This is a genomic window from Campylobacter bilis (genome assembly GCF_016806695.1).
Classification (GTDB): domain Bacteria; phylum Campylobacterota; class Campylobacteria; order Campylobacterales; family Campylobacteraceae; genus Campylobacter_D; species Campylobacter_D bilis.
This window is the reverse complement of sequence record NZ_WUED01000007.1, coordinates 1-57,671: the sequence shown is the minus strand read 5'-3', so window position 1 is coordinate 57,671 and position 57,671 is coordinate 1. Positions and strand designations below refer to the sequence as shown.

The 57,671-nt window shown below is 31.7% G+C and carries 53 protein-coding genes, 9 tRNA genes and 2 pseudogenes (1 of these 64 running past the window's edge); 36 read left to right on the top strand and 28 right to left on the bottom strand.

The features are described 5' to 3' along the window. From GRQ01_RS04580 to prfA, 5 genes are all read left to right on the top strand, one after another. Window positions 1-83, top strand: partial view of a DNA-binding transcriptional response regulator gene (locus GRQ01_RS04580; RefSeq protein ID WP_158334643.1) — the 3' end only. The gene continues 805 nt to the left of window position 1, outside the view; the window shows 83 of its 888 coding nt (coding positions 806-888); its start codon lies off the left edge, out of view; its stop codon occupies window positions 81-83. After that, window positions 61-1,221, top strand: a complete 1,161-nt coding sequence (locus tag GRQ01_RS04575; RefSeq protein ID WP_158334642.1) for a sulfate adenylyltransferase — start codon at window positions 61-63, stop codon at window positions 1,219-1,221. Before GRQ01_RS04580 ends, GRQ01_RS04575 begins: the two co-directional genes overlap by 23 nt. A gap of 5 nt (window positions 1,222-1,226) precedes the next feature. After that, complete coding sequence (locus GRQ01_RS04570; protein ID WP_158334685.1) at window positions 1,227-1,727, top strand: phosphatidylglycerophosphatase A family protein; 501 nt, start codon at window positions 1,227-1,229, stop codon at window positions 1,725-1,727. Between the two features lie 78 nt (window positions 1,728-1,805). Further along, window positions 1,806-2,069, top strand: a complete 264-nt coding sequence (gene rpsT, locus GRQ01_RS04565) for a 30S ribosomal protein S20 (protein WP_158334641.1) — start codon at window positions 1,806-1,808, stop codon at window positions 2,067-2,069. A gap of 15 nt (window positions 2,070-2,084) precedes the next feature. Then, window positions 2,085-3,152, top strand: coding sequence for a peptide chain release factor 1 (gene prfA, locus GRQ01_RS04560; protein ID WP_158334640.1), 1,068 nt, complete (start codon window positions 2,085-2,087; stop codon window positions 3,150-3,152). 25 nt (window positions 3,153-3,177) lie between these two features. Here the strand turns inward: prfA and GRQ01_RS04555 are convergent, their stop codons facing one another. Beyond that, window positions 3,178-3,933 carry a HugZ family heme oxygenase gene (locus GRQ01_RS04555; RefSeq protein ID WP_158334639.1) on the bottom strand — a complete coding sequence of 252 codons (756 nt, stop codon included), beginning with the start codon at window positions 3,931-3,933 and terminating at the stop codon, window positions 3,178-3,180. A 196-nt stretch (window positions 3,934-4,129) separates the two neighbouring features. Between GRQ01_RS04555 and GRQ01_RS04550 the strand changes: the two genes are divergently transcribed. The 4 genes from GRQ01_RS04550 to GRQ01_RS04535 are packed head-to-tail and all read left to right on the top strand — an operon-like array spanning window position 4,130 to window position 8,790. Beyond that, complete coding sequence (locus GRQ01_RS04550) at window positions 4,130-6,250, top strand: TonB-dependent receptor (RefSeq protein WP_158334638.1); 2,121 nt, start codon at window positions 4,130-4,132, stop codon at window positions 6,248-6,250. After that, a complete protein-coding gene (locus tag GRQ01_RS04545; protein WP_158334684.1) occupies window positions 6,225-7,211 on the top strand; it encodes a FecCD family ABC transporter permease in 987 nt (328 codons plus the stop codon). The genes GRQ01_RS04550 and GRQ01_RS04545 overlap by 26 nt, the downstream gene beginning before the upstream one ends. After that, on the top strand, window positions 7,211-7,981 hold the full coding sequence (locus GRQ01_RS04540) for an ABC transporter ATP-binding protein (protein ID WP_158334637.1): 771 nt from the start codon (window positions 7,211-7,213) through the stop codon (window positions 7,979-7,981). The genes GRQ01_RS04545 and GRQ01_RS04540 overlap by 1 nt, the downstream gene beginning before the upstream one ends. A 2-nt stretch (window positions 7,982-7,983) precedes the next feature. After that, window positions 7,984-8,790 (top strand): helical backbone metal receptor, encoded by an 807-nt coding sequence (locus GRQ01_RS04535; protein WP_158334636.1) that lies wholly within the window; start codon window positions 7,984-7,986, stop codon window positions 8,788-8,790. Window positions 8,791-8,792: 2 nt separating this feature from the next. On the opposite strand, the gene GRQ01_RS04530 is transcribed toward GRQ01_RS04535, so the two are convergent. Together GRQ01_RS04530 and mutY are read right to left on the bottom strand one after the other, a co-directional pair. Continuing rightward, the gene (locus tag GRQ01_RS04530; protein WP_158334635.1) at window positions 8,793-9,644 is read right to left on the bottom strand and encodes a radical SAM/SPASM domain-containing protein; all 852 of its coding nucleotides are present in this window, start codon (window positions 9,642-9,644) and stop codon (window positions 8,793-8,795) included. 96 nt (window positions 9,645-9,740) lie between these two features. After that, entirely contained in the window at window positions 9,741-10,760 is a 1,020-nt protein-coding gene (gene mutY / locus GRQ01_RS04525) for an A/G-specific adenine glycosylase (protein WP_158334634.1), read from the bottom strand. Window positions 10,761-10,958: 198 nt separating this feature from the next. On the opposite strand from mutY, the gene GRQ01_RS04520 reads away from it, so the two are divergent. The 6 genes from GRQ01_RS04520 to GRQ01_RS04495 all read left to right on the top strand — a co-directional run bounded on the left by GRQ01_RS04520 (window position 10,959) and on the right by GRQ01_RS04495 (window position 12,919). Next, window positions 10,959-11,033 (top strand) — tRNA-Gly (locus GRQ01_RS04520). Between the two features lie 9 nt (window positions 11,034-11,042). Beyond that, window positions 11,043-11,131 (top strand) — tRNA-Leu (locus GRQ01_RS04515). Between the two features lie 19 nt (window positions 11,132-11,150). After that, window positions 11,151-11,224, top strand: a tRNA-Cys gene (locus GRQ01_RS04510). A gap of 20 nt (window positions 11,225-11,244) precedes the next feature. Further along, window positions 11,245-11,332 (top strand) — tRNA-Ser (locus tag GRQ01_RS04505). 122 nt (window positions 11,333-11,454) lie between these two features. Further along, window positions 11,455-12,435: a bifunctional diaminohydroxyphosphoribosylaminopyrimidine deaminase/5-amino-6-(5-phosphoribosylamino)uracil reductase RibD gene (gene ribD, locus GRQ01_RS04500; RefSeq protein WP_158334633.1), complete on the top strand. Its 981-nt coding sequence runs from the start codon at window positions 11,455-11,457 to the stop codon at window positions 12,433-12,435. Further along, window positions 12,416-12,919: a hypothetical protein gene (locus tag GRQ01_RS04495; protein WP_158334632.1), complete on the top strand. Its 504-nt coding sequence runs from the start codon at window positions 12,416-12,418 to the stop codon at window positions 12,917-12,919. Before ribD ends, GRQ01_RS04495 begins: the two co-directional genes overlap by 20 nt. Before the next feature lie 5 nt (window positions 12,920-12,924). Here the strand turns inward: GRQ01_RS04495 and GRQ01_RS04490 are convergent, their stop codons facing one another. The 4 genes from GRQ01_RS04490 to GRQ01_RS04475 all read right to left on the bottom strand — a co-directional run bounded on the left by GRQ01_RS04490 (window position 12,925) and on the right by GRQ01_RS04475 (window position 17,163). Next, window positions 12,925-14,292 carry an L-serine ammonia-lyase gene (locus tag GRQ01_RS04490; RefSeq protein ID WP_158334631.1) on the bottom strand — a complete coding sequence of 456 codons (1,368 nt, stop codon included), beginning with the start codon at window positions 14,290-14,292 and terminating at the stop codon, window positions 12,925-12,927. Between the two features lie 12 nt (window positions 14,293-14,304). After that, complete coding sequence (locus tag GRQ01_RS04485) at window positions 14,305-15,627, bottom strand: aromatic amino acid transport family protein (RefSeq protein ID WP_158334630.1); 1,323 nt, start codon at window positions 15,625-15,627, stop codon at window positions 14,305-14,307. 310 nt (window positions 15,628-15,937) lie between these two features. Beyond that, window positions 15,938-16,354: a PepSY-like domain-containing protein gene (locus GRQ01_RS04480; RefSeq protein ID WP_158334629.1), complete on the bottom strand. Its 417-nt coding sequence runs from the start codon at window positions 16,352-16,354 to the stop codon at window positions 15,938-15,940. A 65-nt stretch (window positions 16,355-16,419) separates the two neighbouring features. After that, window positions 16,420-17,163 (bottom strand): DUF4261 domain-containing protein, encoded by a 744-nt coding sequence (locus GRQ01_RS04475; protein ID WP_158334628.1) that lies wholly within the window; start codon window positions 17,161-17,163, stop codon window positions 16,420-16,422. Between the two features lie 153 nt (window positions 17,164-17,316). Between GRQ01_RS04475 and exbB the strand changes: the two genes are divergently transcribed. The 4 genes from exbB to GRQ01_RS04455 all read left to right on the top strand — a co-directional run bounded on the left by exbB (window position 17,317) and on the right by GRQ01_RS04455 (window position 20,012). Further along, a complete protein-coding gene (gene exbB, locus GRQ01_RS04470; RefSeq protein ID WP_158334627.1) occupies window positions 17,317-17,742 on the top strand; it encodes a TonB-system energizer ExbB in 426 nt (141 codons plus the stop codon). Next, on the top strand, window positions 17,735-18,121 hold the full coding sequence (exbD, locus tag GRQ01_RS04465) for a TonB system transport protein ExbD (protein ID WP_158334626.1): 387 nt from the start codon (window positions 17,735-17,737) through the stop codon (window positions 18,119-18,121). The genes exbB and exbD overlap by 8 nt, the downstream gene beginning before the upstream one ends. Beyond that, a complete protein-coding gene (locus GRQ01_RS04460) occupies window positions 18,122-18,757 on the top strand; it encodes an energy transducer TonB (RefSeq protein ID WP_158334625.1) in 636 nt (211 codons plus the stop codon). It begins immediately after the preceding gene. Between the two features lie 271 nt (window positions 18,758-19,028). Further along, window positions 19,029-20,012 carry an MnmA/TRMU family protein gene (locus tag GRQ01_RS04455; RefSeq protein WP_158334624.1) on the top strand — a complete coding sequence of 328 codons (984 nt, stop codon included), beginning with the start codon at window positions 19,029-19,031 and terminating at the stop codon, window positions 20,010-20,012. 1 nt (window position 20,013) lies between these two features. On the opposite strand, the gene GRQ01_RS04450 is transcribed toward GRQ01_RS04455, so the two are convergent. From GRQ01_RS04450 to GRQ01_RS04425, 6 genes are all read right to left on the bottom strand, one after another. Beyond that, window positions 20,014-21,633: a ShlB/FhaC/HecB family hemolysin secretion/activation protein gene (locus GRQ01_RS04450; RefSeq protein ID WP_158334683.1), complete on the bottom strand. Its 1,620-nt coding sequence runs from the start codon at window positions 21,631-21,633 to the stop codon at window positions 20,014-20,016. Between the two features lie 26 nt (window positions 21,634-21,659). Then, window positions 21,660-27,371 carry a hemagglutinin repeat-containing protein gene (locus GRQ01_RS07810; protein WP_158334623.1) on the bottom strand — a complete coding sequence of 1,904 codons (5,712 nt, stop codon included), beginning with the start codon at window positions 27,369-27,371 and terminating at the stop codon, window positions 21,660-21,662. Between the two features lie 260 nt (window positions 27,372-27,631). Further along, window positions 27,632-28,720 (bottom strand): chorismate synthase, encoded by a 1,089-nt coding sequence (gene aroC, locus GRQ01_RS04440; RefSeq protein WP_158334622.1) that lies wholly within the window; start codon window positions 28,718-28,720, stop codon window positions 27,632-27,634. Further along, window positions 28,720-29,394, bottom strand: coding sequence for a ribonuclease III (rnc, locus tag GRQ01_RS04435; protein ID WP_158334621.1), 675 nt, complete (start codon window positions 29,392-29,394; stop codon window positions 28,720-28,722). Before rnc ends, aroC begins: the two co-directional genes overlap by 1 nt. Beyond that, on the bottom strand, window positions 29,381-29,821 hold the full coding sequence (gene rnhA, locus GRQ01_RS04430; RefSeq protein ID WP_203121209.1) for a ribonuclease HI: 441 nt from the start codon (window positions 29,819-29,821) through the stop codon (window positions 29,381-29,383). The genes rnc and rnhA overlap by 14 nt, the downstream gene beginning before the upstream one ends. After that, complete coding sequence (locus tag GRQ01_RS04425) at window positions 29,808-30,794, bottom strand: hypothetical protein (protein ID WP_203121207.1); 987 nt, start codon at window positions 30,792-30,794, stop codon at window positions 29,808-29,810. The genes rnhA and GRQ01_RS04425 overlap by 14 nt, the downstream gene beginning before the upstream one ends. 68 nt (window positions 30,795-30,862) lie before the next feature. On the opposite strand from GRQ01_RS04425, the gene dnaG reads away from it, so the two are divergent. The 13 genes from dnaG to GRQ01_RS04360 all read left to right on the top strand — a co-directional run bounded on the left by dnaG (window position 30,863) and on the right by GRQ01_RS04360 (window position 42,860). Further along, a complete protein-coding gene (gene dnaG / locus GRQ01_RS04420) occupies window positions 30,863-32,680 on the top strand; it encodes a DNA primase (protein ID WP_158334620.1) in 1,818 nt (605 codons plus the stop codon). Window positions 32,681-32,761: 81 nt separating this feature from the next. After that, window positions 32,762-33,034, top strand: coding sequence for a NifU family protein (locus GRQ01_RS04415; protein WP_158334619.1), 273 nt, complete (start codon window positions 32,762-32,764; stop codon window positions 33,032-33,034). Continuing rightward, the gene (locus tag GRQ01_RS04410) at window positions 33,021-33,572 is read left to right on the top strand and encodes a histidine kinase (protein WP_158334618.1); all 552 of its coding nucleotides are present in this window, start codon (window positions 33,021-33,023) and stop codon (window positions 33,570-33,572) included. Before GRQ01_RS04415 ends, GRQ01_RS04410 begins: the two co-directional genes overlap by 14 nt. After that, window positions 33,556-34,839 (top strand): UDP-N-acetylmuramoyl-L-alanyl-D-glutamate--2,6-diaminopimelate ligase, encoded by a 1,284-nt coding sequence (locus GRQ01_RS04405; RefSeq protein WP_203121205.1) that lies wholly within the window; start codon window positions 33,556-33,558, stop codon window positions 34,837-34,839. The genes GRQ01_RS04410 and GRQ01_RS04405 overlap by 17 nt, the downstream gene beginning before the upstream one ends. Before the next feature lie 3 nt (window positions 34,840-34,842). Further along, the gene (locus tag GRQ01_RS04400) at window positions 34,843-35,151 is read left to right on the top strand and encodes a YbaB/EbfC family nucleoid-associated protein (RefSeq protein ID WP_158334617.1); all 309 of its coding nucleotides are present in this window, start codon (window positions 34,843-34,845) and stop codon (window positions 35,149-35,151) included. Continuing rightward, on the top strand, window positions 35,148-36,239 hold the full coding sequence (locus tag GRQ01_RS04395) for a PDZ domain-containing protein (RefSeq protein WP_373447853.1): 1,092 nt from the start codon (window positions 35,148-35,150) through the stop codon (window positions 36,237-36,239). The genes GRQ01_RS04400 and GRQ01_RS04395 overlap by 4 nt, the downstream gene beginning before the upstream one ends. Further along, window positions 36,236-37,081: a polyprenyl synthetase family protein gene (locus GRQ01_RS04390; RefSeq protein ID WP_203121203.1), complete on the top strand. Its 846-nt coding sequence runs from the start codon at window positions 36,236-36,238 to the stop codon at window positions 37,079-37,081. Before GRQ01_RS04395 ends, GRQ01_RS04390 begins: the two co-directional genes overlap by 4 nt. A gap of 9 nt (window positions 37,082-37,090) precedes the next feature. Then, window positions 37,091-38,995, top strand: coding sequence for a transketolase (tkt, locus tag GRQ01_RS04385; protein ID WP_158334616.1), 1,905 nt, complete (start codon window positions 37,091-37,093; stop codon window positions 38,993-38,995). Then, on the top strand, window positions 38,992-40,101 hold the full coding sequence (locus GRQ01_RS04380) for an ABC transporter permease (protein ID WP_158334615.1): 1,110 nt from the start codon (window positions 38,992-38,994) through the stop codon (window positions 40,099-40,101). The genes tkt and GRQ01_RS04380 overlap by 4 nt, the downstream gene beginning before the upstream one ends. Beyond that, a complete protein-coding gene (locus tag GRQ01_RS04375; protein ID WP_158334614.1) occupies window positions 40,102-40,824 on the top strand; it encodes an ABC transporter ATP-binding protein in 723 nt (240 codons plus the stop codon). Window positions 40,825-40,826: 2 nt separating this feature from the next. After that, window positions 40,827-41,717: an MlaD family protein gene (locus GRQ01_RS04370; protein WP_203121201.1), complete on the top strand. Its 891-nt coding sequence runs from the start codon at window positions 40,827-40,829 to the stop codon at window positions 41,715-41,717. Further along, a complete protein-coding gene (locus tag GRQ01_RS04365) occupies window positions 41,717-42,310 on the top strand; it encodes an ABC-type transport auxiliary lipoprotein family protein (protein ID WP_158334613.1) in 594 nt (197 codons plus the stop codon). The genes GRQ01_RS04370 and GRQ01_RS04365 overlap by 1 nt, the downstream gene beginning before the upstream one ends. 49 nt (window positions 42,311-42,359) lie before the next feature. Beyond that, window positions 42,360-42,860 carry a flagellar FLiS export co-chaperone gene (locus GRQ01_RS04360; protein WP_158334612.1) on the top strand — a complete coding sequence of 167 codons (501 nt, stop codon included), beginning with the start codon at window positions 42,360-42,362 and terminating at the stop codon, window positions 42,858-42,860. Window positions 42,861-43,172: 312 nt separating this feature from the next. Here the strand turns inward: GRQ01_RS04360 and map are convergent, their stop codons facing one another. From map to recA, 15 genes and pseudogenes are all read right to left on the bottom strand, one after another. Further along, complete coding sequence (map, locus tag GRQ01_RS04355; protein ID WP_158334611.1) at window positions 43,173-43,931, bottom strand: type I methionyl aminopeptidase; 759 nt, start codon at window positions 43,929-43,931, stop codon at window positions 43,173-43,175. Window positions 43,932-43,940: 9 nt separating this feature from the next. After that, window positions 43,941-44,684: a glutamate racemase gene (gene murI, locus GRQ01_RS04350; protein ID WP_158334610.1), complete on the bottom strand. Its 744-nt coding sequence runs from the start codon at window positions 44,682-44,684 to the stop codon at window positions 43,941-43,943. Window position 44,685: 1 nt separating this feature from the next. Further along, window positions 44,686-45,133: pseudogene (locus GRQ01_RS04345) on the bottom strand (C40 family peptidase). Between the two features lie 8 nt (window positions 45,134-45,141). Continuing rightward, window positions 45,142-46,299: a Na+/H+ antiporter NhaA gene (gene nhaA, locus GRQ01_RS04340; RefSeq protein ID WP_373447852.1), complete on the bottom strand. Its 1,158-nt coding sequence runs from the start codon at window positions 46,297-46,299 to the stop codon at window positions 45,142-45,144. Window positions 46,300-46,301: 2 nt separating this feature from the next. Then, a complete protein-coding gene (gene nhaA, locus GRQ01_RS04335) occupies window positions 46,302-47,450 on the bottom strand; it encodes a Na+/H+ antiporter NhaA (protein ID WP_158334608.1) in 1,149 nt (382 codons plus the stop codon). 122 nt (window positions 47,451-47,572) lie between these two features. After that, the gene (locus GRQ01_RS04330) at window positions 47,573-48,016 is read right to left on the bottom strand and encodes a DUF411 domain-containing protein (protein ID WP_158334607.1); all 444 of its coding nucleotides are present in this window, start codon (window positions 48,014-48,016) and stop codon (window positions 47,573-47,575) included. An 860-nt stretch (window positions 48,017-48,876) separates the two neighbouring features. Then, window positions 48,877-48,961, bottom strand: a tRNA-Leu gene (locus GRQ01_RS04325). A 4-nt stretch (window positions 48,962-48,965) separates the two neighbouring features. Further along, window positions 48,966-49,042: transfer RNA gene (locus GRQ01_RS04320), tRNA-Arg, on the bottom strand. Between the two features lie 17 nt (window positions 49,043-49,059). After that, a tRNA-Arg gene (locus GRQ01_RS04315) sits at window positions 49,060-49,136 on the bottom strand. Between the two features lie 3 nt (window positions 49,137-49,139). Beyond that, a tRNA-His gene (locus GRQ01_RS04310) sits at window positions 49,140-49,216 on the bottom strand. 22 nt (window positions 49,217-49,238) lie between these two features. Continuing rightward, window positions 49,239-49,316: transfer RNA gene (locus GRQ01_RS04305), tRNA-Pro, on the bottom strand. Window positions 49,317-49,445: 129 nt separating this feature from the next. After that, window positions 49,446-50,108: an AMIN domain-containing protein gene (locus tag GRQ01_RS04300; protein ID WP_158334606.1), complete on the bottom strand. Its 663-nt coding sequence runs from the start codon at window positions 50,106-50,108 to the stop codon at window positions 49,446-49,448. Continuing rightward, on the bottom strand, window positions 50,098-50,301 hold the full coding sequence (locus tag GRQ01_RS04295) for a hypothetical protein (RefSeq protein ID WP_158334605.1): 204 nt from the start codon (window positions 50,299-50,301) through the stop codon (window positions 50,098-50,100). Before GRQ01_RS04295 ends, GRQ01_RS04300 begins: the two co-directional genes overlap by 11 nt. A 65-nt stretch (window positions 50,302-50,366) precedes the next feature. After that, window positions 50,367-51,611 carry a phosphopyruvate hydratase gene (gene eno / locus GRQ01_RS04290; RefSeq protein ID WP_158334604.1) on the bottom strand — a complete coding sequence of 415 codons (1,245 nt, stop codon included), beginning with the start codon at window positions 51,609-51,611 and terminating at the stop codon, window positions 50,367-50,369. Continuing rightward, window positions 51,611-52,645 (bottom strand): recombinase RecA, encoded by a 1,035-nt coding sequence (gene recA, locus GRQ01_RS04285; RefSeq protein WP_158334603.1) that lies wholly within the window; start codon window positions 52,643-52,645, stop codon window positions 51,611-51,613. Before recA ends, eno begins: the two co-directional genes overlap by 1 nt. Window positions 52,646-52,754: 109 nt before the next feature. Here recA and GRQ01_RS04280 point away from each other — a divergent pair, with 109 nt between their 5' ends. The 4 genes and pseudogenes from GRQ01_RS04280 to GRQ01_RS07805 form a co-directional block, all read left to right on the top strand. Next, window positions 52,755-53,615: a menaquinone biosynthesis family protein gene (locus GRQ01_RS04280; RefSeq protein ID WP_158334602.1), complete on the top strand. Its 861-nt coding sequence runs from the start codon at window positions 52,755-52,757 to the stop codon at window positions 53,613-53,615. 11 nt (window positions 53,616-53,626) lie between these two features. Further along, window positions 53,627-53,896 (top strand): flagellar biosynthesis protein FliQ, encoded by a 270-nt coding sequence (gene fliQ / locus GRQ01_RS04275; protein ID WP_158334601.1) that lies wholly within the window; start codon window positions 53,627-53,629, stop codon window positions 53,894-53,896. Further along, window positions 53,893-54,669 (top strand): UDP-N-acetylmuramate dehydrogenase, encoded by a 777-nt coding sequence (locus GRQ01_RS04270; RefSeq protein ID WP_158334600.1) that lies wholly within the window; start codon window positions 53,893-53,895, stop codon window positions 54,667-54,669. Before fliQ ends, GRQ01_RS04270 begins: the two co-directional genes overlap by 4 nt. 1,738 nt (window positions 54,670-56,407) lie before the next feature. Then, window positions 56,408-57,671, top strand: a pseudogene (locus tag GRQ01_RS07805) (autotransporter outer membrane beta-barrel domain-containing protein); the annotation flags it as partial.

The window sequence follows — 57,671 nt, the reverse complement described above, 5'->3', positions numbered from 1 at the left end:
CTGATCTTTCCAAAAAATTAGGCATTTCACGCAAGTCTTTATGGGAAAAAAGGAAAAAGTATGAAATCAGCAAGAAAAAATAAAACCATCTTTATAGATCAAAATGAATTAAGCATTTTATCCCTTATCAAAGAAGGCTTATTGGGCGATTGTACCCACTTAATGACAGAAAAAGAAGTCAATGAAATCGTCAAAACAGGGAAATTTAAAGGCGAAAGCTTTCCTTACCCTTTAAGTTTTGCACCAAAAAATGCTCAAGATATACTAAATGGTATTAAAACTGGAAATCAAATCGATCTTGTACTCAAAGAAAAAACAATAGGCCATATAAACTTCAAAGGCAAATTCAAAAACAATAAAAACTTTTCTGATATTTTCAGCCCTCATACTTGTTCTTTAGAAGATATAAGCACAACTTATATAAGCGGAGAAATAGAAATTTATGATTCTCAAATTAAAAAAATAAAAGAAAATTTTCAACAAGTAAAAAACAATCTAAACGCCCAAAAAATCACCGCTATAGTTTCAAGTTTTGATCCCTTGCATAGAGCCCATGAAAGAATGTTTCGTTGGACTATAGATAAGGCGGATTTAGTGGTTATTTTTTTAATAGAATCTTATGAAAATAATGGTTTAGATTTCATACTTAAAGAAAAATATTTAAAACAATTTATAAAAAATTATTTACCACCAGATAGGATTTTTATTTTTCCTTTAAAAGACATACATATTTTTCATGCGCATTTAAATCCGGGCTTAGAAAGCATTATTGCAAAAAGCTTAGGCTGCACTAAACTTGTCGTGACACAAAATCACGCAGGCCTTGGGATGTTTTATGATGCAAATCAGCCCAAAACCATACTTGATGATTTTTCTAAAGATTATGGTATAGAAGTGATTGTTTTACCTGAATTTGTATTTTGCGATCAATGCCGCATGATTGTAAGTACAAGATCTTGTCCTCATGGCTGCCATCATCATTTACATTATAATTCCCAATCTTTAAAAGACTTATTAAGAGCAGGCATCATCCCTCCAGCAATTTTTATGCGCAAAGAAGTATCTAGTATAATCTTAAGCTCTCTTTTTCCTCATAGATTAAAAAATATGCAAAAAATGTACAATGATCTTTTCCCAACAGATGGGATTTTAGAATACAAAAATGATGAAGAATTCTATCAAAAACTTCTAGAAATTCATCAAATGTCTTATATGGTGTAAATATGATGCAAAAATTATTTTTAACCTTTTTTTATTCAGGCTGTGCCAAAAAAGCAAGCGGCACTTGTGGAACTATCGCGGCTTTACTTCCTGCTTTTTTTATACTCAAATACTTAGGAAGCTCTACTTTATTCTTACTAAGCATTTTGATTTTTCTTTTAAGCATACGCATTATAGATGATTATGAAAACAAAACAGGCACTCATGATGATAAACACATAGTTATTGACGAAGTTGCTGGAGTTTTTCTTGCTTGTGCTATAGCATCAAGTAGTGAAAATTCCATAATCAATTTTATCATAGCCTTTATTTTATTTAGATTTTTTGATATTACTAAACCTTCTATCATCGGTAAAGTAGATAAAAAAATCAAAGGCGGCTTAGGCGTGATGCTTGATGATATGCTAGCAGGATTATTTGCTGGTTTGTTAACTGCGGTGATTTATGGATTTTTAACACGCTTTAATCTTTTAATCTGGGATATGAATTTAAAAGATTTATTTTGAAATTTTGCTTAAATTAATTAAATTTTAAATTTTATTCTTATATAATTTAGTCTTTAATTTCAAAAAAGGAAAATATCAATGGCAAACCATAAATCTGCTCAAAAAAGAGCAAGACAAACTATTAAAAAAACAGAAAGAAATAGATTTTATAGAACAAGACTTAAAAATATCACTAAAGCTGTAAGAGAAGCTGTTGCAAAAGGAGATAAAAATATTGCAAATGAAGCTTTAAAAATAGCAAATAAAAGCATTCATGCCATGGTGAGTCGTGGTTTTCTTAAAAAACAAACAGCATCTCGCCGCGTAAGTCGTTTAGCCCTTTTGGTAAATAAAATTGCATAATTTCTTATAATTTTAATGTTAACTAGCAAACTAGATCCTTTTTTAAAACGCTTTGAAGAATTAGAACTTCTTCTTAGTAACCCCGATATCATTAATGATATCAGCAAAATGACTGTACTTTCTAAAGAACAAAAAAATTTACAACCCATTGTTTTAAAAGCTAAAGAATATCTCAAAACCTTACAAAACATAGAAGAAAACAAAATTTTAATCAATGATTGTGATCTTGGAGAACTTGCAAAAGAAGAATTAAAAACGCTAGAAGAATTAAAACCTAAGCTTGAAGAAGAGCTTAAAATTTTATTAATCCCTAAAGATCCTAATGATGAAAGAAATATTTTTCTTGAAATTCGTGCAGGTACAGGCGGAGATGAGGCTTCTTTATTTGTAGGAGATCTTGTAAAAGCCTATGCAAGATACGCTGAAAATCGCGGCTATAAACTTGAAATCGTAAGTTCTAGTGAAGGCAGTGCAGGAGGATTTAAAGAAATCATTATGCTTGTTAAAGGTATAGGCGCTTATTCAAGATTAAAATACGAAGGTGGAACACACCGGGTCCAACGCATTCCACAAACAGAATCTCAAGGTCGCGTCCACACTTCTGCTATCACTGTAGCAGTTATGCCAGAAGTTGATGACATAGAAATCCAAATCAATCCCAATGAACTTAAAATCGATGTTATGCGTTCTTCAGGGCATGGAGGACAAAGTGTAAATACCACCGATTCAGCAGTGCGCATCACCCACATCCCTACAGGCATAGTAGTAGTCAATCAAGATGGAAAAAGCCAGCACAAAAATAAAGAAAGTGCTATGAAAGTCTTAAAAGCAAGGCTTTATGAAAGACAAGAAAGCCAAAGATTAGCCCTAGAAAGCCAAGCAAGAAAATCCCAAGTAGGAAGCGGCGATAGAAGCGAACGCATACGCACTTATAATTTCCCACAAAACCGCATCAGCGATCATCGCATCAATCTTACCTTATATCGCTTAGATGCCATTATGCAAGATGGGCTTTTTGATGAGATTATAGAACCTTTAATCACTCATTATCAAGCCCAATCTTTACAAAAAGAAAATTTATAATTTTACTTTTAAAAACTACATCAAATCAATGTTTATGTGGAAATTTATGCGGATTTGCACTAGCACCTACATGGATTATTTTTTCATTTTCTATATCATAGGCTTGACCAAAGCCTTTTACAAAACGGCCTTTTGCAAATTCAAGCTTTACAAGGTGAAAATCAAGCATTTTTCGTATGGTTTTAATACCCCCTTCACCCCCGGTTTGTCTTTCAAATTCATCATAAATTTCATCAAATGTTTCACCACGATTCACAAAACTCGCACGAACTTTATAACGTAATCTCTTGCGAAGTATTACAGAAGCGGCTTTGCTTTCATCTTCTAAAAACATTATTTCTATATTATTTGAATTTGCTTTAATATTATTAAAATGTTCACTCACTTCACTTATATAAATATAATTTCCAAGCGGTGTACTTACAAAAGGCGCATACGAACAAACTACTTCACCTTGCGCACTTAAAGTAGCTAAGCACACAGAATTAAAACTTAGCATAAAGTCTCTAACTTCTTTTGCTATAGCACTTAAATCAGATGAAGTCTTTGCACCCATGCAAAGCGATATTATAGTGTCTTTTATAGTGCTTTCATCAGCTTTTTTAGGGAATTCTACACGCAAATTTTCATTGTTATTATAAACAATATCTAAACCATCAAAATCAACACTTTTTAAAAAAACATTTTGCACTTCATCTATGCCACCAAATTTTTTACAAAGATCTATTAAATTAGCTTTATGATGATCATTCATATGAGAAATAATATTTTCAAAATTCATTATTTGTCCTTTCTTGAGTGGAGAATAAAATATTAGTAAAAATGGTATCAATTATCAAATTAAAAAGGACTTAAAAACACATAAATTATTATTTCAACAAAAATTTATACTAAATTAAGTGAATAAAGGATAAATTTCATTTCAAAATATAATGATATAAATTATCATTATTTATTTTATTTTATAAGGAGTAATTTTGCATCAAAATAAAAAAATTTTTCCCTTATCTTTACTTACTTTGCTAGTGATTTTTAATGCAAATGCACAAGAATTAAATGAAACTATTAATTTAGAAAAAATCATTGTAAGTGCAACAGGTTTTGAACAAGATGCAAATAGCAATTTACGCAATACCATCATTATCGATGGGAAAGATTTACAAAAAAGAGGATTTAATACCTTAGATCAAGCTTTAGAAAGAATTTCAAGCATTAGTTTTGTGAATTTTGGACTAGGACGCAATATCGATATAAGAGGACAAGGAAACAAAGCAAATATAGCTGTAAAAGTTATGATTGATGGACGCAGTATTAATATGCTTGATAATTCTCATGGCACTACTGCTTTACAAAATGTCAATTTAGATAATATAGAGCGTATAGAAATCATACCAGGGGGTGGATCTGTGCTTTATGGTAATGGTACTAGAGGAGGCGTGATAAATATCATTACAAAAAAACAAAGTTCAGATTTTTTTGCCTTAAATCTTAAAAACACTCGTTATGATCATACTAAACTTAGCGGAGATTTAGGCATCAGCGGAAGTAAAAATATCAATGAAAATTTAGCATTAAATTTCAATATACAAGGCTTTAATCGTGACGGATTTCAAGAAGGCTACAATGAAAAAGGTTATTTTATCAATACCAAAACAAATATAAATATTAATGATAATAGCGATCTAAGCCTAAGTTATAATTATTTTCAAAGCAAAAATACAAGCACTGGATATTTAAGCAAAGCACAAATACAAAGCAATCCTAGACAAAAAGGCAATAATGACACCATCACCCAAACCCATCAACCTGAAATTTCTTTAGATTATCATTATTATTTTGATCAAATATGGGAATTCCATCTTCAAAGCTTTTGGCAAAACCAAAAAATCAAATATTTAAAAGACCTTTCTAAAATAAATTATCAAAAATTAACTTTTCCTATATATCAAGATGGAAGCGGTTTTAAAGATAGCCTCACAGGTATAAATTTAAAAAACAAATTTAATTATACAAACAATTCTTATCTTATTTTTGGCTACGAATTTACAAACCATCATGCAAAAAGAACAAGCATTATCCACTACGATATAAATAATTTAAACTTCCAAATGGATCATATTATGACAACGCTTATGGATATGAACAAACAAAGCCATTCTGTTTTTATTCTTGATTCTCAAGAATTAAATGATAGCTTTAATATCTTAAGTGGTATAAGATATGAATACAGCCTTTATAATACTGATAAAAATTACACCAGCAAAATGAAAATCATGCAACAAGAAAAAAATACTACTGACTTATTTAACACAAAAGATACAAGCGATAATTTTGCCTTTGAACTCACCCCTAGTTTTCAATATTCTAATACAGGTAAACTCTACATCAAATACGAAAGAGGCTTTATTTCACCAAGTCCTGCACAATTTATAAACAAAGATCAAAAAACTCAAAAATACTATCCTTCTGATTTAAATCCTGAAATTTTTGATACCTTTGAACTAGGCATTGATGATTTTTGGTGGGATTTTTACGGTTTTAATATGACTTTATTTTATACCCTAAGCAAGGATGAAATTTCTTATCTTGGAAACCCCCATGCGATAAATGGCGCGTTTTGGCGATATTATAATATAGATCAAACACGCCGTTTAGGAATGGAATTAAACCTAAATCAAAATTTTTTAGATGATATTTTAATGCTTAAACAAAGCTTAACTTATCTTGATGCTAAAATTTCTAAAGGCATCAATAAAGGACTTCAAATCCCTTATGTATCTAAAATAAAAGCCACAGCAGGAGTAGAATACGCTTGGAGTAAAAAACTCTCAAGCTTCATAGATTTAACATATTTTTCTAGGGCTAAAGATGGAGGGATAATCAATGAAAAAACAGGAAAAATGTCTAGAAATTCTTGGATAAAAGACTATTTATTAACAGATATAGGTATGAGTTATAATCACCACAATTTAGAAGTTTTAGCAGGGATTCGCAATCTTTTTGATAAAAGATATTACACCTATGAAGATAGCATTAATGATCAATATTTAATAGGAAATGGTAGAAATTATTATGTCGAATTTAAATACATATTCTAAAAACTTACTCATTATAGGGCTTTTCTTAGCTTATTGTATCGCTTCTTTAACAGCCCTTTGCTTAGGAGATGAGAATTTAAATCCCATTAAACTTCTCTCTTATATTTTTAGTGAGGATGAAATCTCACGTCAAATCATCCTAGAAGGACGCTTACCGCGTGTTATAATGGCTATTTTAATTGGAATGCTTTTATCCAGTAGTGGGGCTATTACCCAAAATGTCTTTGCAAACCCCATAGCTGATCCTTATATTATAGGCATAGCATCTGCAGCAACCTTTGGAGCAGTATTGGCGTATTTATTTCAATTGCCTGATTATTATTATGGAATTATAGCTTTTATTTCTTCAAGCTGTTTTGCATTAGTAGTTTTTAAAATCTCTTCTAAAGCTTCTATAGCCACTTTACTTATCATAGGTATAGCTACTTCATCTTTTTTGGGCGCTTTTACTTCTTTTTTCACCTATCTTATAGGAGAGGATTCTTTTAAAATCGTAGCTTGGCTTATGGGAAATATAGATTTAGCCTCTTGGTTTCGTGTCAAAATACTCATTTTACCTTTGATCTTTTGTTTACTTTATTTTTATGCTTATAAAAACGAATTAAACATACTTTTAAGCGGGGATGATGAGGCTAGGAATTTAGGGGTTAATGCACAAAAATTAAAGATAAATCTACTCATTGTTTCATCTTTAGCTGTATCTTTTGGGCTTGCTTTTACAGGGCTTATTGCCTTTGTAGGACTTATCATTCCTCATATAGTCAGGCTTTTACTTAAAAATTATGATAATGCCTTAGTCATTCCTCTTTGCACAGCCTTTGGAGGGCTTTTTTTGTTAGTTTGCGACACCCTAGCAAGAACTCTCATAGCTCCTGTACAAATCCCTTTAGGCGTTTTAACAGCATTTTTTGGATCGCCTATATTTTTATACCTTGCTTTAAATGCTAGAAGGTTTTTATAATGCTAAAAATAAAAAATTTAAGTTTTTCTTACCACAAAGAAGCTTTACTTAAAAATATTAATCTAGAACTCGAAAATCAAGCTTTTATAGGCATTTTAGGCCCTAATGGTTCAGGCAAAAGCACCCTTTTAAAACTCATACTTAAAAATTTAAACGCAAGCAAAGGAGAAATAAGCCTTTTTAATACTAATATCAAAAAATTTTCTCTTAAAGAATTTGCTAAAATTTGCGGCTTTGTTCCTCAAAAATCAGAATTAAACGCACCTTTAAAAGTCATGGATGTACTCTTAATGAGTAAATATGCTAATTTAAAGCACACCTTTAGTTCATACACCCAAAAAGACATTATAGAAGTTAAACAATTAGCCAAAGAATTAAACCTTCAAGATTTTTTACAAAGAAACATCCTTTCTTTAAGCGGGGGAGAATTTCAAAGGGTGCTTTTAGCAAGGGCCTTATTAAAAAATCCTAAAATTCTTTTTTTAGATGAACCTACTTCAGCATTAGATTTAAACTATGCTGTGGAACTTTTAAGTCTTTGTGAAAAACTCATTAAAGAAAAAAACATAGCAGTCCTTGCTATTTTACATGATTTAAATTTAGCTTCTATGTTTTGTGATAAGATAGTTTTTTTAAAAGAAGGGGAAATAAAATATTTTGGAACAAGCAAAGAACTTTTTACCGAAAAAATTTTAAAAGAAATTTATAATTTAAATTGTGAAATTATTTATAAAAAATCTAAACCTTATATTTTAATCTCAAAGGAATAAAAATGAAAAAAATTTTAATGATTATAAGTTTATTATTAAGCATATCAAATGCTAAAGAACGCCTAGTAGTTCTTGATCCTGCAAGTGTAGAAACGCTTTTTATGTTGCAAGCTAATGATCAAATTGTTGGCATTGCGAATTTGCAACATTTTAATATCTATCCTCAAGATCAAAGCTTAAAACTCACAAGTGTGGGGACTTTTTCAAATCCTTCTCTTGAAAAAATCGTCTCTTTAAAACCCACTTTAGTAATCCTTAGCTCTTATTCTTTAAATCTAGAAGAAGGGCTTAAAAACTTTGGTATCAAAAGCATAAACTTAAAAGCCCAAAGTCTTAATCAAATCAAAAGCAATATAAAAATCCTTGCAAAAATTACTGGCAAAGAAAAACAAAGTAAAAAGCTCTTAAAAGACTTTGAAAAAGGATTAGAAGAATTAAAACAAAATCCTCTAAATAAAAGCGCAATTTATCTTTACTCAAGCAATCCTCTTATGGCTTTTAATGATAATTCTTTAATAGCAGATATCTTAAGATTAATAGGAATAAAAAATTTAAGCCCCAAAAGCGACATAGTCCGCCCTATAATATCAGCAGAATATATACTCAAACAAAATCCTGATTTGCTAATCCTTGGAATCAATGCAGATGATAAACTTTTAAATACCAATGCCTTATTAGCAAATACCAAAGCAGCTAAAACAGGACAAATTTATACCAATAAAAACACTCATATACTTTTACGCTTAAGTCCAAAAATAATAGAAAGGATTAAAGAATTTAAAACAAGATTAGAAAACAAAGATTTTTAAGTTTACAATCTTGTTTTAAAAAATTCGCAAGTTTGACAAAGCTTTTCTATACGCTGTTCTCTTTCAAAAGCCTTTTTAATGGCTTTTAAACGTGGAGATTTAAGAAGCTTGTTAAAATCTTCTTCAAAAACATTGCCTAAATTAATATCACCTTTAGTATCTAAACAACAAGGCACTAAGGTTCCATTGCTTAAAATTCCTATTTGTTCTTTTAAAGCATAGCATTTACCCTTTTGATAAAGGGCTTTATTTTCTAGATTAGGCCATTTAAAAAGTTTGTTTTGATGCAAGATAATATGTCTTTGAAGACGATTTTTACTAGCATTTACATCGATTGTAACCCTAAATTCCTTAGTTAAAAGCTCATAAATTTCTAAATTTGTTTTAAGAAACTTAAAATCAGCATCCTTATTCCAAAGTCTAAGATTGATAAAAGAAAGACTTTTTTGATCAAAATGTTCTTTACAAAATTCCAAAATAGGTTTAAAATATTCTTTTAAAGAAAGTTTATTTTGGGTAAAAAAAGCCATTAAAGAAATATTGATTTGATGGATATTATTGTATTTTAGGAGTAAAAAACGGTTTTTAGCATTGAAATAAAAACCACTCGTAGTGATTTCAAGTCTCATGTTTTGTTTTTTTGCAATTTGCAAATAATTTTCCAAATCCTTTAAAAGCAAAGGATCACCTAGAATATGGAAGGTAAAAAGCTCCGCCTTTTTTGCAATTTCAAAGGCTAAATTTTCAAACCTTTCTAAGCCCATCACACCCCGCACACCTTTTTTTGAAGGGCAAAAATCACATTTTAAACCACAAATATCACTTAATTCTATATATATTTTTTTAAATTTCATCTTATATCTTAAAATGATAGGCTTTTAATCTTTACTCTATCAAAACTTCAAATCAAACCCACATTATACTCAAAAACACAAACAAAGTTCTCAAAATCAAAACTTCATCAAATCCAAAGCCTTTAAAGAAAGCACCGAAAGTGCCGTATTTTGGAGTTGTTTTAAACTTTTAAATTCATAATTTTCATTTTTTTCTTTTAAAATTTGATGATAGACCTTGATTTTGAGTTTGTATTTGGTATAAGCGTGCTTAAACTCACCTAAAAAATGCATATTTTGAGATAATTTACACTCATCTTCTTTAAAATAAGGGAAATTATACATGCCTTTATAAAGTTTATCATAGCTTTTTTGTATAGCAAATTGTTTTTCAAATTCAAATAAAAAAAGATTGAAATTCATATTTTGATAAAGTATTTTTTTAGCCCTAGGATAAAGCTCTGGATTGAATTTACCCTGACAAAAATCATATAAAGGACAAATGCCACATTTTGGATTTTTACTCACACACACCAAAGCTCCCATATCTAGCAAAGCTTGATTATGATCAAAGGCATAATTTAAATTTAAAAGCTCTTTTGCATTATGTTCAAGTTCTTGCATACTTGGATTTTCCAAAGCAAAAAGTCTTGAAAGCACACGACGGATATTAGCATCTACAAAAGAGACTTTTTCATCATAACCAAAACAAGCAATAGCTCCTGCTGTATAAGCACCTATGCCACTTAATTTTCTTAAACTCTTAAGATCTTTAGGCAATTTCCCTTCAAATTGCTCTATGCATTCTAAAGCTGCTTTTTTTAAATTTCTAGCACGCGTATAATATCCTAAACCTTGCCATGCTTTTAAAAGCTCCTCTTCATTTGCATAAGCTAAAGCTTTTAAATTAGGAAATTTTTCTAAAAAAGGAAAATAAAACCTTTCTAAAACTGACTTTACCTGAGTTTGCTGAAGCATAATTTCACTAATATAAACCCCATAAGGCCTGCTAATATGTTTTAATCTCTCATCACAATTTTCACCTTGCAAATTCCTCCAGGGTAAATCTTTACGCCCTTTTTCTTCATACCAAAGAAGCAAGTTTTTTTGCAATTTTTCAATACTTTGTTTTTGCATGGCTTAAAGTATAACAAAAATTTAAAAATTTATGCTAAAATTATTTAAAAATATAAAGCTTTTTAAGGTTTAAGCACACGCAATAAAAACATATCAAAATCAAACCTTAAAACGCACAAACATCTGCAAATAAGATAAAATAAACTCCTTTTAAGTTTATTTTGCTACAATTTTACCTTAATTCTTTCATAAAATTCTGCGGGAATAGCTCAGGGGTAGAGCACAACCTTGCCAAGGTTGGGGTCGCGAGTTCGAATCTCGTTTCCCGCTCCATAATCACTCGCCCGGGTGGTGGAATTGGTAGACACAAGGGACTTAAAATCCCTCGGAATTTTTCTTCCGTGCCGGTTCAAGTCCGGCCTCGGGCACCACATTTTCAAATATTATCAGGGCGACATAGCCAAGCGGTAAGGCATGGGCCTGCAAAGCCTTGATCTCCGGTTCAAATCCGGATGTCGCCTCCAAAAGGCAAAATCAACTTTATCGGGAGATGGCTGAGTGGTCGAAAGCGGCGGTCTTGAAAACCGTTGAGGGTCACACCTCCAGGGGTTCGAATCCCTTTCTCCCGGCCACCGCGAAATCTCAAACATTCTATCTTGTATATTCTTAAATAAGTAAAACTATAAAAAGAGAGGATTTAGATTTTTCAAGCTATAATCTTAAATCCATTCTAATTAAAAACATAAGGAAATTAATGAAAGAGTTTTATATGAATCTAGCCTTCAATGAGGCTTGGAAATATCAGTTTTTAACCTATCCTAATCCGGCTGTGGGTTGCACTATCTTAGATCAAAATGGGAAAATTTTAGCCATCAAAGCCCATGAAAAAGCCGGCTTTGCTCATGCAGAATTAAATGCCATAGCACATGCTTTTAAAAGTCTAAAACCTGAGTGCTCTTTACCCCAAGAAAGCAATGCCTTGCATGAGTTTATTTGCAAAAACCATCAAGGAATGTTTAAAAACAATGTAGCCTTTCTCACTCTTGAACCTTGCTCTCATCAGGGTAAAACCCCACCTTGTGCAAAACTCTTTAGCGAACTAGGTTTTAAAAAGGTTTTTATAAGCATTAAAGATGAAAATAAAATTGCTGCAGGGGGATTGGATTTTTTAAAAAAACAAGGCGTAGAAGTTGAACTAGGAATACTCCAAGAAGAAGGAAAAAAACTTATAAAACCCTTTTTAAAATGGCAAAAAGGACAATTTAAACTCTTTAAACTCGCTCTTTTTATGAATGGTTCACCCTTTGGTAAAATTGTAAGCAATGAATTAAGTCGCACCTATGCACATAAAATCAGATCAGTGATTGATTTGCTTGTAGTGGGCGGATCAACTATAAGAAAAGATCATCCCATTCTAGATTCTAGGCTTGCTCAGGCAAAAGCACCCGATCTTTGTATTTTAAGCCGCGAAAAACTAGAAAATTTTGATAAAAATATCCCTTTGTTTAAAGTGCCCAAACGTCGCATTTATACTCAAATTCCTAATGAAGCTAAATTTTTAATGTATGAAGGAGGGGAAAAATTTCTTAAAATTGTCAAAGACGAAATAGACATGTTTTTAATTTTTCAAAATTCTAATTTTAATACTGAAAAAAATGTTACAATACCTTTGAACTTTAAACCCCTTTATAGGAATTTTTTAGGGAGTGATACTTATGGGATTTATGAACTTTAATGGATTTTTTTATGCAAGAAATGATTTAAGATTTTTCAAAATAGCAAAACAAAACAAATCAAAATCCTTTTTTTACAAAAATTACACCTTAAGCAATTTAAAAGATGATTTAAATCCAAACAATGAAAACTTTTTTTATCAAAGCATGAAAGAAAAGCTATTTAAAGAAAATGATGAAATTTTAATTTCAAATTTAAATAAAAATATCATACTTTTTAGAAATTTCACTCAAAATACAAATAATTTTAACGAAGCAAAACTCAAGCAAATATCGCTTTTAGTTTTTTTATTTTTAGCTACTATCTTTTTTGCAAGCTTGGGTGTAAATAATGATTTTAACACCCTAGATCTTCTTTTTCTCATGCTTTGTTTATTGCTTTTGACTATGGGTTTTATTAATCTTGCTTTGCTTTTTAAACAAATTCGCATCTTAAAAAATTCTTCTAAAGAAGAAATAAAAAAATTCCTAAAACAAAGAAATTAAAATCTCTAGCACACTGTTTTTAAATTAATAGCAAGACCACCTAAAGAAGTTTCTTTATATTTATAATTCATATCCTTGCCTGTTTCATACATGGTTTCTATAACCTCATCAAGGGTGACCATAGGGGTAGATTTACGCGTCATTGCCATCCTAGCAGCACTAATAGCTTTAATAGCTCCAAAAGCATTTCTTTCTATACAAGGAATTTGCACAAGCCCTCCAACAGGATCACAGGTTAAACCCAAATGATGTTCCATAGCCATTTCAGCAGCATTACAAGCCTTAAAAGCATTAGCACCCAAAACAGTTGCCATAGCCGCAGCTGCCATAGAACTAGCACTACCAATTTCTGCTTGACAACCTGCCTCCGCTCCGCTAATGCTTGCATTCTTCTTATAAAAAGATCCTATAAGCATAGCTGTGAGTAAAAACTCAATAACCTTTTCATCATTAAAACCTATAGTGTGATTTTTAAGATAAAGCATCACTGCAGGAATCACAGCACAAGCACCATTTGTGGGTGCTGTGACTACCTTTGCACCGCTAGCATTTTCTTCAGCAATAGCAATGGCATATAAAGAAATAAAATCAATAATCCCCATAGGATCAGTTGTAGTAGCCACTCTTTCTTTAAGCCCCTTAGCCCTACGCTTTAAATGAAGTTTTCCAGGCAAATAATCTTGCTTTGGATGCGTACCATTATAATACACTTCTTGCATCACTTCCCAAATCTCAAGACAATATGCATAAATTTCTTCTCTAGTGTGAAATTGTAACTCATACTCATAAGAAAGCTTTGCTAAATCCCAGCCTTTTTTATCACAAATTTCTAAAGCCTCTTTAGCATTATTTAATTCTATATTTAATTTTTTCTTTTGATTTTGCTTAGAATTTTTATTTTTCTCCTCCAATTGCGAAGCTGTGAGAACAAAACCCCCTCCTACAGAATAGTAAGTTTGTTCTTTTATTAAAACACCCTTATCATTATAAGCTTTAATTTGCATTCCATTTTCATGTAAAGGTAAAAAATCCTTAGAAAATATCAAATCTTTATTATAATTAAAATCAAGCTCTTTTACACCGCAAAAATTGATTTTGCCTTTTTCTATAGCATTTTTATTAACTTCATCTTGTATAGCTGTACTTAAATTTTTAGCTTCTAAAGCATTTAATCCCCAAATGACAGCTTTATCGCTTAAATGTCCCTTGCCTGTTAAAGACAAAGAACCATAAAGAATGACTTCAATCCTGCTGATTTCATTGAGATTTTCAGCCACTTCTTTACAAAACAAATTCCCTGCAAGCATAGGTCCTAAAGTATGCGAAGATGAAGGCCCTACGCCGATTTTGAAAATATTTAAATTACTACCCATTTGCTTAAACCTTTAAAAAGTATAAATTACTGTAATGATTGTCAAAACACCTGTGATGAATACAAAAGCATCTAAGGCTTTATTTTGAAATTTTTTCATCTTAGAAACCGTATAAATTGCAATCATTGGCATCAAAAACAAAATCGCAGCAATAATAGGCCCTCCTAAACTTTCAATAAAACCTAAAATACTTGGGTTAATATAAGCTGTAATTAGCATAATAACATACATCACCAAAGTTGAATAAATAGCAATAGTTTTTAAATTAGGGTTTTGATTGCCCGCTAATTTACAGCATTTTCTTACTATACCATAAGCCCCTTCTCTAGCACCAAAATAATGCCCAAAAAAAGAACTAGAAATAGCTAAAAATGCAATCAAAGGTCCTCCATAAGAAATGAAAGGATTGTCTAATTTATTAGCAAAATAAGAAAGCACAGGTATATTTTGTGCTCTTGCTTGGGCTAGTTCATTAGGGGTTAAAGAAAGCACACAAGATATCACAAAAAACATGACAAAAAACAGTAGCATTATAGAGGTTCTAAATAAAATCTGATTGGCTTTTTCTACAGAATTTTCATTATATTTTCTCTTTACACTTAAAGAAAAAGTAGAAATAGCTGGAGAATGATTAAATGAAAATACTAAAACCGGTAAAGTCAACCATACTATAGTGATAAATTCTTTCACATTAGGCACAACACTTAAACTTTCTAAAGACCATTGTGGAATAAGGTATAAAGAAAAAATAAACAAAATAGCACACAAAGGATACACAAGCCATTCACATACTTTAGTAATCAATTCTTCACTAAAAAGCATAATAAGCATAAAAATACTTACTAAAACAAAAGCAAAAACAGCACGATAAAAAGGGAGTAAATTAGCTATAGTTTCTCCTTGATCATTAACGCTTGTTTCATATATGGTATGAATCAGCTTTGCAAGCATGCCGTTTTGATCAACAAGGGGTAAAAATTGATTATAAATAAAAGTTTCAAAAGTATTAGTTATACCCACACAATAAGCTAAACAAATGGGGAAAATCGCAAAAAAATAAAGCACAGAAATAAAAATGCTTATCTTTCTGCCAAAATACTCTTCTGCTGCATGTGTGATGTCTTTATCATGGCCGCTTGCTTGACATATAAAACGGCTTAAAGCCCTATGACTTAAATATACCATTGGAAAAATAATCAAAGCCATTACAATAACTGGCCAAAAACCACCCACACCTGCCTTAATAGGTAAAAACAAAATCCCCGCACCCACTGCGGTTCCAAAAAGAGATAAAACCCATGTTGTATCATATCTTGTCCATTTAGGAGTATTCATATATTTTCCTTAAAAATTTAATAGAGCGTAAATAAATCTATTGTAACATAGTTGTTAATAAACTATCAAATTTTTAAGCATTTTTTGATAATTTATGTAACATTTTGTAAATTGCCTCTAGAGCAATATAAATGCCACCAAAGTGACAATTTTATTTGTGTTATATTTAAATATTATATTGAAGATATTTAAAGATTATTTTTATAATCTGGGTAAAAATTGCTAAATTGAATGAGAAAATAAATTTTAAGTCAATTGAAATTTTTAAAAAGCAATATTTTTCAATTTATTTCTCAAAAATTTATCCTACTCAATCTAGCTTTTTTCTTAAAATATTCCCTTGAGTGTCAGTATAAATTTCCATACCATTACTCAATTTAAATTTATAACCATTAGTTTTTTTGCTAAGTTCAAGAATTTGTGCGTTTGACTCAGTCGCACTTATTTTTTCCATAATTAAAGGCAAGATACTATAAGGTAAAGCCTTATGCTTTCCATCAAGCTCTTTCCATTCTCCATTAAGCATAAAGTCTATTTCAGTGCCATCCTTTAAAACCACTTCATAAGAATCCCTATCCTTTTTTGCTAAAGCAATTTTATCCTTTCCAAAATTTTCAAAAATAAATTCTTGGGTATTTTTTGGCAGTTCATTAAAAGGAATGGTTATGTCTTTAGCTAAAAGCACAGTAGTAGCTAAAACAGCGAGTAAAATTGATTTCAATTTCATTAAAAATTCTCCTTTTTATATTTATAATAAAAGTTTAACTAAAAACTGTGAAGTGAGTGTGAAACTCAAAAAATAATCTTTAAACTTTCACCTTCAACACCTAAGCCTGGACTTTTAATAAAAGTTATTTTTTTACCCCCTTCTAGTTTTAAACTATCCTTATCTTTTAAATCAATATCATAAGTTAAAATATGCAAGATAATATCATAAATGCAAAAGAAAAGTTCTTTTTCTTCTATATTAGCATCACAAACTTCAAATTCTAATTTATCAAAATTTCTAAGTCCATAAGTATAGGCATTATTGCCTTTTTCACCTGGATAAACACTAAGATATATCCAATTATACACAGGCAAACGATTATCATCTAGCATTTTTGCATTTTCTATATAAAAACGAGGGTGTAAAACAACAGCACCCGTGTAAAAACCCAAAGCATACTTATCTTCTAAACACAAAGCTGCAATTTGTGTAAAAACTCTAGCCTGATCGATTTTACTTTGATCTTGGCTTAATACGGCTATAAGAAGATGGGCTTTATGTTTTTGGGTTTGCTCTAAGGCATCTTTCCACATAAAATTAAAATTTGCATAATATTGTGCTTCATTATTAGGTATAGGATGCTTAATCAAATTTAAAGTAACTAAAATATTTTTATAATAAAAAATCACCCCTTCTTCACTAAAATTATCATCAGCTATTTTTATATCTAATTTCTCTTCTAGCTTTTTTTTCAATTTTGCAAAATCAAAATCCATTTGCTCTAAAAGGACAAAAGAAGTAAAATTGTGGTTTAAATCTGTAGTCATATTTTTACCTTTGTGAAAAATTTTTACAAAAGATATTTTAAAAATTATAACTTAATAAAAAACTAGAAGATTTATGATAATTGATATTAATTATAAATTTATTTTTTTAAAGTATAATTTTTCAAAATTCATTACAAATTTTTGGAGTACACCATGGAATTTTTAAAAGATTATATTGACTTAATTATCTTTATAATTCTTGGAATTATGGCATTTATAGCCTTTTGGTGTGTTATTGAAAGAATACTTTTTTTCAAAAAACTTGATTTTAAAAATTATGATAATCAAGAGCAATTTGATGATGCTATTAGTGAAAATTTAACCTCATTATATATTATTTATTCTAATGCTCCTTATATAGGACTTTTAGGTACTGTTATAGGCATTATGATCACATTTTATGAAATGGGTTTAGAATCTAATATTGAGTTAAAATCTGTACTTATAGGCCTATCTTTAGCATTAAAAGCTACAGCTTTAGGTCTTTTAATAGCCATTCCATCCCTTATGGCATACAATGCCTTATTGCGCAAAATTTCACTTTTAAGCAATGCTTATAAGGCTAGCAAAAATGCTTAAACTCCCTAAAAATGAAGGTTTAAATATAATCCCTTTTATAGACATTATGCTTGTTTTACTTGCTATAGTGCTTAGCACTTCAAGCTTTATCGCACAAGGAAAAATCCGTATCAATCTGCCTTCAAGTCAAAACGCCATTAATATCAATGATAATACCAAAAAACTCCTTATTATTATCGATGAAAAAAACTCTTTTTATTTAGAGGATAAATTAAGCGATCTTAAGCAAATTAAAGCCGCTATTGCTTCACTTGATAAAACAACCTTAGTAGAATTAAAAAGTGATAAAAATGCTAAATTTGAAAGCTTTATAAAAATCATAGATTTATTAAAAGCCCATGAACATGAAAATTTTCAAATCCTCACAGAGAAAATATAAATGAAAAAGTTATTTTCCCATCACAAATATCAAGCCTTTTACATAGCTTGCCTAGCTTTTATGCCTTTGATTTTAATCCTTTTACATTCTAATAATTTATTTAAAACACAAATAAAAAAAGAAGACAGCTTTGCTTTAGCAATCAAACAATTTATACACTCAAATCCCACAAAAGAAATTCAAAATCTAAAAACCATTACCAAGCAAGAAACACCAAAAATCACAAAAACCCATCAACTTCCAAAAAAAGCAAAGATCCCAGCACCATCACATCCTCTTATTAGCTCAACTCAAAATCCCAAAGCATTTAAACCAAGTAATGCCTCTAACACTCAAAACATTTCATTAAAACAAGAACAAAACAATCCCTCTTTATTAAAGCAAATCCAACAAGCCATACAACAAGCACAAATTTATCCTAAACAAGCAAGAAAAATGCGTATGCAAGGCATAGTAAAAGTAGAATTTTTATGGACAAAAAACAAAGGTTTAAAAGATCTAAAAATCATCCAAAGCTCAGGATATGATTTATTAGACAAAAGTGCTTTAAAAAGCATACGCAAAGCTTCGCTTTATTTTCCTTACTATGAAAACGATTTAAAAATAATTTTGCCTATAGCTTATGAGTTAAGCTAGACTTTGATTTTACTACACTAAGATCTTAAATTTCAAATCTTAATAAAATTGCAAAAAAGGATAAATCATTAAATATAATTTTTGTTACTTTTATCTACAAAGTTTTGGTTTAAAACAAGGCTTCGCTACTAATTTTCCCAAATTATTATTTTTAAATCCTTTAAACCAAAATATTTAAAATAAAGTCATTTTTAGCATCAAGCCATGCTTATTTTAAAAATTTTTGGTTAAAATTACATCTTTTACACTCCATAAAATCAGAAAGGAAAAAATGAAAGCATTGGCTCTTTTTAGCGGTGGACTTGATAGTATGCTTGCAATGAAACTCATTACTTTACAAGGCATAGAAGTTAAAGCTCTTAATATCAACATAGGCTTTGGAAGTACAAGCGATAAAAGTGAGATTATGAAAAAACGTGCCGCAATGGTGGGTGCAGATTTTGAAATGATAGATGTGAGAAATGCCTATCTTCAACAAGTGCTTTTTAATCCACAATATGGCTATGGAAAGCATTTTAACCCTTGTATAGACTGCCATGCTTTTATGTTTAAAACCGCACTTTCAATGCTAAAAGAAGAAAAAGCAAACTTTATCATCACAGGGGAAGTCTTAGGACAAAGACCTATGAGTCAAAGAGGCGATGCTATGGCTAAGGTTAAAAAACTCGCTTTAGATGAAGAGGATTTAATCTTACGCCCTATGTGTGCAAAAAATCTTCCCTTAACCAAACCCGAAAGAGAAGGCTGGGTCGATAGAGAAAAACTCGAAAATATCAGCGGAAGGAGTCGCAAAAGACAACTTGAGTTAGCACAACTCTTCGGCCTAGAAGATTTTGAAAGCCCTGGAGGCGGATGCTTACTAACACTTAATAGTTTTGCTAAAAAAATCCGCGATTTTATAGAATTTGATAAAGACATGCAAGTTAATGACGCACAACTCTTAAAATACGGACGCCATTTAAGACTGCCTGAAGGCTCTAAAATGATTATAGGACGCAATGAATTAGAAAATACACTTTTAAAAGCTTTAAAAACCCCAAAATATGAAGCCATAGATCTTAAAGATTTAATAGGTGCTTATTCTTTAGTGGATGAAAAAATTTCAAATAAAGACTTAGAACTCGCTCTAAAAATCGCCCTAAGCTATAGTAAACACGAAGTGGGCAAAAGCTATGAACTTGGCTTTAAAAATCAAAGTTATAAAAGCATAGCTTTTGAAGATAAAAAAAATATAGCCGAGTTTTTCATCTCTTAAATTAAAAAAACATAGAAGCTCTAAGATAAATAGGCATAGTCTCACTTGGCATATTAGAAGACTTGTGCAAGGCTTTAGACGCCGTAAAATTCAAAGAAAAATTATCCAAATTGTATCTAAAACCAAAAGCAATACCTGCTAAAAAGTCTCTATTTGGTAGTAAATAATCCCTACCATACCCCATATCTAAGCCAATAAAAGGTTGTAAAGCCCTTAAATATTTTGGCATACTTGCAAACTGCAAATAAAGCGTGTGATTACCATATACTCCATAATCTAGTGCTGCTGAACTTTCTTTAAACCCCCTAACAGTATACTCATCACCCACTAAAAATTTATCAGCATACAATAAAGGTTCATTAGAATAGCTTCCCCCTATGCTGCCTTGGTATAAAAATACCAAATCTTCATTAAAGTAAAAATTCTTTTTATAACTTGAATTAAAATTCACCTTATTAAACTCTATCTTATATAAAGAATCTCCACAATCTCTCTTAGCCCCTAAAAATGGAACGCCCTTTTCATACTCTAAATTCAAAAACAAAAATCCATCCCATGCAATGGTTGAGTACTCAATACCACTAGCCAAACTTGAATACCTACCGCTTGAACTTTTTAAAAGAAAATCATCAATCTCATTAGCATCATCTTTAACAGCCAAATCAACATAGATTGAAAATTTATCAGTATTTGTACGGTGTAAAATTTTCTTTAAAGTGATTTTATGCCTTAAACTTGTGTCTTTATTGATAATATAAGAATCATTATAACCTTCAATTACATTTTTATTATCACTATATTGTAAAGAATAGCTTAATTGATAGCTTTGTATAGGTAAAATATAGTTTAACACATAGACATTCTTATAATCTTTTGTATTTTTTAATAAACTCTTAATAAAACTCACTTGCATAGAATCATTAAGATTTAAAGCATTTTTCAAAAAAGCATGGGCACCAACCTTATATTCTCCTGTGTCTTTATTACCACTATTATCTAAATCAAATGCTATATCAATAGGCTTTGATTTACTATCAATAAATATATCAGAATAATCATAATTCTCACTAGCCTTTATTGAAATCTTAACATCCTTAGCCCCATTGTTTAAATTTTCTATACCTGTATCTAAATCATAAATATTAAACTTATCCCCTTTTTTTAAAGGCACACCAAAGTCTAATCTTGTCGTATTATTATCCCCATTAAGATAAATCTCTCCAACAAATCCGTATTTTAAATCAAGCATGAGAATATGATTATCCTCATCTATCTTATCAATACTCACTCCTGAAGTAGAATATCCTTTAGAAACAATAAAATTCGTAAGCTCTTTAATCATATTATAAATATCACTGACATTTAAAGATCGATTGATATATTTTTTCAAAATAGCGTTAGCTTGCATAGTAAGCGCATCTTGTTTTTTAAATCGAATTTGTTTAAAAATATAAATCTTGTCTTCAAAATTTCCATTTTCTAAAGCAATTTCTTCCTTGTGCCGCTGTTTTCGTTCTAACTCATCAAATTCTTTTTGTATGTACAACTGCTGTTGTCTTTTATCTAATAAATTCAACATCTTTGCTGAGTCATCTGCTTGCAATAAGCAAAGATGACTCATAAACAAAAATACAATTTTAACAAGCCTCACTTATAGCCTTGGATCTTAGTATTGTGATTAGAACTTAGATCTGAATTTGATGTGTGATCGGCATTAGAACTTACATTTTGAGTACTTGCATTTGTATTTTGAATACTTGCATTGGCACTTTGGCTACTTTCATGAGTATGAGATGCTTGTGATGAACTTGAACTATCGCTAGAATTAGAACCAGACTTTACTTTATTAAGAAAATGTTTTATTCCCTCTTTTATTTTAGGAACTGAAAGATTGACTTTAACATTACCACCAGACCAAGAATAATCATATTCACGTCGAGTGTTTTGAGTATCCTCGCTTAAACCATGTCTTTTTTCATTATTGATAGTAATATTAGTTGCAGAATCAACCATACCTATTTTATCAATATGATCATCCATACTAACAGTTGCTGAAGCAGATTGACCTGTTGCACCTGTAATTTCTACATCAGCTCCATCACTTTCTTCTTGGGTACTTACATCAGAATTTACAACCCTTCCTCCAAGGGCTAAATTTCCTTTTTTAACATCAGAATTTAAAATTCCCCCTTCTAATACTAAATCCCCATTTACATGGCCACTTAGTTCATTACCCGCACTAATGCCACTTTGGGTTCCTACAGTTTGATTATCACTTTTAGAATATCCTACGCCAACTGTTCCTGAAAAATCCCCTGTAATAATATGATTTGATGACAAATCTAAGCCCATAGATCCTGCCAATAAAGTACTATGTCTTTCAGATTTTGAAGTATCTGTTAAAGATTTAACTTCTAATTTTCCTCCTACATCTAAATGCACATCATTAGAAGCTCTCATATTAGCACCATTTAATACAGCGTCTTTACCGGTACTAACGCTAATATTATTGGCATTAAATTGTGCATTATGATATTGAACATTTTCTTTATGAGTACGCGATCCACTAGCAAAGCCTTCAAGCTCTCCTCCTACATCTGCACCATCAATCAAATTATAGCCCACAGTTGTTTTTTTAGTTATTGCTGTTTCAAAGGATAAATCTGAAGAAGAATGTGTCTTTTTAGCAGCATTTGCTATAAAGTTATCTTTTGCTTTGACATTGATTTCATCCCCACTTACATCAACACCGTTTAAAACAATATCGCCTTTAGTGCTTTCTAAATTTACCTTGCCACCTGCATGGATTTTAGAAGTATTTTCACTAGAACTTTGTGAGTTGCCTTTATGGAATCTAAAACCTATGGTTTCACCTGAACTTGCTTCTATGAGATTATCATTAAGCACACTCACTGCATTAGAAGCACTTTGAACCACTGGCAATACATAATTTGAACCTGCTGGTTTATCATTAAAATTCTCTGCTGTTTGATTAATAGCAGCCACTCCTAAGCCTCCTGATTCAATTCTTTCTTTAACATAGATGCCAAAACCTGTAGTGTTTTGAGTTTTAGTATCTTCATATTTAGTGGTTTTAATCTCTCCGCCTTTAAGATTGATATCCTTATTAGCATCAAAATCAGCCCCACCTATATCCAAATCATTTTTAGCATTAACAGTGATATTAGAACCTTTTAAATTATTAGAAAGATAAGAAGTCTCATCCTCTGTTTTACTGCTTTTATCTAATTCTAATCCCACTTCAGAAGATCCTAAATTCCTTTCTCCATTTTCAGAACCATCAGTGATATTAACCCCTGATTTTTGTTGTGCAAAGCTATAGCTAGCATTCACTCCATGCCCAGCTAAACCCAAATTAGCATTAGCAAATACCCCTATAGATAAAGAATCACTTTGGGTATGAGTTGTGTTTTTAGCAGCTACAAAATCGACATCATTAGCATCTATATTAATATCTCCTCCATTTAGTTTACTTCCTGTGATGGTTGCTTTATTATCTGCTTGTAAATTCAACTTATCACCTGAAATATTAGAAGAAGTTGCTAAAGAACTGTCTTTTCTCACAGAGTTTTGTTGATAGCCTAAAATATGCAAACCTGAAGAATCTAAAGAATAAGAAATCTCATTTTCTCCATTTTTTATATTTATATTTTTACCTTTTAAATCGGCTAAATCATGAGCTTGTAAATTAGATCCTTCAATATTTAAATCATTATTGGCATTGATATTAATATTGCCTTTAGAATTTAAATTACTTCCCACAGATTTAGAATTTTTTATGCTGCTATTTTCATAAGTGATTGATGTTTTTGTCAAATGTATTCCATCAAATGTGACTTGAGAATTTTCATGTGCATCTGCTATGTTGACATTATTGGCATTAACATTAATATCATGATTAGCATCTATATTACTACCAACTACATTAACATCTTTTTTAGAAGTGATATCTACAGTGCCTCCTTTAACATTTGAGCTTAAAACCTCATCTGTGTTTATTGAAGTATTAGATTTTTGTGTGGCTGTCTCCGTACTGTTAAAAGAAGATTTATTAGAATAATCATTGCTTATATTAACATTTCCTCCTTTAGAATTAAACACGATTTTAGAATTTTCAGAATCTGCAACAACATCACTGTTTTTGACATTTATATCCCTATTAGAAGTAATGGTAATAGTATCTTTTCCACTGATTTGACTTTTATTAATAGAATTGCGAGAGCCTTTTTCATCAACACCTAAAAGTGTGCCTACATTAACCTCATCACCTTGGATATTAACATCTTTTCCGCTTACATTTGAACTGTGTAAATTCACTTTATCATTTGCATTGATATTGACTGTACCTTCTGAAGCAATATTGCCTAATGAAGAATCAAACTCATCTGTATTCACATCAACTCCATTTTTTCCAGCAATATTAACTCCACCTTTATTTGCCTCTAAAGTTTTATGAGAAAAATAAAATCTAGGAACAAAGACTGTTTTTCCATCTCTATCAACTTTTTCAAATAAAATCATATCATCATCAACTGTTTGATTTTTACCCAATCCTTCGCCTAATTTTAAACCATGTTCATTGGCATATTTTGCACCATTTTCAAGAAGTCTTTTAATATCTTCATCACTTAAGCCTCCATGCATACCTGCTTTTGCATACATAGATTTAAGAAGTTGATTTTGGAAGAAAGAATCCCCTATAACAGTAGTATTATCTAAGTCTTTATTGTTAAATTCTTTTGCAACATCTTCAAATCCAAAATAGTCTTTGGTATTTACTGCTGAAGATTCTGTTGTATACTCATAAGAGATTCCATCATCGGTTTTATTTGTAAAATGAAAAAATCCAGAATCAACAATATCAGGTATTAATTGTGAAGCTAAATCTTGGGTATTTATCGCATCTTCTAAATGAGATTTTATCAAGGCAGAATTCTTATCAAAAGAACTCACCAAACCTTGATTGAATTCTTTAGAATTTAGGTTTAATTCTCCATTAGATGCTATTAAAGCTTCAGATTTTGCTTTAAAAACAACTTTAGCATTATGATTCCATGTGCTTGGATCTGGAACAAATCTTTTTGAAGCATAATCACTTCCAAACAATAAAGAAAAATATAAATTCAAAGCCTCATTATGAGCAGCGGCATTTTTAAGCGCATTCCAAGCAGATTCTCGTTGATGATTTTTTGCCTGATTGCTTGCAAAATATCTTAAAGCATCAAGCAAGCTTCCTCCCTTAGTAAAATAATGCGTCCAATTAGTATTCCAAGATCCTAAATACTCTTTAGCAAAAAAACCGTCTAATTTAATATGAGATAAAATATCTTCTATATTAAGATCTTCGCTTAAGGTTCTATTATTAATGTTTCCATAAGAATTAATATTACCTTGAGCTACAATTTTACCGCTATTATTAATTTGTGCTGCTTTGTCTTTTGATTTAGTATTGATATTAATATTTCCACCTGCTTGGATAGAAGCTTGTTTAGCATCTAAGTGATTAATATATTTTAAAATATCAATTCCAACTTCCATATTCCAACGTTTAAAAAGCGTATCACCATAATTTGCCCAACCATCGCCTTTAATTTTTTCATTAAAGCTTTGAACAGTTCCTGTTAAGCTTGCATTATTATTTAAACTTTTTACTTCAATATTAATGTCTTTATTAGCAAAAATCAAACCATTATTATCGATAGTATCAGCATTTAAATAGGCATTATTTGAACTATTAAAGGTAGAATTATTAGTAATATGCGAAGCATTTGCTTTTAAATCATTGCGTGCAAAAAAATAGCCATCATTAACTATATCCCCACTCGCACTAAGGGTTAAATCTTTTCCGCTAGCAACAAGATCTTTATTATAAATATTTTTTGCTTCAAGTCCTATTGAAGAAGAATTTTCAAGCTTTGAATCAATATGCAAATCACCTAAACTTTTAATATCAAGCAAATTTTTTGCATACAAATTACCATTATTAAGGGTTAAATCTTTATTAGCTTGTAAATAAATATTATCTTGGCTAAAAACTTCACCCCCATTAACAAAATCATCCTTATTTAAAGTCAAATGCACATCTTTATTTGCTGAAATTTTGCCTTGGTTTTCAAAAGATCCTGTATCGATTTTCACATCACCTAAAGTATTTATAGATCCAAAATTGGCCATTTTATCTTTAGTATGCACATCTAAATTATCTGCATCAACTTGTGAATTTTCTCCACTAGTTTTAAATATATCTTGAGTCTCTTTATTAAAATGAGTTTGCTTTGCATTCTCAAAATCTTTTGCATCAATCTTGATATTTTTACCTCTGTACAAACCCTCATTGGTAACTTTTCCATCGCCATTTAATCTCATAGTATCTGCATCAATCAAAGAAGTTGTAATGTCTTTAGCATTTATATCAACACTCCCGCCTTGATTGACTCCAAGGGCTTGAAATTGTGCATTACCATTGACTTTAACAATGATATCTTTAAGACCTCTTATGACCCCAGTATGTCTTACACCTACACCCTCTTCAGTACTAACAAGGGTAACAGTATCAGCATACATAGAACCTAAATTCCTACCATCAATACCATAATCTATCTTATCATCCTTATTATCTGCTTGCCTTGAAGCAAGAATCTTAGGAAGATTGCCATTGCTTAAATCCACTTTATTAAGCCCAGCTATAAAATTAATATTAGATAAATGTTTTCCTGCTTGATAATGAGCAATACTACCAGCAATATCTATACTACGGCTGATCACATTAAAATAATCTCCATCAACCACAACACCTTTATCTCCAATAGATATTTTGCCATTGCTTTTCACATCTGCAACATTTCCGCTAAATTGCCCAGTAGTAAGAGTCACTCCTGTTGTATTTAAAAAAGATGCTCCATTAACACTAAAACCATTCTCATTAGCAAAAATCAAATTCGCACTCTTTCCAAATACTTCCACATTACCGTGGATACCAGATGCTTGCTTGCTTGTGATTTCATTGATAATAGTATTAGCATTGTGTTTTAAATAAGGATTTTTATCCACCCAGCCACCAATTTGAGAATTACCACCGAGTAAGCTATTGTTAAAAATAACCCCATCATGAACATTAAAATCTTCAAATTGATTATGCGAAACCCCGTTTTTACTAGGGTCACTTATATTGATGACATCTGTATTATTGCCAGATTTTGTCATGTTAGTCGTTTTTGAAACAATAACATTGCCATTTCTTTGTCGTAAGTCTGCAGACAATAATACGCAAGGGAATAAAGCGCTAAGAAGCGTTAAATTCAACGATAAACGAACAAATTTTCTTTTATTGAAATTCATAAAGCCCCCTTTTTTTATATTTATACTCATATTCTAATACCAAATCAGTAATTTTATTAAAGAATTTTTGCAAAATTTCAAGCAAAAAATAAAAAATATTTATTTTATTTCTTTTTTACACACTCAAAAATAAAAAAAATGTTAATTTGTCATTTAATTTTCAAAAAAAAATTAAAAAATTATGTGAAGGATTTCAAAAAATAAGCGATATAGTATTAAATCTTTTTAAAATATTGCAATCAAGCCTTAAAAAGGCTTTTTCATTCTAATCCATAAGCTTTTTTCAAATTTTTTAAATTCGCACTCGCATTTAAAAGCAAGCAATCAGCCAAAACCAAACGCACCATAGCATTAGCCACCACACTTCCTCTAATGCCTATACAAGGATCATGTCTGCCTTTGAGTTGAAATTCTAAATTATTGCCGAATTTATCCATGCTTTCTTGTTTAAGAAAAATAGAAGGAGTAGGTTTAAAATAAGTTTTTAAAATAAGATTTTCTCCATTGGAAATACCCCCTAAAATACCCCCACTATGATTTGTTAAAAATTTAATATTTCTTAAAATGTCATTATTTTTAGATCCACGCAGTTTACTCGCGTTGATACCTTCGCCTATTTCTACAGCTTTAACACCATTAATCCCCATCAAAGCATGAGCTAATTTAGAATCTAATTTATCATAAAGAACCTCACCAAGCCCCACAAGCATACCACTAGCCTTAGTAAAAACAGCAGCACCTACACTGTCTTTTGAATTTCTAGCATTTAAAATTTCATTTTTAAACTCATTTTCTAAACTAGGATCAAGACAAAAAATTTCACTTTTTTCAGCAAATTCAAAATCCCATTGTTCTTCTTCCAAATTAGAAACAACACCCCCTATTCCAAAAACCCCACTTTGCACACTAATGCCAAATTCCTTCAAAAGCATAGCACAAATTGCTCCAGCAGCCACTCTAGCCACACTTTCTCTAGCGCTTGATCTTCCACCCCCTCTATAATCTCTTAAACCGTATTTATAAAAATAAGTAAAATCCGCATGCGCAGGACGAAACAAATCTTTTAAATTATTATAATCTTTAACATGAGTATTTTCATTATATACCATTATAGCTATAGGATGACCTGTAGTATAGCCTTCAAATACCCCGCTTAAAACCTCAGCTTTATCGCTTTCCTTTCTTGGGGTTGTAAACCTACTTCCACCTCTGCGTTTATCAAGCTCACTTTGTAAAAAATCCTCATCAAATTCAAGCCCCGCAGGCATACCATCTATAACACAGCCAATTGCTCTGCCATGAGATTCTCCAAAACTTGTAAATTTCAAACGCGTACCAAAAGTATTCATCACAAAGCTCCTAATTGATCAAGCACAATCTTTGCTGCCATTTGTTGGGCTTCTTTCTTACTTCGTGCTATGGCTCTTGCAAGCTCTTGACTTTGAAGTATTAAAGCCACTTCAAAGCGTTTTAAATGATCAGGACCAAAAGCACGCAAGGTTTCATACTGTGGGATTTGTCCTATTCTTCCTTGGGTGAGTTCTTGCAATTTGGTTTTATAATCTTTTATAAGAATTTTCGCATCAATTTTAGGAAAATTTTTCTCTATAAGTTTTAAAGCAATATTCTTAGCAAGCTCAAATCCCCCTTCTAAGTGTATAGCCCCTATAATAGCCTCTAAAGCATCAGAAAGTATAGAAGATTTTTGCTTTCCGCCATTGTTTTGCTCAGCAATACTCATAAAAATAAAATCGCCCAAATTCAAACTCTTTGCAATTTTTGCAAAAGATTTTTCATTGACCAAAGCTGCCCTAAGTTTGGATAAATCCCCTTCAGCATCTTTAGCAAATTTATGAAAAAGATACTCCCCTACAACCAAGTCAAGCACCGCATCTCCTAAAAATTCCAAACGTTCATTATTATAAGGCTTTTTAAAACTTTTATGTGTTAAAGCATGAATAAGAAGTTTTTTGTCTTTGAATTTATAAGCTAATTTTTTTTCTAATTTTTCAATATTTTTCATTATTTTCCCTTGCCATCTTCAAAGCAGCCTCTCGTGCTAAAGTATCGCACCTTTCATTTTGTAAATGTCCATTATGTGCTTTTACCCAAAAAGCTTTGATTTTATGAGATTTTGCTACTTGAAGGTATTCTTTCCATAAATCTGTATTTTTTTTGCCTTTAAAATCTTTTTTTACCCACTCATGCAACCACTCATTAATGCTTTTAACCATTAAATGAGAATCAGTAAAAAGCGAAACCTCACAAGGCTCTTTTAAAGCCTTTAAAGCTTCGATAATAGCTACAAGCTCCATTCTATTATTAGTAGTATCAGCCTTAGCGCCAAAGCTTTCTTTTTGATAGTCTTTATAACGCAAAATATAAGCCCAACCCCCAAAACCTGGGTTATTAAGACAAGATCCATCCGTATAAATTTCAATATGTTTCACTATTTTTCACTTCACAAATAATCTTACAAGTATTAAACTCGTAGCAAACAGGACAATGGTAAAAAAACAAAGGCATAATATTTTTACACTCAGTACAACGATAAGAAAACTCCAAACCCGCATTAAAAGAATTTTCTTTTAAAATCTTTAACATTTTAAAATTCGAATTTTTAAAACTAAAGCAAGCTGCATTGGGGATTTGTTTAACTTTGCCTAAGGCATAAAAAAATTCCAAAAAATCTTGATTTTCTAAATTAAAGGCTTCTTTTTCTTTATAAAGCAAATCATAAATATCAAAAAAATTTTGCCCTAAAAATAAATGATATTTTTCAAAAACCAAACGCCCCAACATAGGATTATTATCCACTTTTAATTCTAAAAGCTTTTTCTTTATTTCTTCTTCGTTATTATTAATACTACAAAGCTCTAAAGCCTTTATAAAATCATGTTCTTTTTCTACATTTTCATTAAGCTCAAAAAGACATTCTAAAAGCTCTAAATTTTCTTTATAAGCACGAAGTTTTAAATAAACTATTTTTAGGAGTTTTAAAGCCTGCACATTCCTTGGACGCAGTTTTAAAGCCTGCAATAGCACTTCTTTTGCACGCTCTAAAAATCCTGCTTTAAAATAAACCTTTGCCAAAGCAAGGAAGACAAACTCTCTTTCTTGCTTATCTTTGCACTTCTCAAAAGCAATAAGATAAATCTGAGTTGCTTTTTCAAATTCCCCACTTTTAGTAAAAATTTCAGCTAAAAAACTCAAATTCCCAAAGCTCAAGCCACTATTTCTTAGTAATTCTTTATGGGTATTATCCATTTCAAATTTTTTTATAAATTTTTCAAGTTTTTGTTCTTCGTCTTTACTTGCAAAGATCCTCCAAAGAGAATTTACAAGCGCTACAACAAAAACCAAAATACTTAAAATGATAAGCCCCACTAAAGGGTCTCTATATTCTACAAAGAAAAAATCCATACTCTCGCTTTATAATTTTATGCTCAATTATAGCTAAATCTTTGTATAATTTTAACAAGGTTTTAAAAATGATAACTAAAGAAAGCATAGAAAATTTATCCCAAAGAATTAATATCGTTGATATTATAGAAAATTATATTGAAGTAAAAAAGCAAGGTTCAAGCTTTGTTTGCGTTTGTCCCTTTCATGCTGATAAAAATCCTTCTATGCACATTAATGCTATAAAAGGCTTTTATCATTGCTTTGCGTGTAAGGCAGGTGGGGATGTTTTTAAATTTGTCATGGATTATGAAAAATTAAGCTTTGCTGATGCAGTAGAAAAAGTAGCAAGTCTTAGCAATTTTACCCTAAGTTATACAAAAGAAAAGCAAGAAAATAAAAAAGAGTTAAAAAGCATATTGCCTATTTTAAACGCATATTTTAAAGACAATTTAAAACATCATAAAGAAGCTTTAGCTTATCTTTATCAAAGAACTTTAAATGATACAGATATAGCCAAATTTGAATTAGGCTTTGCAACAACAAGCCAAGATAGCATAAGATTGCTTGAAAATGAAAAAATCCCTTTAGATCAAGCATTAAATGTTGGAGTTTTAAAAAAAGATGAAAAAAATAATTTTTATGCAAGTTTTATATGGCGCATTACCTTTCCAATCTATGATCATAAAAATCTCTTAGTAGGCTTTGGTGGACGTACTTTAAACCCCTATACAGCAGCAAAATATATCAATTCCCCGCAAAATATACTTTTTGACAAAAGTAAGATTTTTTATGCTTTTCATCTAGCCAAAGATCACATAGCCCAAAAAAAAGAAATGATAATATGCGAAGGATACATGGACGTCATAGCCCTTCATAAAGCAGGCTTTAATAACGCTGTAGCAGTACTTGGAACCGCACTAACTCAATATCATTTACCCTTAATCCGCCGCTATGAAGCAAAAGTCATTTTATGTTTTGATAATGATGAAGCAGGGTTAAAAGCAGCCTCACGCTCGGCTTTATTATTAAGCACTCATAAAATCGATGGCAAAGTAGCTCTTTTAAAAGGCGGAAAAGATCCTGCCGAACTTATAGCAAACAATCAAACTCCAAAACTTCGTGCTGTATTTGAACAAGGCATGGAACTTGGAGAATTTTATATTAGAAGCTTGCTAGCAAATCATGATTTAAACTCTGCTTTAGATAAGCAAAAAGCTTTACAAAACATACAAAAATATACTTTTAATCTCGAACCTTTAATAGCAAATTCCTATATTAGCTTGGTTTCTAATCTCTTAGGAGTAAATGAACAATTTATCATCTTATCAAAAAACTCAAAAAAACCCTCAACATTTTCTTTATACTCTCAAAACCAAAACAATTTTTATAAAGAAAAAATCCATATTGTAGAATTACAACTCATAGCCTTTTTACAACAAAATCCCAAAATCCACGAACATTTTAAACAAATCAGCGATAGTACTTGCTTTAAACACAAAATTTTATTAGATAAAATTTTAGAAAACAAAGGCTATGAAGACAGCCACATAAGAGAATTTGAAAGCAAAAACATACAAAATAATTTAAACTACAATGACTTTTTATGGGGCATTTGCAAAGTGAATTTAGCCTTTTTAAACAATATAAAAATCACAAATGCCGCCCTAGGTTTTAAAAAACAGCTTTTCACTCTTATAGATAAAAACTCAAACTCTCTAACAAGAAATTTGAAAAAAGAAGAATTACTCAATTTTTTAGAATATTATTTATTGTTTTTAAAAAATGAAAAAAACGAAGAAATCCTAGAAAAAACATTAAAGAATTTAAACAAAATTTTATCTCAAAAATCTTTTACAGGCCATGACTTAGGACTTTATTTAAAAAATCATGAAGAGCCTTTTTAATTTATTTAAAAATTCAAAACTTAATTTACCTTTTTTTAAACACAATCACGCTAAAGTATACAAAAATTTTAAGGATAAATCATGATGCCTTTTAGCGATGAAGAACTCATAAATCCGGTAAAAGCAAGCTTAGATAAAAGCATGCCTATGCTTGAACGCGATGGAGGTGGTCTTGAATTTTTAGGAATTAAAAAAGGAATAGTTTATGTGCATTTACTAGGTGCTTGTAAAACTTGCCCCTCAAGCACAACAACGCTAAAATATGGGCTTGAAAGACAGCTTAAAATCGACATTCACCCCGAAATCACTCTAGTAAATTTAAACGGTGGAGCACAAGAATTTGCAAAATTATAAAAAACTTGGGATCAAACATTTTTATAAAAGAGACTTCAACACAGCCAAAATGTACTTTTGCATGGCCTATGAAAAGCACAAAAACAAACGTTTATTTCATTTTATTTGCCTATGCGATTTAGCCTTAAAATCCCCAAAAGAAGCTATTTTGCTTTTTGATTTTTATATAGAACATTATAAAAATAATAATATAGATAAAGATTTAGAAGAAATTTTAAATATAATATATCTTAAACATCAACAAAACAAATCAATAATAGAATTTGAAGAAGGCCATGCTTTAAACTACCAAGACTTTTTAAAGAGTGAAGAAAAATTAGGTTTTAAACAAAGCTTTGAAACCATTATCCACACTGCTAAATTAATCATTGATAACCGCGATGATTTTTTAGATTTTTTAGAAAAACTTTTAGAAAATGGTTATAAAGAAATGACTTTAAACTACATAGAAAGCGTGATGCCTCATTTTTGGGCTAATGATAGATTTATCAAACTTCAAGAAAAACTTATAGGACTTAAAAGTGAAATTAAAACTTGAAAATACATTCATTACTGATAATACTTTAGAATGTCAAAAAGACTGTTTTTTCCTCCATACTGCACAAAATACCGCATTTAAAGATCAAGCCTTAAAGCAAGGTGCTAAAATCATAGAAATTGATGAGTGTAAAAAACTTCTTAATCTAGATGAAAATATTAAAATCATCGGCATTACAGGAACCAATGGCAAAACCACCACCGCAGCTGCTATTTACTCTATTTTACTTGATCTAGGTTATAAATGTGGCCTTTGTGGGACAAGAGGAGCCTTTATCAATGATGAGCAAATTGATCAAAAATCCCTAACCACTTCTGCCATTTTAAAAACTTTAGAATATCTAAAAATAGCTAGTGAAAAAAGATGCGATTTTTTCATCATGGAAGTAAGTTCACATGCTTTAGTACAAAACCGCATTGAAGGATTGACTTTTGCTGCGAAAATTTTTACAAATATCACTCAAGATCATTTAGACTTTCATGCAACCTTTGAAAACTACAAAAAAGCTAAAGAACTTTTTTTTACCGATGAAAGCTTAAAATTTATCAATAAAGACGCCTTAGCAATCGCCTTTAATGTACGCAATGCCTTTACCTATGGCATAGAAAACCCTGCTTTATACCAGATTAAAGCCTACACCTTAGAAGATGGCATCCATGCTATTGTGAAGGTAAAAGATCAAACCTTTCATATTGATTCTCCTTTATTAGGGCTTTTTAATCTCTATAATCTTTTAGCTGCAAGCGCATGCGTACATGAACTTCTCAAACCTGATTTAAAAAAATTAGAAAAAGCTATAAAAGGCTTTGGCGGTGTTTATGGCAGGGTAGAACAAGTCGCAAAAGGTGTGATTATAGATTTTGCCCATACCCCTGATGGTATTGAAAAAGTCCTTGAAGCACTTAAGAATAAAAAACTCATCGTTGTTTTTGGTGCAGGGGGTGATAGGGATAAGAGTAAACGCCCTTTAATGGGAAAAACAGTCGAACATTTTGCAAAAACTGCTATCATTACAAGCGATAATCCACGTAGCGAAGATCCTAAAGACATAATGAGTCAAATTCTAAGCGGTTTTAAAAACCCTAGCAAAGCTTTAATCATAGAAGATAGAAAAAAAGCTATTGAAAAAGCTTTAGAACTTAAAGAAAAAGACGATTTAGTTGTCATTTTAGGTAAAGGCGATGAAAACTATCAAGAAATCAAAGGAATCAAACACCCCTTTAACGATAAAGCTGTAGTTAATGAAATTTTAAACAATCAAGGATAAGTAATGTTTGAAAATATGGATTTTTCTAAAATGGGAGAACTTTTAAATCAAGTTCAAGAAAAAGCAAAAAATATAGAATTAGAACTTGCAAATCGTGAATTTAGTGCCAAAAGCGGGGCAGGGCTTGTAAAAGTAAGTGCTAATGGAAAAGGTGAAATTATCGATGTTAATATTGATGATTCTTTATTAAATGATAAAGAATCTTTGCAAATTTTATTAATCTCTGCAATTAATGATGTCTTAAGCATGGTAGCCCAAAACCGCTCAAGTATGGCAAATGATGTTTTAGGAAGTTTTGGAGGTATAAAATGATAAGATTATTTTTAGCTTTTACTATGCTTTTTAGCATGGCTTTTAGCATAGAAAGACCCAAATTTGAAGACTTTTTAGCTGGCTATGAAAGAAATAAAGCTAGCATTTTAAATTACGAAGGCTTACCTGCTTTTGCCTTAAGCGAAAATTTACTTGCTGTTTTAAAACAACCCAATGCCAAACTCAACAAATACGTAAAATACGATCCTTTTTTAAACCTATATCTTGTAAGGACTGATTTTAGCCTAATCCCTACTCCCATGGGCGATGAAGAAAAACTCACGCGTAATGATTGGGTTGGGATTTGGGATCCTGATAAAGCCTACATAGGACACATTAAATATCTAGCCCAAAACATTAACGAAAAAGATCAACTCGATTTTAATTCTAAAATAGGACTTTTAGGCACTCCTTGTTGTGAAATGATGGGCATTGCTTTAAACAATAGCTCTTTTATAGGCAACCGTTATTTAAAGCATTTTATGAAATACAATGATGTTTATTGGGGAGATATTGGGGTTGATTTTGTCGTCCGAGAAAATAAAATTTATGTCAATAAAGTCAGAAAAAATCCTCAATTTTTAATCAATGATCAAATCCTTAGCGTAGATGGTGTAGCGGTTAAAGATTTAAGAAAATTAAATGAAAAAATCCTCTTTTCAGATAGAGGAAGTACACTTTATTTTGAAGTTTTACGTGATAATGTGGATTTAAATATCTCCACTGAAATCTTTGCTAAAGACTTAAGCCAATTTAATATTTTAAATTCCAAGCCAAAATCCAAAACTACAAATTTCACAAGCAATCTTGGCTTGACAATCAATACCGCACTCACAGTTACAAAAATCGATCCTAATTCTAAAGCAGCTCAAGCAGGATTTATAGCAGGTGATAAGATCTTACGAGTTAATAATACCATAATAAAAAATTTAAAACAATTGCAAAATATCTTAAGCACAGGCCATGATTTTAATATCCTAATCGAACGCAAAAGCAGCAAGCTTCCTTTATCAAACTTTAACTACGATTTAGGATCTAATACTCAAAATGATGGTAATTTTCAATTTTTCATAAGGCTTATAAAGTGAATTTAAAAGAACTTTTTATCCATCATTTGGATAAAAACCTACCTAAAATAGAAAGCTTTCATCCTTTTTTTAATGAGGCTTTAGCAATGATTTTAAAAGCAGGTGGAAAGCATTTTCGTGCACAATTACTCCTAAGCGTAGTCCAAAGCAAACAACCCCAACTCCTACAAGAAGCACTCGATGCAGCTTTAGCCTTAGAATTCATCCATACTTATTCTCTCATCCATGATGATTTACCCGCTATGGACAATGCCGATTTTAGACGCAATTGCCCAACCCTACATAAAGCCTACGATGAAACCACAGCTATTTTAGTAGGAGATGCTTTAAATACAGAGGCTTTTTTGGTTTTAAGCCGTATGAATTTAAAAGATGAAATCAAAATCAAACTCATCAAAACCCTTGCTTTTAACGCAGGTATTAATGGCATGATCATAGGCCAAGCTATGGATTGTTTTTTTGAAAACAAAAAACTAAACTTAGAAGAACTTGAATTTTTACACACTCATAAAACTGCCAAATTAATAGCTGCAGCTTTAAAAATGGGTTGTGAAATCTCTCAATTAAACGATGAAAAAAGCGAAGAAATTTACAAACTAGGCTTAAAATTAGGCCTAATCTTTCAAATCAATGATGATATCATCGATACTACAATGACTCAAGAACAAAGCGGAAAACCCACCCACAAAGACACGCATAAAAATTCTTTTGTAAATCTCTTAGGTTTAAATAAAGCCTTAAAGATCAAAGAAGATCTTCTTAAAGAATGTGAAAAAAACTTGCAACAACTTGATAAAGAACTTGCACAAATGATACAAAAATTGATAATTTTATACTTATAAAGGCAAAAAATGGACATTAAAATTTTACAAGAACAAGCAAATACCTTAAGATTTCTAAGCGCAGATATGATACAAAAAGCCAATTCAGGCCATCCAGGAGCGGCTTTAGGTTTAGCAGATATACTTAGTGTTTTAAGCTATCATTTAAAGCACAATCCTAAAAATCCCACCTGGTTAAACCGTGATAGACTCATTTTTTCAGGTGGGCATGCAAGCGCTTTACTCTATAGTTTCTTACACTTAAGTGGCTATGATTTAAGCTTGGATGATTTAAAAAATTTCCGCCAACTTCACTCTAAAACCCCAGGACATCCTGAAATCTCAACCCCTGGAGTAGAAATCGCTACAGGTCCTTTAGGTCAAGGCATTGCCAATGCAGTAGGTTTTGCCATGGCAGCAAAAAAAGCTCAAAATCTACTAGGAAGCGACTTAATCGATCATAAAATTTATTGTCTTTGCGGAGATGGGGATTTACAAGAAGGCATTTCTTATGAAGCCTGTTCTATGGCAGGACTTCATAAACTTGATAATCTCATACTCTTTTATGATAGCAATGATATCTCTATAGAAGGCGATGTAAACTTAGCCTTTAACGAAAATGTTACCATGCGTTTTCAAGCACAAGGCTTTGAAGTTTTAAGCATCAATGGGCATGATTATACACAAATAGATCAAGCCTTAAAACAAGCTAAAAAATCTACCAAACCCTGCCTCATCATTGCAAAAACAACCATAGCAAAAGGCGCACAAGAACTTGAAGGCAATCATAAAAGCCATGGCGCACCCTTAGGTGAAGAAGTGATTAAAAAAGCCAAAGAAAAAGCAGGCTTTGATCCCAAACTAAGCTTTCAAATCCCACCATCAGTAAAAATCCGCTTTGAAAGCGCTTTAGAACTTGGAGATTTAGAAGAAGCAAAATGGAAAGATAAACTTAAAAAATCTGGCAAAAAAGATCTTTTAGAAAGACTTTTAAACCCTGATTTTAGCAAAATACCTTATCCTGATTTTACAGGTAAAGATCTTGCTACAAGAGACACCAATGGAGAAATTTTAAATGTTTTAGCGTCTAATTTAGAAGGCTTTTTAGGTGGGAGTGCAGATTTAGCCCCTTCAAACAAAACAGAACTTTATCATATGGGCGATTTTGTAGAAGGAAAAAATATCCATTTTGGTATCAGAGAACACGCCATGGCAGCGATTAACAACGCTTTTGCAAGATATGGGATTTTCTTACCTTTTTCTGCAACTTTTTTTATCTTTAGTGAGTATTTAAAACCGGCTGCAAGAATAGCTGCTTTAATGAAAGTCAAACATTTTTTCATTTTTACACACGATAGTATAGGCGTTGGCGAAGATGGCCCTACCCATCAACCCATAGAACAGCTTAGCACCTTTAGAGCTATGCCTAATTTTTTAACCTTCAGACCGGCTGATGGGATAGAAAATGTCAAAGCCTGGCAAATAGCTTTAAACGCTAATGTACCAAGTGCTTTTGTACTTTCACGTCAAAAACTCAAAGCTTTAAATCCTGCGGTTTTTGGCGATGTGAAAAATGGTGCGTATTTACTCAAAGAAAGTCAAAATCCCTCTTTCACCCTTCTAGCAAGCGGTAGTGAAGTTTGGCTGTGTTTAGAACTAGCTAAAGAATTAGAAAAACAAAATCTCTTATGCAATGTCGTTTCCATACCTTGCTTTGAACTTTTTGAAAAGCAAGAAAAAGCCTATCAAAAAAGATTATTACAAGGTGAAATCATAGGCATTGAAGCAGCACACTCTAATGAACTTTATAAATTCTGCCATAGGGTTTATGGCATAGAAAGCTTTGGCGAAAGCGGCAAGGATAAAGATGTATTTGAACATTTTGGCTTTAGTCTTGAAAAGCTTTTAAATTTCATCCTAAATAAACAAGCATGAGTGCGGATTTTAAACTACAAAACAACACCCTTTTTATCCTAGGAAACTGGGATAAAACAAGCGTTGATAAAATAAAAATTAAAGATTTACTCCCTTTGATTTTAAGCAAAGAAATCATTTTAGATTTTAATTCTTTAAAAGCAATCGATACTGCAGGAGTGAGATTTTTCCTTGCTTTAGAGTACGATTTAAAAAACAAAAATATTAAAACCACCAAACAAGGTCTAAACTCACGTTTTAAAGTGCTTTTTGAACTTTGCGAAAAAAACTATCAAAGACTGCACAAACAAAAAAAAATCCCCAAAGATCCTGCCCAATATTTTATCAATCTTGGAAAATTAAGCTTAGATCTTTTAGAAATCTTAAAAAAATTCATCGATTTTACAGGAGCTTTTTTTATCAGTCTTTTCTCATGCTTTAAACACCCTAAAAATTTCCGCTTCATTGCTTTTTTATACCATATAGAAAACTCGGCCTTAAAAGCCTTGCCCATAGTTATACTCACCGCACTTTTAGTGGGTGTAGTTTTAGCTTATCAAGCCGCTTATCAGCTTGCCCAATTTGGTGCTAATATCTTCATAGTGGATTTAATGGGTATTTCAGCCACAAGAGAACTAGCACCATTAATCGCTGCTATTGTGATTGCAGGCAGGAGTGCAAGCTCTTATACCGCACAAATTGGAGTAATGAAACTCACCGATGAAATAGCGGCTATGAATACCATGGGCTTTAGATCTTTTGAATTTATCATCATTCCACGTGTGATGGCTTTAGTCATAGCCATGCCTTTAATCGTCGCAATAAGCGATGCTATAAGCATTATAGGAGGAATGGTGGTTGCAAAACTTAATCTTGATATTTCTTTTATTGAATTTTTAAGGCGTTTTAGAGAAGCTGTAGCTTTAAAGCACATACTCATAGGTCTTGTAAAAGCCCCTATTTTTGGCTTTTTAATAGGTATTATTGCTTGTTTTCGTGGTTTTGAAGTCAAAAACACTACTCAAAGCATAGGAATTTACACGACAAAAAGCGTCGTAAATGCTATTTTTTGGGTTATAGCCTTTGATGCTTTATTTTCGGTGGTTTTAACCTCTATGGGGCTTTAAATGATTATAAAAGCACAAAACATCATCACCAAATTCGGAGAAAAACTCATCCACAACGGCGTTAGTTTTGAAGTTAAAAACAATGAAATTTTTGGGATTTTAGGCGGAAGTGGAAGCGGGAAATCCGTGCTTTTAAAACAAATGCTCATGCTAGAACATTTTGATGAGGGAGAATATGAAATCTTAGGCTATAAACTTAAAAATATCCATGAAAAAGACGCTTTAGCCTTGCGTAAAAAATGGGGCGTGGTTTTTCAATTTGCAGCGCTTTTTAGCTTTTTTAGTATTTATGAAAATATTGCTATTCCTTTAAAAGAATATACTCATTTAGACGAAAATGTCATAGAAGAACTTGTTTTAATGAAACTCAAAATGGTAGGATTAAATGAAGAAGTCTTAAAACAATTTCCTAGTCAACTAAGCGGGGGTATGCAAAAAAGAGTAGCCATTGCTAGGGCTTTGGCTTTAGATAGCAAATTACTATTTTTAGACGAACCCACTTCAGGACTTGATCCTTATAGTAGTCGCGAATTTGACGATTTAGTTTTAGAATTGAAAAAAAGTTTTGATTTAAATATCATTTTAATCACACACGATAAAGAAAGTATGAAAAATTTACTTGATCGTTTTATCATTTTAGAAGATAAAAAAGTAGCTTTTTGTGGTACCTATGAAGAACTCTGTGTGCAAAATGAAAAACTTTTTAAAAGATTTATGGAGTGAAAGTGGAAAATAGATCAAATTATTTTTTGGTAGGAATTTTTGTTTTTGGAGTATTTTTTGCCAGTCTTGGCTTCATGCTTTGGCTTGGAGGATATACTAAAGAAGAGAGTTTTAAATACTATGAAATTCACACTCAAGAATCTGTTGCAGGGCTTAGTCTTAAAGCTCCTGTAAGGCTTTTAGGTGTGGAAGTGGGTAGCGTAGAACAAATAAGCATTTATGATCAAGACGAACTAGGCGTTAACATACTCATAAAGGTTCAAAACAACACCCCTATAAAAGAAGATACTTTTGCTACCTTACAGCTTCAAGGCATCACAGGATTAAAATTCGTCCAACTTCAAGGTGGCAATAAAAACAGCAAAGATTTAATCGCAACCCATACAAAATTCCCCATCATTCCTTTTAAAGAAAGCTTTTTAGCCACTATAGATAGACAAAGCGAGTATATTTTTTCTTTGATAAAAACAGCTGATACGAAGTCAAAAGAACTCTTAAGTGAAAAAAATCTTAAAAATGTAGAAATATTTTTGCAAAATTTAGCTCAATTAAGCGCTAATTTAAACGATCATTCTAAAAATTTAAGCCTTAATCTTTCAAATGCAAGTTTAAAAGTAGCAAATATGGCTCAAAACATAAGCCTTAGTGCACAAAATTTCAATTCTAGCCTTGTACAAATCAAACAAAGCATAAGCATGCTAAATAATCTTATTAAAAAAACAGATACCAAACTAGACAGCTATGATGATATAAAAACATCTTTAATGCAAAATTTAGAACTCTTTAAAAGATTTTTAATCGAAGCTAATATTTTAATACAAAGCTTGCAAAACAGTCCCTCTGATTTGATTTTCAAAGAAAGCAAGCCTAAATTAGGACCAGGAGAGAAATAATGAAAAAGCATTTATATGGTATTTTGCTCTTTATTTTTATATTTAATGGATGTTCTTTTAGACACGAAGTCGTTGATAAAACTCAAAATATCATGCTCAAAGATAATAAAACACTATTAAATACCGATTTTAAAAAAACCCATAAAATTCTTAAAATCCGCACTCCAGACCTGCCTTTATACCTAAACTCAAGATATATTGTTTATACCTATAAAGGATTTAGCAATAAATATGCACATTATTTTTGGGCCGATCTTCCAAGCAATCTTTATTCTTTTTTAATCTTATCAAAATTAGAACAAAGCCAAATGTTTACAACAGTGCTCTTGCCTACAAGTTCATTAAATGCTCACTACGCTCTTGAAAGCACCATCAATTCTTTTGAACAAATCATTGATGATGAAAATCATGCAAAAATTTCTCTAAGCATCAACCTCATCAATCTTCAAAACAATCAAATAATAGCCCATAAAAACTTCACCCATAAAGAAAATATAAAAAAACAAGACATGCATGCTCTTTATAATGCCTTTGAAAAGGCCATAAATAAGATTACTAATGATATAGTCTCATGGATAAATTCTAAAATTTAGGAACACTTTTTGCTTTTTTAAAATCAGCAATATTTTTGAAAGGTAAAAAATGAATAGCCATTTAGATATATTTAAAAAACACCTAGGCGAAGTCCAAAGTATGAATGAATTTCAAGCAAAGCAAATGTGCTCACAAATCAAAGATACAAACGATTTTATCGGAGTATTGCAAGTACTTGATCTGAGTTTAAAAAAACTAAAAAAAAGCATATTAGAAAGAACAGATCAAAAACTAGATGATATCCAAAAAAGAACTCTTGATGCTACGATCTCACAACTCATACATCAATGCTCTTTCATGGGCACAAGTCTTTTTGACAATGTTTTTAATGTTTATGTAGGTAAAAAACTTTTTGAATTTCAAATTGCTAATCCTCTTTTAATCCTTAAAAACAGCGATTATGAAGGCGTATTAGCCTACATAGAAGATAAAAGAGAAGAAATCAAAGCCATTTTATCACAAATTGGCCTTGCCATTACTAATAATGAGGTCTTAAATAGCCCTGGGATTTACAATTCTACAAAGGATTTTGAAAACTTATTAAAATGAATTTAAAAAATAGTGATTTATTCTCTTTAAGTGGATATAATATATTTTAGCTTAAAGAGATTTTCTAAATCTTAAAAGAGCTAGGCTACAATAAAAAGGGGAGAGAATAGCCTAACCCAAATGAGACCGATAAAAGATCTCTTTAAACTAAAATAAAAATATAATTTAATAAAACTTATTAAATTATATCCAGTTTTGACATATGATATTTTATTGTAAAAATACTTAAAATATTATTTAGTAATTTAAATTATTAAAAAATATCCTTATAATTATTAGCATAAAAATCTAAAAAAACAAAATATTTTTTATTTAAACAGCAGAAAGAATTTCAGCACGCCCATTTACCACGGCCACACAATGCTCATAATGCGCACAATTAAGCCCATCCACACTTCCAGCATCCCATTTGCCATTATAATGCTTTGTCCTTCCTTCTTTTTGGCATATCATAGGCTCTATGCAAAAAACCATTCCATTTTTGATCTTTGGCCCGCTTTTTGCACTTGCACCCTTTTGCAAATAATTTAAAATCTCAGGTTCTCCATGGGGTTTGCGTCCTATACCATGCCCACAATACCCCTCAAGCGGCACAAAGCCCCTAGCATGGATAAATTCTCCTAAAGCAGCCGAAAGCTCTTTAAAACGCATGCCTTCTTTAATAATATCTACAGCATAATACAAAGCATCCTTAGCACAAGCGATTAATGCCTCATCTGTAGCTGAAATTTCCCCTATAGCAATAGTCCTAGCAGCATCTCCATAATACCCCTCAACCACACTTCCAACATCAATGCCTAAAATATCCCCATTCTTGATGATTTTATCATCAGGAATTCCATGAATACAAACTTGATTTAAAGAAGTACAAATCGCACCTGGAAACCCATAAAGCCCTTTAAAAGAAGGTTTAGCCCCAAGGCTTAAAATATAATCTTCAGCCATTTTATCAATTTGCTTTAAACTCATTCCTGTTTTGATTTCTTCTTCTAAAAAATCCAAAGTCTTTGCAACGACTTGATTTGCTATTCTTAATTTTTCTATTTCATCTGGTTTTTTTATTTCTATCATTTTATTTCCTTATAAATTTAACCACATTCTAGCAGTATTTTTTAAAGAATCAAGATCGCTAGACGCATAAAAATGCAATTGTGGCTTATTATTTTTAGAATTTATCCTTTCTTTTTGCTTTAAAAATTCGACTATAGCGTCTCCTGAGTGGATTAACTTTGTTTTATTACCAAAATACTCACTTAAAGAACGACTCAATAAAGGAAAATGAGTACAAGCAAGTATTAAAGCATCAGGACTTGCTATACCTTTAAAATAATACTCCATAGCGCTTCGCATCAAACTGCCTTCAAAAATACCTTCTTCGACCATAGGCACAAAAAGTCCCGTAGCTAAAGCATTAACACGTATAAAGCCCTCAGAAAATAAACGCTTTTGATATTCTTTAGAATTCACAGTAGCCTTTGTAGCAATGACTAAAATTTCTTTATTTTTATCCTCTAAAGCCTTTATAGTAGCTTTAACACCAGCATCAATCACACCATAAACGCAAAAATCTGCCTTCGCCCTTAAAGCATCCAAAGCATATGCACTAGCACTATTACACGCGATAATTAACATATCAATTTTAAATTGCTTAAAAAACTCCAAAGCCTCAAGACAAAAGCGTATAATAGTATCTTTATCCTTAACTCCATAAGGTACCCTAGCAGTATCTCCATAATAAATAAGCTCATCAAAAAGCCGCGCCTCATAAAGCGACTTTAAAACACTAAGTCCACCCACACCACTATCAAACACACCCACTCTCATATTAATACCTTCTTGCCTCTATATAACGAACTCTCCAATAAGCATTATCAAGTTTAGCTTCTCTTACCCCACCTTTTGTTGATAAATGTATAAACCTTCCTTTACTAGTATCAAATACCAACATACATACCATAAGGTCCTCTAGAGGTTTTAAAAAACACAAGATCGCCTTGCTTTTAGCCTTGATCGAGAAATACTCACAGAACGAAACTGAGTTTAAGTTGTGCGCGCTATGTTGATATTTAACCGCGCTAAAGCATTTTAGGTAAAAGTCGAACAATCAGCACCCTTTTACTCACCCCTCCCAAAACATAAGGGGTTTTCTCCCACTCCTTAGCAATAAGCCTAAGTTTAACCTCTTGACTCGTATGATTTGGATGTATGAAATTCTCATGAAAACTACACCCACTTATAAAAAATACAAGCACAGCAAAACAAATACATTGAATCAAACTACTTATTTCCTAGCAAAAAAATTAAGATAAATAAAACCCCAAATCCCTGAACAAAAAGAAGCAATAAGTATGGCTAAATTATCCGCATAATTAAACACCTCGCTCCCCTCATAAGCCAAACCATCAATAAACAAACTCATAGTAAAACCAATGCCTGTAAGTATACAAACTCCATAAAGCTGTTTTAAATGCACTTCTTGAGGCAAAGCAGCAAGTTTAAAGCGGATTGCCAAATAAGAAAACAAAAACACCCCCATTTGCTTACCTAAAAAAAGCCCTAGGAAAATACCCATGCTTACAGGAGAAAAAATAGCCTTTAAATCGATATTAGATAAATTCACCCCTGCATTAGCAAAAGCAAATAAAGGCAAAATAACAAAAACTATCCAAAATTTCGAACTTTCATAAATTTCTTCTAAAAACGCTTCTCCATTTTTACCTTGCATAGGTATAAAAAATGCTGTGATAATTCCTGTTAAAGTCGCATGAACCCCACTTTTTAAAACACTAATCCAAAGCACAATCGCACAAATAAAATAAAAAGACTTTCTAGATACTTTTAAAAGATTTAAAACAAACATACTCAAAATAGCAAGTCCAGCCACCACTAAAGCCACTGTGGATAATTTTGTAGTATAAAAAAGAGCAATAATTAAAATCGCACCCACATCATCAAAAATAGCTAAAGAAAGTAAAAAAAGCTTCAAACTAGCAGGAATATGTTTCCCACACATCATCAACACAGCCAAAGCAAAAGCAGTATCCGTAGCCGTAGGTATAGCCCAACCCTTTAAAGCATAAGAATCGGTGATATTTATCAAAGAAAACAAAATCGCAGGCACAACTATACCACCTAAAGCACCCATAAAAGGCAAAACAATATTTTTAGGATTTTTAAACTCCCCGCGCAAAAACTCTTTTTTAAGCTCTAGTCCTATTACAAAAAAAAATACCGATATCAACCCATCATTAATCCAAAGCAAAAAAGGCTTAACAAGCTCAAATTTACCGATACTAAAACCTACCTTTAAATTCAAAAACTCACGATAATAAATGCTAAAAGATCCATTTTGCACAAGCAAAGCAAGCAAAGTGCAAAGCAAAAGCAAAATCCCGCCAAAAGCTTCATTTAAAACCAAAGCTTTAAATCTAGATAGCATGCTCATTTAACAATCTTAAGATAAATAAAACCTACAATAGCACTTAAAAAACTAGCAATCAAAATAGCAAGCTTATCAGCATGTTCGAAAATATCGCTATTTTTATATGCCAAACTATCAATGAACAAACTCATAGTAAAACCAATGCCTGTTAAAATACAAATACCATAAAATTTCTTATAAGTTATATTTTCAGGAAGCTTAGCAAACTTTAGTTTGATAGCAATAAAACAAAAGGTAAAAACACCCCATTGTTTGCCTAAAAAAAGTCCTAATATAATCCCCATACTCACAGGAGAAAATACAAAATCATGCTGCATATCTCTAATATCAATTCCTGCATTAGCAAAAGCAAATAAAGGCAAAATAAAATAAACCACCCAAGGATTTAAATCCTTAAAAACCTTATGCAAATAAGGCTTTTTATCCTTAGTATCAAGCGGGATAAATAAAGCAATAATCACTCCAGCTAAAGTCGCATGAACCCCACTTTTAAGCATGGCCACCCACAGCACAACACCCACTAATACATAAAGCGAAAGATGCGTCACATGATAATAATTTAATAAAAGCAATGCAAAAACACAAAACAAACAAATAATAATAGCCAAAGCAGAAAGCTGATCAGTATAAAACAAAGCAATAATCACAATAGCGCCCAAATCATCAAAAATAGCCAAAGAAAGTAAAAAAAGCTTCAAACTCGTAGGAATTTTATTTCCCAAAAGCATTAAAATACCTATAGCAAAAGCAATATCCGTAGCCGTAGGTATAGCCCATCCTTTCATAGCAAATTCATGAGAATGATTAATGATCACAAAAATCAAAGCAGGCATAATCATCCCGCCTAATGCACCAAATATAGGCAAGCAAACAGTTCTTATATTTTTAAGCTGACCGCGTAAAATTTCATATTTTAACTCAAGCCCTATGCAAAGAAAAAATATAGCTATCAAGCCATCATTTATCCACAAATTTAAAGATTTAGAAATCTGAAAATAATCAAAACCAACAGTAAAATTAGCGTGAAAAAAATCTGTATAAATAACGCTTAAAAAAGAATTTTTACATAATAAAGCCAAAAAGGTAAAAAATACTAGCAAAATACCCGGAAAGGTTTCGCTTAAAACTATCTTCTTTATCATTCGCATCCTAGCTCCTAAACAAAACATAAATTATACATAAATGCTAAAAATTATAGCAAAAAATGCTAAAGAAATATTTATTAAAAACTCTTAAAACAGCCAAAAAACATTTAGACTTTAGTCTAATATCAAAGCTTCTTCTCTCCTATAAAATACCCATAAAGCTCATAATTACCATCTTTTTTCATTAAAATCACAGGATATTTTTGCACATATCCTTGTTCCATACCCGGACTTCCTTGGGGCATACCAGGAGCTGCAATTCCTATAACGTCTTTAGGCTTATTTGCAAGCAGCCAAGCCACAGCACTATAAGGCACATGCCCTTCTACCACATAAGTTTCAATGACTCCTGTATGACAGCTTTGATACCCATCTTTAATCCCTAATTTTTCTTTAATTTTGATCAAATCATCTGTTTTATGTATACTAACTTCAAAACCTTTATTTTTCATATAATCAGCCCAAAGTTCACAGCAACCACAACCAGGACTCTCATAAATTTGTATATTTTTAGCCATCATAGTGTTAGCTAAAACAAGCATAGCAAAAGCCAAAATACTTTTTTTCATCATCATCCTTTATATAGCAAAACTCAAAAATAATCTCACTTACAAAGTTTAATCAATTTTCCTTAGACAATCATTAAAGTTTTATGTGTATTTATCACTTGCAGGCTTTATACCCAAATAAAGCCTTTATAAGATTTTGAAGTCTTTTAGTATCGAGTCTCAAGCTCTAATTTACATCCATAAAAGCGCTTATTTAATCTCATCTTGCATTCCCCATAAACTTTGCTTATTTTATTAGTATTTTTATGTGTTGCTCAAAGTAAAGTATGATAATCCTAGCTTTGGTGAAAACTAGGATGGTTTTAAGCTTTATGCTTTTCTTTAAGCATAAGCTAAAGCTCCAAAGCATATAAGCAAGCTTATCACTCCAATTGTTAAAATGATTTCCATTTTAACTCCTTTTAGATTTAATTTCGCCAAAACCTAAAAAGCATCCACTCACATGCCTTTAATGACTGCATAAACAGTCAATTCTTTGAAGCATTGCTAATTAAAAGCTTTTCTATAGTTAGTAAATTTGCATTTTTTAGCTTATTTTCTAATCCTTTGATTAATTTCTCTTTAATTACTTACATAATATTATAGTTAAAATATTAAATACCTTTAAAACTTTACAAAGTATTTTATATCTTATAATTCATTTGCATTAAGGGCATTTATTTTAGCCAATTAAAAGTATTATTATCCGTTTTTAGAATCTAAAGTATGCTTTTGTGCTTAGTCATTTTTGTTTTTGGTAAAAATAGAGTTTTATTTCTAAATCTACATTTTGCCAAAGCAAACTTAAAGCCTCATCTCTACACCTACTTCAACGTAATTTAAGCAAAATCTATCAAAGTATGGTGAAATAGAAGCTTAAGTGGTGCGGATGAAAGGACTTGAACCTTCACGCATTGCTGCACCAGATCCTAAGTCTGGCGTGTCTACCAATTTCACCACATCCGCAAAGTGGTACGCCCAAGAGGATTCGAACCTCTGACCTACGGCTTAGAAGGCCGTTGCTCTATCCAGCTGAGCTATGAACGCGTGTAAAAATTATGTAGTGGTACGCCCGATAGGAATCGAACCCACAACCTACAGATCCGAAGTCTGTTGCTCTATCCAGTTGAGCTACGAGCGTTAATGGGGTGAGTGATGGGAATCGAACCCACGACCCTCAGGACCACAATCTGATGCTCTAACCAACTGAGCTACACTCACCATTTTGTGTGATTTTATAAAATGGTCGGGGTGAAAGGATTCGAACCTTCGGCCCCTTGGTCCCAAACCAAGTGCGCTAACCAGACTGCGCTACACCCCGATAAATAAAACTGAAATTCTATCAGAAAATGATTTTAAAGTCAAGGATTTTCATTCTTTATTCTAAAAATCCCTACTCTTAACAATACTTCCAGATTAAAAGTCCTTTTCTAAGCTTTAAAGTCTTTTATCAAAGCAAACTTATCATATATCCGGTTGCATCCTTTTGGATATGATAGTTATATACCCCATCAAGATAAATCACTAGCCTATAATACCCCTTATGAGATCCAAAATCTATGCGTTTAAACACAGAATTGTTAAGGCGTATATTTTTAGTAGGACTTACAAAATGTGATCTAAAGTCTATGACTATTTTACTAGGATTTCCTACTGAAAAATCTGTGATCATTTTATCATTTGTATTTAATTTGATTTTATTTTTATAAACCGCATAAGAAATAAAATCATAAATTTTACTCACATCTAAAGGTATTTCCACGCTAGCTGTGGCGTTTGATTCTTGTTTAGAACTATTTTTTTCAGGTATAGTCACAGAGACATCTAGGACCCTAGAAGGATCAGGGCTTTTAAACCTTGATATAGTATAAGTATCATGCCAATCTATGCTTTTATTCACATCCAAATCTATCTTATCTTCGCTCCCATCTAGATTAATGTAATTAAAAGTAATGCTTTTTAAAATCCTCGCACTAGAATTAAACCTCACTTCTTCTTTTTGAAACTGAGGCGAAGCGCCCCAGCTTGCATTCTGTTCAGATTTAAAAGGATTATCTTGAGTATAAGCTAAACTCATCAAACTCATCCACATTATTAAAATTCTAATTTTCATTCGGATACAATCCTTTTAATTCAAAATAATCCTTTTGTGCTTTGGCATTTTGCTCTTTAAGCCAAACTATACTCTTATGAAGTTCTTTTTTAGTCTTTTCCAAAGACAACAAAGTATCCAAAGAATACTCCCCAAAAAACAAATTCCCTAAATAAACCGCACCCACAACCACATAAAAGACCCAAAGACCCATCTTAAGCAAATAGACATAAAAGCTCTTTTTTTTATTGCTTTCATCATATCTTTTAAGTAAATCTCTCAGAATCTTTCTCCTAAAAATTCATCATTTTCACGCTCTATTTCTAGCAAACGATTGTATTTAGCCGTTCTTTCTCCTCTTGCCAAAGCTCCTGTTTTAATCTGCCCTGTATTTAAAGCTACAGCAAAATCAGAGATAAAGCTATCCTCGCTCTCACCGCTTCTATGACTCATGATACATTTATAATGATTTCTTTGTGCTAGACGCACTGTTCTCATAGTTTGAGTCACAGTACCTATTTGATTAGGTTTAATAAGCACTGCATTGGCCATTTTTTTGATAATTCCTTCTCTTAAAATATCTTCATTAGTCACAAACAAATCATCCCCCACAAGCTGGATTTTATCCCCTAAAGCCTCCGTAAGTTTCACCCATCCTTCAAGATCATCCTCAGCCAAACCATCTTCTATACTGCAAATAGGATATTTCGCGCAAAGCTCTTCATAACGCTTTATCAAATCTTGAGTTGAAAAAGTTTTGCCTTCTAAATGATATTTTCCTTCTTTAAAAAATTCACTACTTGCCACATCAAGCGCGATTTTTACCCTATTTTCATAGCCTGCTTTTTTAATACAGCTCATCAAAAGCTCAATAGGCTCTGTATTATCAGCCAAATGAGGGGCAAAGCCTCCCTCATCACCCAAAGCCGTACTATAACCTAGAACTTGAAGTTCTTTTTTCAAAATAGCGTAAATCTCACAAACGCAACGCAAAGCCTCTTTAAAACGCGTAAAACCAAAAGGCATGATCATAAATTCTTGAAAATCTATGCCATTATCAGCATGCGCACCCCCATTGATGATATTACACATTGGCACAGGCAACACATTAGCATTCACCCCACCTAAATAACGATATAAAGGTATCTTTAAAGCATTTGCCCCCGCACGCGCTAAGGCCATAGACACACCTAAAGTAGCATTAGCTCCTAAACGCGCATAGTTTTTAGTCCCATCAAGCTCACGCAAAACATTATCGACCTGACTTTGTCTAAAAGCATCCATACCCAAAATCACATTGGCTATGCTCTCATTTACATGATTGACAGCCTTTAAAACTCCTTTTCCATCAAATCTCTCATCCCCATCACGAAGTTCTAAAGCCTCTTTAGATCCCGTACTAGCTCCGCTTGGCACTATGGCTTCTCCCATGCTTCCATCGCTAAGTTTTATTTGCACTTTCACAGTAGGATTTGCCCTACTATCAAGCACTTCATAAGCTTGAATATCTTCAATCACCGGCATTATTCTTCTCCTCTTTCATCATCTTCACCCACACTAATCATGCTTTGTATGCCTATAGAATTTTCAATGGCCTTTGCGATTTCTTCAGCTAATTCTGGATTTTCTTTCAAAAAAGCCTTAGAATTTTCTCTACCATGACCTAATTTCTTATCTTGATAGGAAAACCACGCTCCACTTTTATCCACTATATCAAGCTTCACACCATAGTCTATAAGCTCGCCTTCACGACTCAAGCCCTCCCCAAACATCACATCAAATTCAGCCTGTTTAAAAGGTGGCGCAACCTTGTTTTTAACTACTTTTACTTTAACGCGATTGCCTATAGACTCTTCATTTTGCTTTAAAGTCGCCACCTTTCTCACATCCAAACGCACCGAAGCATAGAATTTCAATGCATTCCCTCCTGTGGTGGTTTCAGGCGTACCATAGCCCATAGCTCCGATTTTCATACGGATTTGATTGATAAAAACAACAGTAGTATTCATCTTATGCACTATGCCTGTAAGCTTTCTTAAAGCCTGAGACATCAGCCTTGCTTGAAGCCCCACATGCTGATCCCCCATATCTCCTTCAATCTCAGCCTTAGGCGTAAGCGCTGCGACACTATCAACGATGATAAGATCAATAGCACCGCTTCTTGCTATGGTTTCAACTATCTCTAAAGCCTGTTCACCAAAATCAGGCTGTGAAACATAAAGATCATCGGTATTAACCCCCAAATTTTTAGCGTATTTTACATCAAGCGCATGTTCAGCATCCACAAAAGCACAAACTCCCCCAGCCTTTTGGCACTGTGCTATAATATGCAAGGTCAAAGTAGTCTTACCTGAACTCTCAGGCCCATAAATCTCTACTATCCTTCCTTTAGGAATACCTCCTATACCAAGCGCTAAATCCAGTCCAAAAGAACCCGTGGCTATGCTATCAATTTGCTCAATTTCTTTATCGCCCAATCTTAAAATCGTTCCTTTTCCAAAAGTTTTATCCAAACTTTTCAAAGCAGCATCTAAAGACTTTCTTTTATTATCATCCATGATTTTCCTTAAAAATTCTGAAATTTTTAGCTAGAATTTTAACAAAATAAAATTAAATAACAATTTATTTTGCTAAAATTAAGCCAAAGATTTATCTTAAGGACACTCGATGAAAAAAATCGCACTAGCACATTCTCCTGATGCGGATGATATTTTCATGTATATGCCTATTAAATTCGGTTGGACAGGTAATGATTTTACCTATGAAAACACTGCTTTAGACATACAGACTCTAAACGCCCTAGCCTTAAAAAACGAATTTGATCTTAGTGCTATTTCTTTCGCGCTTTATCCTCTAATCGCTTCTGAATACGCCCTTTTAAGAACAGCCCTAAGCTTTGGGCAAGGCTACGGTCCCAAACTTATTAAGAAAAAAACCACCCTTTTAAAAAAGAATTTCAAAGTAGCCCTAAGTGGAGTAAACACCACAAACGCCTTAATCTTTCGCATCAAATACCCTCAAGCAAGGATAGTTTATAAAAATTTCTTAGAGATTGAAAACGCTGTTTTAGAAAACGAAGTTGATGCTGGAGTTTTAATCCACGAAAGCATTTTAAACTTCCATCCTAGCCTCTGCGTCGAAGCAGAACTTTGGGATATATGGCTAGAACTTACTAGAGAAAACTTGCCATTACCTTTAGGCGGAATGATACTGAGACGTTCTTTACCTCTTAGTGATGCTATAAAAATAGAAAAAGATCTCACTAGAGCTGTCAAACTTGCGCATTCTAATCGCAAAATTTTAATCCCTATGCTCAACGAAAGAAAACTCATTCGTGTCGATGAGAAAAATCTAGACATTTATCTTAAGCTCTATGCTAATGAAAAATCTATAGAACTTAGTCGAACCCAACTTCTTGCTCTAAATGCACTTTTCAAACTAGGCTATGATTATAAATTTTATGATAAAATCATACAAGTGGAAAACTATCTTATTCCTAGAGAATACGAACAAGTCAGAAATTCTTAAAAAGGACATAAATGGACGAAAGCACCTTAGTCGCTCTTGGAGTACAAACCTTTAAAATCACGCTTTTACTTTCCTTACCCATGCTTTTAGCAGGTTTGATAGCAGGCTTACTCATAAGCATTTTTCAAGCAACCACACAAATTAACGAAATGACTCTTTCTTTTGTTCCTAAAATCATCTTAGTTGTTATTGTCTTAATCTTTTTAATGCCTTGGATGAGTACCACAATGATTGATTTTACTCAAAACATTATCAATCAAATTCCAACTTTTATCAAATGATTATAGATTTTAAAAAATACTCTTCTGTACGTATAGGCACTTGTTTTAAAGTACAAATTTTAGATAAAATCAGTGATTTTGAAGGTTTTTTAATAGGAGGGGCAAACAATCTACTTATAAGTCCTAATCCTAAAAATATAGCGATTTTGGCAGACAATTTTAACTTCATAGAACTTTTAGATCAAAACAAAGATTTTATACATCTTCGCATAGGATGTAAAACCAAATCAAGCACCATATATCACTTTACAAAAAAAAATAATATTTGCGGCTTTGAATATCTTAAAAAAATCCCTGGAACACTGGGAGGTTTATTAAAAATGAATGCAGGACTTAAAGACGAGTGTATCAGTCAAAACCTATTTAAAATTACTACCTCACAAGGTGAAATTCTTAAAGAAAATATAAATTTTGATTATCGTTTTTGCTCTTTAAACCTACCTTTTTTTTGGGCAGAATTTAAACTCAAATTTGGTTTTAATACAGCCAAAGATGAATACTTACAAAATTTAAGAATCAATCAACCCAAAGGAGCAAGTTTTGGATCTATTTTTAAAAATCCAAAAAATGATTTTGCAGGACGTTTAATCGAATCTGTTGGACTTAAAGGCTTTAGCAAAGGAGATGCTATGTTAAGCGATCAACACGCTAATTTTTTAATCAACAAAAAAAATGCAAGCTATGAAGATGCTATTTTCCTTATAGAGCTAGCCAGAAAAAAGGTTTTTGAAGAATTTGGCATAATACTAGAAAACGAAGTAATAATAATCTAATTTTAAAATCGCACTTTAACCATAACACAAAAAATTTAATCTTCTTTTAAAATATATTTGATTATTATTACTCATTTATTTTTGTATTTTATATTACTTTTTATGATTTTATTTTTGAAGTATGAATACATTAATTAAATCAAGATATCAAGACTATAAAATTACATTTAAACAATAATATAAACATGGCTGTGATAAATGTATTTAAAAGGTAAAGGTATTGGATACTTTAAATAAATGCATGAAATTACTTTAAGAATATAAATTCAAAAACGTAAGTGTAAATATATTAATTATGTATGTAATTAAATATGTAAAGAAAACATACAAAAATAAAAAATTAATTTTATTATTTTAAGGATAATTTTTATGAAAAAGATATTTTTTCGACCGTTTAAAGTGGAAAATGACTTTAAAATATTAAATAAAAAATCTTTTATGAGAGAGGGGGGGGGGGATATTGAAAAATTCTTTGTCTTCAAAAAAAATAGTTCTTTCTTTAATTGCCATTTCTTTTTTGAATTCTTATGCTATAGCTTCTTATAGTGGTAATACATATATAAATTCTGAAGAAGATGGTACTGAGACTATAAGCCCTGGAAATGATGGTCTTGTTTTTATAACAAGAGATGGTAGTGTCACTGCTAATAGTAGAGCCATATATTTTAATAGTGGGGATTCAGACACTTTTCTTTTTCTCAACAATGGAACCATTCAAGGATCAAACAGTAAGCCTAGTGTGGAAATAGGAGTTAATAATAGCAATGGTGCTGATATTAAATTCTTTTTCAATGGGGGCAATATAGGTAATAATGTTTCTAAATATGGTGTAGTAGTTTGGGGGAATAATCCTTCTGATAGAAGCAATATAGAACATTTTACCAATGTAGGTACTATAAGTTCTAATAATGGAGAGGCAATTTATCTTGGCAATGCCGATATTGGTGATTTTACCAATTGGGGAACAATTACTAGTAATAAAAAAGGTATGAATATCTTTGGCAATATAGGATATCTTACTAATATTGGTACTCTTACATCAGACGAAGAAGGTATTGATCTAAATTCCCAAGGTACAATAGAAAATCTCATCAACTTTGGTCTTATAGAAACTACTAACTCTGCAAATAGTCCTATTTCTATTGAAAACGAAGGGATTATACATAATCTTGTTAATATGGGAATGATTAAGGCTGATGCAGGCACAGCTATCACTATACACAACCCTTCTGATATGACTAATTTTATTAATATGGGTACTATACGGGGTAACAATAATAAAGTCATCAATATAAGAGATGCTGCTATAAAAAATTTTGTTAACGCAGGTACCATTGATAATGATATAGATAATGACAATACTTCAATAGTAGGAATTAATATACAAGGTGGCACTATAAAAAATTTTGTTAACGCAGGTACCATTGCAGCCTCTACAGGTATCACCATAGCAGGAGAAGTCTTTGGAGGCACAGCAGGTATAGTCAATGAAGGAAACATAGGTACTAGCTTAGAAGAGGAACTTGAAGAAGATGGAGATAATAGCACTAATAATGGTAACCCTAAAACCCGCACCCGCCGTTCAGCCATAGTAGTTACAGGCACAGGTTCTGTTGAAAGTTCTAGCGGAGGTTCAGGCATACTCAATACAGGAGATGGATCTATAGATGGAGACATAGAAATCAAAAAAGGGGCTAATTTAGGTTCCATTGTCAATACCTCTACTTCTTCTACAGGCATTAGTGGTTCCATACTTGCTAGTAGTGATACAGCCTTAAAAATTACTAATGCCCAAGGGGCTACCTTAGGAGGAGGAGTAGTAAATAATGGTAATGCAGATGTAAGTATATCTAACCAAGGCTTTATAGGCTTAAATGAAGAGGGCTTTACCCTAAGTAATAATGGAAAAGGTAGTATAGATATTACTGATTGGATTATACACACAGACAGTTCTACTAACAAACTTCAAACCATAAGAGTAGGAGGAAGTAATGCTAATGCAGTTATGGTAGAAAACCTTACTGTAGATCAAAGTAATCTTAATGTAGAAGCATTAAGTGATATTAACAATCTTATTACAGGAGTAAATCAAGCCAATATTAAAAACATCCAAACCAATGGGGGAGGAGAAATCAATTTAAGCTATGATCCTTTAACAGGAAAACTCTCTACAGACTYTAATTCTAAAGAACATGCCTTATTAATACTGCCTTATTTTTCTTCTTTAAATGTAGAACTTTCTTTAAATGAACAAAGTAAGGGTCATACTAAAGGAACCTTACTGGCTTATTCTACCTTAAAAGAAAGTGGGGTATATGGTGTTTATGCAGGTTATGAAGATGCTAATATGGAATCAACTTATTTTGATGTGAAAAACCGTAGCTATTATGCAGGCTTAAGATATTTTAATACCTTATTTACTACAGCTAAGCATCAAGAAGTCTATCTTAAAGCACAAAGTAAAGCAGCCTATACTAAAAATGATATGCTTAAAAAAATAGGAGAGAATAAAGCTAGTGCTAACCCTAATTCTTATTCTTATGGTGCAAGCTTAGACTTAGGCATGAACTTTATTTTAGGATCTCATATCTTTACTCCTGAAATAGGCTTAGGCTATGAAGGAGGTTTTATGGAAGCTTATAGTATAAAAGACATACAAGGAAGAGCTAGTGTACAAGGAGGAGAAAGAATCTATAAGAGTAATTTTAATCTTTTAAGCACTAAGGCTAGCTTTACTTGGTTTGAAGATTGGTTGCCTCATTTAAAGACTTCTTTAGAATTAGGTGCTAAGTTTTATGCCAATCCTAGTATAGCTTCTAAAGCACGCTTTGGAAGTGTAAAGGTAGAAGATGAGTTTGAATTAGCTAGAATACAAAGGTATTTAAGTACAGCTTTAATACTTCCTTTAAACCCTAGCTTTCATATGAGTATTAATTATAATACTATATCTTCTAAAGAAGGAACGAGTCATACAGCCTTTGCACAGTTTAATTATTTGTGGT

What these genes read in the sequence shown, in the direction of transcription:
- GRQ01_RS04575 (WP_158334642.1), top strand. Translation starts at nt 61, where the DNA reads ATGAAATCAGCAAGAAAAAATAAAACCATCTTTATAGATCAAAATGAA.
- GRQ01_RS04570 (WP_158334685.1), top strand. Translation starts at nt 1,227, where the DNA reads ATGCAAAAATTATTTTTAACCTTTTTTTATTCAGGCTGTGCCAAAAAA.
- rpsT (WP_158334641.1), top strand. Translation starts at nt 1,806, where the DNA reads ATGGCAAACCATAAATCTGCTCAAAAAAGAGCAAGACAAACTATTAAA.
- prfA (WP_158334640.1), top strand. Translation starts at nt 2,085, where the DNA reads ATGTTAACTAGCAAACTAGATCCTTTTTTAAAACGCTTTGAAGAATTA.
- GRQ01_RS04555 (WP_158334639.1), bottom strand. Translation starts at nt 3,933, where the DNA reads ATGAATTTTGAAAATATTATTTCTCATATGAATGATCATCATAAAGCT.
- GRQ01_RS04545 (WP_158334684.1), top strand. Translation starts at nt 6,225, where the DNA reads ATGTCGAATTTAAATACATATTCTAAAAACTTACTCATTATAGGGCTT.
- GRQ01_RS04540 (WP_158334637.1), top strand. Translation starts at nt 7,211, where the DNA reads ATGCTAAAAATAAAAAATTTAAGTTTTTCTTACCACAAAGAAGCTTTA.
- GRQ01_RS04535 (WP_158334636.1), top strand. Translation starts at nt 7,984, where the DNA reads ATGAAAAAAATTTTAATGATTATAAGTTTATTATTAAGCATATCAAAT.
- GRQ01_RS04530 (WP_158334635.1), bottom strand. Translation starts at nt 9,644, where the DNA reads ATGAAATTTAAAAAAATATATATAGAATTAAGTGATATTTGTGGTTTA.
- mutY (WP_158334634.1), bottom strand. Translation starts at nt 10,760, where the DNA reads ATGCAAAAACAAAGTATTGAAAAATTGCAAAAAAACTTGCTTCTTTGG.
- ribD (WP_158334633.1), top strand. Translation starts at nt 11,455, where the DNA reads ATGAAAGAGTTTTATATGAATCTAGCCTTCAATGAGGCTTGGAAATAT.
- GRQ01_RS04495 (WP_158334632.1), top strand. Translation starts at nt 12,416, where the DNA reads ATGGGATTTATGAACTTTAATGGATTTTTTTATGCAAGAAATGATTTA.
- GRQ01_RS04490 (WP_158334631.1), bottom strand. Translation starts at nt 14,292, where the DNA reads ATGGGTAGTAATTTAAATATTTTCAAAATCGGCGTAGGGCCTTCATCT.
- GRQ01_RS04485 (WP_158334630.1), bottom strand. Translation starts at nt 15,627, where the DNA reads ATGAATACTCCTAAATGGACAAGATATGATACAACATGGGTTTTATCT.
- GRQ01_RS04480 (WP_158334629.1), bottom strand. Translation starts at nt 16,354, where the DNA reads ATGAAATTGAAATCAATTTTACTCGCTGTTTTAGCTACTACTGTGCTT.
- GRQ01_RS04475 (WP_158334628.1), bottom strand. Translation starts at nt 17,163, where the DNA reads ATGACTACAGATTTAAACCACAATTTTACTTCTTTTGTCCTTTTAGAG.
- exbB (WP_158334627.1), top strand. Translation starts at nt 17,317, where the DNA reads ATGGAATTTTTAAAAGATTATATTGACTTAATTATCTTTATAATTCTT.
- exbD (WP_158334626.1), top strand. Translation starts at nt 17,735, where the DNA reads ATGCTTAAACTCCCTAAAAATGAAGGTTTAAATATAATCCCTTTTATA.
- GRQ01_RS04460 (WP_158334625.1), top strand. Translation starts at nt 18,122, where the DNA reads ATGAAAAAGTTATTTTCCCATCACAAATATCAAGCCTTTTACATAGCT.
- GRQ01_RS04455 (WP_158334624.1), top strand. Translation starts at nt 19,029, where the DNA reads ATGAAAGCATTGGCTCTTTTTAGCGGTGGACTTGATAGTATGCTTGCA.
- GRQ01_RS04450 (WP_158334683.1), bottom strand. Translation starts at nt 21,633, where the DNA reads ATGAGTCATCTTTGCTTATTGCAAGCAGATGACTCAGCAAAGATGTTG.
- GRQ01_RS07810 (WP_158334623.1), bottom strand. Translation starts at nt 27,371, where the DNA reads ATGAATTTCAATAAAAGAAAATTTGTTCGTTTATCGTTGAATTTAACG.
- aroC (WP_158334622.1), bottom strand. Translation starts at nt 28,720, where the DNA reads ATGAATACTTTTGGTACGCGTTTGAAATTTACAAGTTTTGGAGAATCT.
- rnc (WP_158334621.1), bottom strand. Translation starts at nt 29,394, where the DNA reads ATGAAAAATATTGAAAAATTAGAAAAAAAATTAGCTTATAAATTCAAA.
- GRQ01_RS04425 (WP_203121207.1), bottom strand. Translation starts at nt 30,794, where the DNA reads ATGGATTTTTTCTTTGTAGAATATAGAGACCCTTTAGTGGGGCTTATC.
- dnaG (WP_158334620.1), top strand. Translation starts at nt 30,863, where the DNA reads ATGATAACTAAAGAAAGCATAGAAAATTTATCCCAAAGAATTAATATC.
- GRQ01_RS04415 (WP_158334619.1), top strand. Translation starts at nt 32,762, where the DNA reads ATGATGCCTTTTAGCGATGAAGAACTCATAAATCCGGTAAAAGCAAGC.
- GRQ01_RS04400 (WP_158334617.1), top strand. Translation starts at nt 34,843, where the DNA reads ATGTTTGAAAATATGGATTTTTCTAAAATGGGAGAACTTTTAAATCAA.
- GRQ01_RS04395 (WP_373447853.1), top strand. Translation starts at nt 35,148, where the DNA reads ATGATAAGATTATTTTTAGCTTTTACTATGCTTTTTAGCATGGCTTTT.
- tkt (WP_158334616.1), top strand. Translation starts at nt 37,091, where the DNA reads ATGGACATTAAAATTTTACAAGAACAAGCAAATACCTTAAGATTTCTA.
- GRQ01_RS04380 (WP_158334615.1), top strand. Translation starts at nt 38,992, where the DNA reads ATGAGTGCGGATTTTAAACTACAAAACAACACCCTTTTTATCCTAGGA.
- GRQ01_RS04375 (WP_158334614.1), top strand. Translation starts at nt 40,102, where the DNA reads ATGATTATAAAAGCACAAAACATCATCACCAAATTCGGAGAAAAACTC.
- GRQ01_RS04365 (WP_158334613.1), top strand. Translation starts at nt 41,717, where the DNA reads ATGAAAAAGCATTTATATGGTATTTTGCTCTTTATTTTTATATTTAAT.
- GRQ01_RS04360 (WP_158334612.1), top strand. Translation starts at nt 42,360, where the DNA reads ATGAATAGCCATTTAGATATATTTAAAAAACACCTAGGCGAAGTCCAA.
- map (WP_158334611.1), bottom strand. Translation starts at nt 43,931, where the DNA reads ATGATAGAAATAAAAAAACCAGATGAAATAGAAAAATTAAGAATAGCA.
- murI (WP_158334610.1), bottom strand. Translation starts at nt 44,684, where the DNA reads ATGAGAGTGGGTGTGTTTGATAGTGGTGTGGGTGGACTTAGTGTTTTA.
- nhaA (WP_373447852.1), bottom strand. Translation starts at nt 46,299, where the DNA reads ATGCTATCTAGATTTAAAGCTTTGGTTTTAAATGAAGCTTTTGGCGGG.
- nhaA (WP_158334608.1), bottom strand. Translation starts at nt 47,450, where the DNA reads ATGCGAATGATAAAGAAGATAGTTTTAAGCGAAACCTTTCCGGGTATT.
- GRQ01_RS04330 (WP_158334607.1), bottom strand. Translation starts at nt 48,016, where the DNA reads ATGAAAAAAAGTATTTTGGCTTTTGCTATGCTTGTTTTAGCTAACACT.
- GRQ01_RS04300 (WP_158334606.1), bottom strand. Translation starts at nt 50,108, where the DNA reads ATGAAAATTAGAATTTTAATAATGTGGATGAGTTTGATGAGTTTAGCT.
- GRQ01_RS04295 (WP_158334605.1), bottom strand. Translation starts at nt 50,301, where the DNA reads ATGGGTCTTTGGGTCTTTTATGTGGTTGTGGGTGCGGTTTATTTAGGG.
- eno (WP_158334604.1), bottom strand. Translation starts at nt 51,611, where the DNA reads ATGCCGGTGATTGAAGATATTCAAGCTTATGAAGTGCTTGATAGTAGG.
- recA (WP_158334603.1), bottom strand. Translation starts at nt 52,645, where the DNA reads ATGGATGATAATAAAAGAAAGTCTTTAGATGCTGCTTTGAAAAGTTTG.
- GRQ01_RS04280 (WP_158334602.1), top strand. Translation starts at nt 52,755, where the DNA reads ATGAAAAAAATCGCACTAGCACATTCTCCTGATGCGGATGATATTTTC.
- fliQ (WP_158334601.1), top strand. Translation starts at nt 53,627, where the DNA reads ATGGACGAAAGCACCTTAGTCGCTCTTGGAGTACAAACCTTTAAAATC.
- GRQ01_RS04270 (WP_158334600.1), top strand. Translation starts at nt 53,893, where the DNA reads ATGATTATAGATTTTAAAAAATACTCTTCTGTACGTATAGGCACTTGT.